A 57,671-nucleotide genomic window follows, 5' to 3' on the forward strand; every position below is an offset into this window, starting at 1 on the left:
AGGAGATATAACCTAAGGGCTGTGCAAATAAAACGATCAAAGGAATAAATGCGAAAATTAACATCGCTTTCATTCGACCTTCATACGGATTCATACCCTTTTTTTCGACAAATAGGGTCGGAAGATAACCTCCGTAGATTGAGAATAAAGTAATGATGTATAAAACAAAAATTGCTAATTGTCCTTCTGTATCAGATGATTTTATATTATAAACAGCACTTAAATAGGCGGGCATCCAAAATAGGAAAAACCACCAGACACCGTCTGTCATAAATTTTCCAAAGGCAAAAGCCCAAGTTTGTCTATGTTTAAAACACTCCAAAAAAGATACTTTTAATTTCTCATTAGATTTTTGTTCTTCGGTATGATGAGCTGAATCTTGCAGAATATAGCGTAGCTCACTTTCATTAACCTTAGGGTGCTCTTCTGGTTTTTTGTACATGAATACCCAAAATCCCATCCATACAAAACCCAAAGCACCAATAATAATAAAAGACATTTCCCATCCATAATACTTTGCAATGGTTGGAATGGTGATGGGGGCCACTAGTGCACCAATAGTCGCACCGGCATTAAATATACTGGTCGCTAATGCCCGGTCCTTTTTTGGAAAGTACTCTGCAGTTGCCTTTATGGCTGCAGGAAAGTTTCCAGCTTCACCTATTGCTAATACAAAGCGGGCAAAAATAAATAGGGTAACACTCGTACTGATTACTAAACCGACATCATTAATTGTTCCAATTACTGCTTTAGACTCCTCAAAATTTAGAAACCAGTTACCTGTTAACTGGCCCGCAGTAGCGATACCACAAAAAGCATGAATAATAGCACCAACTGACCAAATGCCGATAGCCCAAAGAAAGCCTTTTTTTGTATCCATCCAATCGACAAACCGACCTGCAAAGAGCATACTTACGGCATAAAAGATTGAGAAAAGTGCTGTTATATTACCGTAGTCATTGTTTGTCCAATGAAATTCAGGGCTTATAAAATCTTTCCATGTTAAGGATAAGACTTGTCTATCTAAATAATTTATAGTGGTGGCAAAAAATAGGAGAGCACAAACACTCCAGCGGTACTTTGTTGGTTTATTATTGTTCATATTTGGTTTACTCTATTCTTTCTATTTTGATAATAGAAATATAAGTTTGTTGTTACTGTAACTTTATGAATCTATATGATCATCTTTATGCAACTGGATCAGTGCAGTATGTGTCGAAGAATTATAATAGATATATTTTAAAGTTAATGCTTATAATATTAGGTAGAGCAAAATCAGCATCTTATTTTTACGCAAACGTTTTCAAAGATTGATTAGATTTATACCAGCATGATGTGCCTAATGGTAAAAACAGAAAGCATGATCAGCTGTTGTCTTACGGTTGCATACTATAATTGTGTCAATCCATTTGGATCATTTCGACATCCTCATTTTCACTGTTATATCAGCATAAATTATAAGGAATCAGTTGATATTCCCGTATATTTACAAAGTAGTCCCACAATACATTATACATGTAATTATTTGTATCTCCATACTTTTGAATATGCGCATGTTTATGCTGTAATAAACTCAATAGCCTACGTTGATTGGGATTAAGGATTATTTGAAATTTTTGTGCTGATTTATAGAACTCTAAATTATTATATTTGTTTGATGATTGCTACTATTGAGGTAATCAAGTAAAAGTTTTTAAGAATGGAACTGCAAGCACTGTATAATTTATTCAAACAACACCCCAGTGTATCCACGGATACACGAAATATTCTACCAGATTCGATTTTTTTTGCTTTAAAGGGATCCAATTTCAATGGAAATGAATTTGCGGAGCAAGCCTTGATTTCGGGCGCCGCTTATGTCGTCATTGACGAAGAGAAATATAAAAAAAATGATCGATTTATACTTGTAGAAGATGCTTTAGAAACTCTCCAAGCGTTAGCACATGTTCATCGTAAACAATTGAATATTCCTTTTATTGGTGTAACGGGCACTAATGGTAAGACAACGACGAAAGAGTTGCTGCATGCCGTTCTGTCCAAAAAATATAAAACTTATGCTACAAAAGGAAATTTAAATAATCATATTGGTGTTCCATTGACTTTATTAGCGATAGACCATAGTATTGAAATGGCAATCATCGAAATGGGAGCTAATCATATTGGTGAAATTGATTTTTTATGCAGGATTGCCGAACCCACTCATGGTCTGATTTCAAATGTAGGTAAAGCACATTTAGAGGGATTTGGTTCCTTTGAAGGGGTAAAGAAAACAAAAGGTGAACTCTATGACTGGCTGGAAGCTAATCAAGGAACGTTATTTTTACAGGGAGATAATCCTTTTCTTAAAGAAATGGCTGAGCAACGGCATATTGATAAAGTAGTTAAATATGGTTTTTCCGAGTCAAATGCTATTATTGGAAGGCTGATTAAAGCAGATCCATTATTACAGATTGAATGGCATCTTCAACAATCTGAAGAGATCTTTCATGCCGATACGCAGTTAGCAGGTTCTTATAATACGGAGAATTTTTTGGCAGCGATAGCTCTTGGACATTATTTTCATGTGCCTCTTACCCTTATCAATAGCGCTATTTCAGAATATAAACCAACAAATAACCGTTCTCAGATAACAAAGACAGATCGTAATACAGTGATCTGTGATTATTATAATGCTAATGCAACGAGTATGGAAGCGGCATTAACAAATATGCGTATCATTGAGGCTACTCATAAAGTTGTTATACTGGGAGATATGTTTGAATTAGGTGAAGAATCTTCTTATGAGCATAAAAAAGTGGTGGAACTGGCGAAAACCATTTCTGGAGCGCGTTTGATCTTTGTCGGTAAAGCATTTTATGAGCATCAAGATGTAGGTGGAGAATTTTTCGAAACAACAAGTGATGCGAAAGCCGCTTTATTGAGCAATCCGATTTCGCATGCAACAATATTACTGAAAGCATCCCGTGGAATGGCTTTTGAAAAGCTGATGGATGTTTTATAGATTTTTGAAAAGATATTAGAAAATAAAAAGGAGCTGATCGGCTCCTTTTTATTTTCTAATCAATTTACTATTGAAATAATAGATCGACAATCTGTTTGGCTTCGTTTACATCATGCACACGAAGTAACTGTACACCCTTAGTCAGGAGAAGTGTATTGAGAACTGTTGTTCCATTTAGCGCTTCTTGTGGAGTTAGACCAAGTTTTTTATAGATCATTGACTTTCGGGATATACCACCAAGTATAGGAAGCCCATAATAGTGAAGTTCATCTACCCGATATAGCAACTCGTAGTTTTGTTCAATTGTTTTTGCAAAACCATAACCTGGATCCAGTATAATATCTTTGACGCCCAATTTTCTTAATGTAGCAATCTTCTCACCAAAATATGTAGCGACATCTGTGACGATATCCTGATAGGCAGTTAATTGTTGCATATTTTCAGGAATGCCACGCATGTGCATCAAGATATAAGGCACTTGCAATTTTGCAACTGTCGGGAACATTTCCGGATCAATTGTACCTCCGGAGACGTCATTGATCATATGTACGCCGCCATGTACGCAGGCCGCAGCAACATCGGCACGGAATGTATCTATTGAAAGTATCGCATCAGGAAATGTGTTTGAAATAGCGTGGACAGCAGGTAGTGCTCGATCTAGTTCCTCCTGTGAAGTAATTAATTTGGCTCCAGGTCGAGATGAATATGCACCGATATCAATGATGTCGGCTCCAGCATCTAAAAGGGCTTGAGTCTTGATCAGTATTTGTTCAATATTCTTATTATTTTGCCCACCATCAAAAAAGGAGTCCGGAGTAACATTTAAAATTCCCATGATGACGGGACGGTCAAATGTCATGATGCGACCTTTTAAATTGATGGATTGCGCAGGGGTAGTTTTGATCATTTTCATCTTGTACAAATGTATCAAGCTTATTTAATAAATGCTAAAATTAAAAAGAGGTCAATTTTCGTTAATGAAAATGACCTCTTCTAATTTATTAAACGATCTATTTAACAACTAATACGCCATCAGCAACAAAAGTGATTTCGTTTGTCGTATCTTTTACTTTGGCATAACCATCTACAATCACATTTTTACCAACTAAATCAGCAGGTACAAAATAACTGTAATCAGTAAAGCGTACTGTAATAGGCTCTTTGTCACCAGTTCTTTGAAGTGTCAAGAAGCACCCTTTTTTGGTGCAGACCTGAATAACTTTTCCAGTGACTTTACCGGTGAATTTAGGTGATTTTTCTAATGATTTTTCAAGTTTGTCAACTGTAATAGCATTAGACTTATCCACTTTTTTACCATATTGTACACCAATTTCTGCAGGAGTAATTTCTTTTTGTTGAGCTTGGCCGTTCCAAGAAATACCAAAGGCTAAAGCAACAAGTAATAGTAATTTTTTCATACTGATCTTATTTTCGTAGAAATTCAAACTTCCCGCTAGGATCTAACTTCATCACACTTGATGACTTCCCGTCACTTTTAGTATGTTGTCCAAACTGAACAACATAATCCACTTGATTTTTAATCTCTTCAGAGATATCATCAAAACATTTTGGCGAATCTTCGCCACTAATATTCGCAGAGGTAGATACCAACGGTTTTCTAAAACGTTGTAAAAGCTGTTGACAAAAGTCGTGATTAACAATACGAATTCCGATTGAACCATCTTCTGCTATAACATTTGGAGCTAAGTTTTTAGCTCCAGAGTACACGATAGTTAATGGTTTCTCTGTGTATTCAATCAATTGGTAAGCTACTTCTGGAATTTCAGTAACGTAACTTGCCAATTGATTGTCATTATGTAGAAGAATAATAAGGCTTTTTTCCTTTGCTCTTCCTTTTAACTGAAAAACCTTCTCCACAGCCTCAGGATTTGTGGCATCGCAACCAATACCCCAGATCGTATCTGTTGGGTATAAAATCAAACCGCCATTTTTGAGAACTTCTAAAGCTTGATTAATATCGTTTCTATCTACAAATTGACCCATTTTTTATTTTAATTAGGAAATTATACAGCTACGTTGTGATCACGTAAAGCATCATTTAAAGATGTTTTCTTGTCTGTAGACTCTTTACGTTTACCAATGATAAGTGCACAAGGAACTTGATATTCACCAGCAGGGAATTTTTTGGTGTAAGAACCAGGAATAACAACCGAACGAGCAGGTACATAACCTTTGTATTCTACTGGCTCAGGGCCCGATACATCAATAATTTTAGTGGATGCAGTTAATACCACATTAGCACCTAAAACAGCCTCAGTTTCAACACGGATACCTTCTACAACGATTGCTCTAGAACCAACAAAAACATTGTCTTCGATAATAACTGGAGCAGCTTGTACCGGCTCTAATACACCACCAATACCTACACCTCCACTTAAGTGAACATTTTTGCCAATCTGTGCACAAGAACCCACAGTAGCCCAAGTATCGACCATAGTACCTTCACCAACATATGCTCCGATATTGACATACGAAGGCATCAAAATTACACCTTTAGCTAGATATGCACCTAAACGAGCAGATGCTCCAGGTACAACACGAACACCAATTTCTTTGTAGTTCGTCTTTAATTTCATTTTATCGTAGTAAACGAATGGACCTGCAGAAGACTCACTCATTTCACGGATCGGGAAGTATAAGATTACAGCTTTTTTAATCCAGTCATTAACATGCCATCTCGTACCGATTGGCTCAGCGACTCTCAATTCACCAGCATCAAGTTTTAAGATCACAGTACGAATTGCTTCCGCATATTCTTTATATTCTAGAAGTTGTCTATCCTCCCAGGCATCTTCGATAAGTTTTTTTAATTGTTCAGGCATCTTTTATAATTCAAAAATTATCAGTTCTTTTTATTGAAGACAAATATGTTAAAATTTGTTCAATTTATAATGGATAATGAGCAGATTTTAAGTCAATATGACTATTTTTGTACAAATGGCAACAGAAACTGAAAAACTTCGAATCGATAAATATTTGTGGTCAATACGTCTTTTTAAAACACGTAGTCTGGCTACTGAGGCCTGTAAGGCTGGGCGGGTAAAATTGAACGGGCAGAATATTAAGCCTTCCTACGTTGTTAAAGTAGGGGATATCTATCAGGTTCAAAAAGGAATCGAACGTAAGATCGTAAAAGTTCTAGGACTTCTTGAAAGAAGAGTTGATGCGAAGACGGCCGTACAGTTTTATGAAGATCAAACTCCGGAAGAGGAGACAACCGCTTATAAATCGGCATTCCATGCTCCAATTTTAACTCGAGATCGGGGAGCTGGCAGACCCACTAAAAGAGACCGTCGTGAGATTGATGATTTGAAAGAAGATTGGTGGGAAGATGATGGACAAAGTAAATAAATACATATAAAATAGAAAAAGCTACTTAGTAGCTTTTTCTATTTTATATAAGTGACAAGATCATCGAAATCAATATCTCCGTGCGATGCATTGAAAAGACATGCTTTGCCTTTTATAATCAAGAGCTGCGGCGACTGATGTTCGATATGCCAAATGGAAGCAATCTGATTCGAAATTTCTCGGAAAGCTAATAAATCTAAATAATAAACATCGTAAGACTTATCTGTTAAATTAGCAAAGCGTTCAAAGTTTTTCTTCGCCATACCGCTAATGCCACAGGTAGTACTGTGTTTAAAAATTGCAGTGACCTGCTCACTACCCAATATTTCCTGTAGTTGGTCTAAACTATCAAGAGGAATCCAGTTAATCATATTATAATTCAGTAAATTTTGAAGCTTCTACGTGTTCGAATGTAGAAACAGTTGTAAATGTACAGCTTTTCTTTTTATTGTTTAGTGCGATAAACGAAGTTGGAAGCTTTAGGCCAGAACCTGCATCTTTATATTGATCAACCTGATAATTGACCATACTTATGGTGTTTTCAAAAGCTTTTATCTCACCCGTATTTTCATTGATGAGTAAATTTCCTTTTATAGGACCTTCATAGAAACTCCCATCATAGCTAACAAACGTGCTCAACAATTTCTCATTATTCAAAAGTTTTACTTTTATATCAGTGAAGTTTATACCTTTTAATTCTGTTATTAGCGGCAATAACAAGAGCTTTAGGTCTTCATTGACCTGTTGCTGAATGTCGCGTTGCAGAGCCGTCTCTATGGTTTTAATCTCAACAGCATTAACAAAGAGTTTAAGGGGCTGTTTGCGTTTGAAATTGAATAAATAAACCAGCTTCTCATTTTTTGTTGATTGTCCTTCAAAGCGGCATTCTCCAGTTTCTCTATTCCATAATAATGATCTGTCGGAAGAGCTGTTAAGCAGATTCGCATTATCATTCCCTGTGCAGGAGAATAAGAGAAATTTAGTATTCTGCCAGTTTTCAATTCCTCCTATGGAGGATTCCAGCTTCATTTGTATATTACTTTCTTGTGCTATTCCCAAGACAGCATTCATTTGCATGATGATGTATAAGAAAGCAATTTTTAGTATAGTCTTCATTATATAAAATATAGATCTTTATAAAAGATAAAATCGACTTCAATATCTTATACAAGACACTGAAGTCGATCAAATACTATAGTGATAACAATATTATCTTATTCTTGTTTGCATTTCGCTAGCCAAGTTTTGATCTGAATAGCTTTTGTCTGGCTCTCGTGTTTAGAGCTCTTATTTTTTTAAATTAAAAAAAAGACATATTAATACTGCGCACTAATATGTGCCATCTGAATAGCAGTGATTGCTGCTTCTTCACCTTTATTCCCATGCTTGCCACCCGCTCTGTCCAATGCTTGCTGTTGATTGTCAGTTGTCAATACCCCAAAAATAACAGGCTTGTTGTATTTTAATGCGACGTTACTGATGCCATTGGCAACCGCGTCACAGATGAAATCAAAATGACGTGTTTCTCCTTGAATCACACAGCCTAAGCAAATGATTGCATCAAATGAATCATCACGTAACAAAATATCTGCACCCGTTATTAATTCAAAACTACCCGGTACTTCGATGATTTTTATATTTTCTTCTTGTGCTCCATGCTTTTCTAGACCAGAAATTGCACCATTTAAAAGAGCCCCAGTTATTTCCGCATTCCATTGTGCAACAACAATTCCAAATTTAAAAGGATTTGCGTTTGCAACTGTAATGTGTGAAAAGTCCGATAAATTTTTAATACTACTTGCCATATGTAGAACAAACTTAGATAAATTTGCTTAGAAACACAATATAATTGCGCTCATATCAACGTAAATTTATGCATTGGTAATTGTTTCCAGGAAATGCTTTGTAGTTATTTCAATTATAATTGGAGTGACGTTATTGCAACGTATTTTAGCTGTCATAATAGCTCATATGAGAAATATATAGCATAAAAAAAGGCTGCCTTTTTGGGCAACCTTTTTTTATGTGTATTTGAGTCAATTCTACAAATGCGCTTGAACACGACCGATAAGACCATCGATCATAGCTGCTTCTTGACTTTCAGGGAAATCAGTCTTTATTTTTTTATACGTTTCTTCAGCTTGCTTGAACTCATTCTGCGCTTCGTAAACTAAACCTAATTTTTTCAAAAATAATGGAGTAGTATAAGAGTTAGCCGATTTATCAGCTGCTTCTTTGTAAAATCCAGCTGCTTTCTTATAATCTTTCAATTCTGAATGTACGTCACCTTTCAATCCAGTAACCAATGGGTCTAGAATTGGACTTCCGGTTGCCGAATAATTTTCTAAAGCTTCGATCGCTTCATTATACTTTCCTTGACGTAAATACAAGCCACCTAGGTATGCATTTGCAATGTTTGCAGATTTTGTATTTGAATATTCATCTGCAATTTCTTTAAATCCTGCAAAAGAACCGTCTCCTTCAATAGCACGATTTTGTAATGAATCTATTGCAGCATATTCTTCAGCTTTAAATATTTCGTTCGCTGCTTTCTCAGCTCTCGGTTGTAGATAAAGTTTTTGATATCCAAAATACAATATAATTAACACAAAAATACCACCGACGATAAAAGTGATGCTTTTTTGATTGTCCTGAAAAGATGAACCTTGTGAAGGTTTATTCGCTTGTCCAGCGTTATTTTGGTTTTGATTTTTAGACATTATGATTCAATGAAAAAATATAGATTGCAAAAATACAATTTTACGGTAAATATGCAAGCTTTTGTAATTATAATAAACGTTAAACTCTATTAATTAAGTCTTTCTCTGCCTCAATTTCTTTATCTATCTGTTCGTAGATTGAATTTTGGCTTTTAAATTCTGGCACAATCCTTTTCATTTCTAAAACAACATTATGCTTATTTTGCTGTTTAATACCGGTTACTAAGTTCTCAAGGTGATGATTAACCTGTTGAAAATCGTTTTCCCGAACTTTTGCAATCATAATTTTTTTATGATGCGTTGGCATTGTGTTCTCTAAATCATTCAGTAGCTCCTCGTAAAGTTTTTCTCCGGGACGTAAGCCTGTGAACTTAATTTCGATATCTTGATTTGGAATAAAACCAGAAAGTTTGATCATTTTATTCGCTAATTCGATGATTTTAACAGATTTGCCCATGTCAAAAACGAAAATCTCACCACCTTCTCCCATCGATCCAGCCTCTAATACCAATTGGCAGGCCTCTGGAATTGTCATAAAATACCTCGTTATTTCGGGATGAGTAACGGTTACGGGACCTCCTTTTTCAATTTGATCTCGAAAACGTGGTATAACAGATCCATTTGAGCCTAATACATTGCCAAAGCGCGTCGTAATAAACTTGGTTTTAGCATTGACATGCTCATTACTTTGTAAAAAGTGGTTGAAGGATTGGACATATATCTCAGCAATCCTTTTCGTTGCACCCATAATATTTGTCGGGTTTACCGCTTTGTCTGTTGACACAAACACGAATTTTTCCGCACCATATTCAACCGCAAGATTTGCGATATTTTTAGTGCCAACAACATTTGTGTGTACTGCCTCTAAAGGATGGTTCTCCATCATCGGAACATGCTTGTAAGCTGCAGCATGATAAACATAATGCGGTTTGAAAGTTTCAAACATGAGTTTCATACGGTCAATACTACGTACGTCACCAATAAATGAATGATAAACCTGTAATGGAAACTCGTCCTGTAAATCAAGCTGTAAGTTATGCAAAGGTGATTCTGCTTGATCGCACAAAATAATCATCTGTGGTTCAAATTTGCCCAACTGCCTCGCTATTTCACTTCCAATAGAACCAGCAGCACCGGTTACCAGAACACGCTTGCCTTTTAACTGATTTAAAATGTTGTCATTGCTTATCTTTATTGGAGCTCGTTCAAGGAGGTCTTCAATTTTTATTTTTTGAATCTGATTTGGATTTAACTCCCCATTCATGATTTTCTTGACAGAAGGTAAAGTCAATATGGTCACCTTCTTCTCAAGGCAGATGTCAATGATATCATTTTTAGATTCTAAGGGGATATTGTGAGAAGCAATGATGACCTCTTCAATGTTCAGATTGATAATAACCTGTCCTAGTTTCTTCGGGTCAAAAATTTTAATTCCATCAATTACTTTTCCGATTTTTTGTTCATTGTCATCTAGATAACCGACAATGGCATTTTTGGAACGTGTATCGTGATCTAACGTTCTTTTAACGGCAATACCAAGGTCGCCAGCGCCGTAGATCAACGTATTGCGTCTGTCACTTCTTATATTTTTTGTATAAACAAAGAATATTTTAATAAATGTTCTGTATGTCGTGAGCAATAAGAAACAAAATAAGGCATATAAAATAATGAGTGAGCCTGGTAGAGTGTGTTGATCTCCAGTTGCGAGTAATACCGTTTTGATAACGAAGAAAACAAGTACTGCGAATACAATTGCTGTAAGAATTCGAATGGAATCAACAGCACTGGTATAGCGTATAATGCCCGTGTGCATCTTAAATAAATAAAAGGAAGTTGCTGTGACACCCATTGCATAAATCAGTCTGATCGCAAATGCAGATGTATTTATGAAAGCAAAATCAAAACTGTAATAGATGATATTTGCCAAGGTAAAGGCAAATATTGCCGTAAAGATATCTAATACAAAAATAATCCAACGTGGAACAATATTAAGTTTATTAAACATAGTTTTGTTTTAGTGCTTAGTTGGACAAATGTAACTTTTTTTCTAAACAGGTAGGCATATAAGTGCTTAATTTCTTTTGCTTAGCTTAAATAAAAGTAGTAAATTTAAAAAGTAATGCATGAAAATAAATGAGTGACTTAAGTAAATTGGCAAGTCAAGCAATGATACAGCCACAAGAGACTTTATCAGCGACTGCTTCTAGGGAAAAAAGATTGTTTATTGGTATACCCAAGGAAATTGCATTTCAGGAGAGAAGGATTTGTTTGACACCACTGTCAGTCGGTCTTTTGGTAGAAAATGGCCATGAAGTTATTATGGAAACCGGTGCCGGTTTAGGATCTAATTTTTTGGATCATCATTACAGTGAACAAGGTGCTCGTATTGTCTCATCTGCTGAGGAAGTTTATCAAGCGGATTGTATTGTGAAAATATGCGCACCCACTTTTGAGGAAGTTGGAATGATGAAGCAAAATCAGATATTGATGTCTTCACTACAGCCTTCATTATTAGAGCTACCTGTTCTGAGAGCGCTTATTCAAAAAAAAATTACTGCTTTATCTTTCGAATATCTGCGCGATGAGGGGGGCTGTTTGGCAGTAGTCCGAGCAATGGGAGAAATTGTTGGGGCTACTTCAACTTTAATCGCTTCTGAATATTTAAGTAATAGTTTTGGTGGTAAAGGCTTAATGTTGGGAGGTATTACAGGTGTTCCGCCGACAGAAATGGTCATTATAGGTGCCGGAACAGTTGGAGAATATGCGGCAAGGACTGCTATTGCACTGGGTGCACAAGTGAAAGTTTTTGATAATTCCATTTATAAATTAAGACGTCTCCAAAATAATCTAGGAAGTCGGGTATACACATCTATTATCCAACCTACAATTTTGAACAAAGCTGTGAAAACCTGCGACGTGGTCATCGGTGCTTTACGCTCAAAAAATGGGAGAACTCCTTGTGTCATTTCTGAAGAAACAGTTTCAGAAATGAAACCTAATTCTGTTATTATAGATGTAAGCATTGATCAAGGGGGATGTTTTGAAACTTCAAATATCACATCACATGATACACCGACCTTTAGAAAATATGATGTCATTCATTATTGTGTCCCTAATATTGCTTCTCGGGTGGCGAGATCTGCAACCTATGCATTAACAAATATTTTTACACCAATACTACTTGATATTGCTGATCAGGGAGGTGTCAAAAATGTCATTTGGAAAAGTGCAGGAATTAGAAGTGCAACCTACTTATACCAGGGAATATTGACCAATAAGGATATTGCTTCAAAATTTGAAATGACAGCCAAAGATCTGGATTTAATTATAGTGACCAATTTGTAATTCATGAAACTTACTTTAATGATTATTCTTTTTTCAGTTGTTTTTCAAGCAACAGCGCAAGAAAAGTTTGCCTTATATAATGACAAGATCCCAAATTCTATCAATACAGATACGGCCAGATACAATCGAAATATTCCAGAAATATTTGTTTACAAGCCAAGTGCAGCTTTAGATAAGGGTATGGGTGTGTTGATTATTCCAGGTGGTGGCTATGCACATATTGCTATGGATCATGAAGGACACGATGTTGCAAAAGAGTTGAACAAAGCTGGTTTTACGGCTTTTGTTCTTAAATATCGATTACCTTCGCCCAATATCATGGTCGATAAGAGCATTGGACCAATACAAGATGCGCAGCGTGCCATGCAGTACATCCGCAGTGGTTTTCCTTTATTGCATAAAGTCGGAGTTATCGGTTTTTCAGCAGGAGGGCACCTTGCATCTACTTTGCTTATCAGTTCAAAACGTGGTTTCATTGCTAATCCGTCACAGTTATCTTTAGCGCCCGATTTTGCCGGATTGATTTATCCCGTTATCTCCATGACTGACGCTATTACGCACAATGGTTCTAGAATCAACCTTCTCGGAGAGAATCCATCTCCAGAGCAGATTGCCAAATTTTCATCTGAACAGCATGTGACCTCAGATCTTTGTCCTGTATTTTTTGTTCACGCAAAGGATGATAAAGCGGTTCCGATTGAAAACAGTTATGTGATGATCAAAGCACTGGATAAAGCTCATGTTAAAAATAAGCTATTGACTTATGAGGAGGGGGGACACGGTTTTGGTTTGATTAATAAGACAAGTTCAGTAGCTTGGTTAGATAGTTTTGTAGATTGGGTAAATCATTTATAACATATTATTGAAATGAAACATATTTTAGGACTTATTTTTAGTTTTTTGTTTTTAATAGCCGAAGCACAAACCTCTGATGGAGGGTGGAAAGTGCCTCTTAATGCAGCAAGTCCTGCATTTGCAGTTCCCAAGAAAGATGGAACTTCTATTGCCAGTTCCGATCTGAAAGGAAAAGTAGTGTTGCTTAATTTCTTCGCAACCTGGTGCCCTCCATGTCGAGAGGAATTGCCTCGCTTGCAGAAGGAAATATGGGAAAAATATAAAGATAACCCCAAATTTGAATTAATGGTACTGGCGCGTGAGCAGGATTGGAATAAAATTGATCCCTTTGTTGCCGAACACAAATATTCCCTACCATTTTATCCGGACTTGAAAAGAAATGTATTTGGTTTATTTGCAGATCAAGGTATTCCACGCAATGTCATACTCGATGCCCAGGGCAATGTTATTTACCAGTCCCTTGGGTATGAGAAAAAAGAGTTTGATCAATTGATTGCTCTTATTGATCGTCTTTTACTTAAAGACTGATATATTGCGCGATCTTAACGGCTACAGGTTGTCCTATTTGGATTGAGACCGGAGTCGTACTGATGGCATGTAGTTGTAAGGCATGATTTGTAATTACTAATTCATAATAAAAACCTCTAAAGCGGATATCGGTTAATGTGAAATCATGCGTTGTCTCCGATGCCGTTATAGATACCCATTCTTGATGAATGATGATGGTTGTATTACTTTGGATTTGAAGCAATTTCGCAACTCTGCTACTCAGAATATTGCTTTTAGCTAATAAAAGTGCTGTGTATGGATTAGTTGGTCTTTCGTAAAGTTCCCGTGGATGGCCTTGATCCAATATCTTACCATCTTTCATTACAATAAGATCGTCGGCCAGTGCCAATACTTCTGTCGGATCATGGGAAACAAGTATAATCGTAAGGCCTGTCTCGACCACAATTTGTTTGATGTCTTGTTGCAATGTGTCTCGGAAAGAGGCATCAACCTGATTGAAGGGTTCGTCCATCAATAGTACTTGTGGATCATTTACCAATGCTCTGCAGATCGCAACACGTTGTTTTTCTCCACCGCTGATGTCAGCAATTCTTTTCTTTGCAAGATGATCAATTCGCAGTCTTTTTAGTATTGCAGCAGTTTTTGTTTGTTTGGCTTCGATATTTGTATTTGGCAATTGGGAAGCGACATTATCCCAAACATTGGCAAATGTGTTTAAGTCATCAAAACCCTGGGAAACCAACTTCATGTCTTGATGCCCTGGGATTAGTTTATCTTTTCTTGTCGGAACTAACCAGCCTTTGTAACGAACTTCACCGGTTAATGGCTCTAATAGACCATAGATGAGACGAAGTAATGTGCTTTTCCCACTGCCGGATTCTCCGATAATAGCCGTGATTTTACCTTCTTGGATTCCTATATTTGCTTGCTGTACGGCTAAACTTTCCGAATTTTCTGAAAATGAAAAACTAAGATTTTCAAGATGGATGTAAGGAAGTCCAAGGACCTCTTTATCAAAGGGAACATACTGACAAGAAGATTGTGACATATTTTGCAAAATAAAAAAAGCCGAATGTTATAATTCGGCTTAAAATTAAGCATTTTAATATTATTCTACCCTAAAAACCTAGCGTCAGGCCAAAAGTAAAATTATTTAAACCCTGTTGATCAGGACTATTTTCGAACATATCATTGAAATAATATTTGACAAAAACGCCCATTGAATCATATCCGAGCCGCGCAAAGGCACCATACTGGAAGCTGGCCAAATTGTAATTATCTTTAAATTTTTGGCTGCCTTGTTCATTACTTTTTAAACGTTGACTACCTTTTATTAAAATTCCGGTCATTGCGCCGACAGCAAGTTTCGCACGCTCACCATTTTTAAACCTTTTACTTCTGAACTCAAATGTTAATGGAACACGTAGGTAGGTTGATGTAAATACATTCTTCTTGTAAGTGATGTCATCCGGGTAGGAATAGTCCAAAGGAGTAGCGTCCTGATCCAGCAAAACATTATGTTTCAATCTCAGATAGTTCCATTCAAAACCTGTCGATATATACGTTTTGAATCGATCATTGAACCTAAGGCCAAATTGAGCAATATCGAAACCAAAGTTTGAAGCTTTTTTATATTCTAAAAATTCGTTATTCTCATTTAATGTAAAGCTACCATCATTAATTAACCTTGAAAATCCCCAATCTATGCGAGAAAAAGTGATGCCACCAAATATTTTTGGATACTTTGAAACAGCAGGTGTGTTTTTGTCATCAATTTTATCACTGTCTTCTTTGCCTAAAATGCTTGTTGAAATATTAATTTTTTTAGTGCTGTCCTGTTGTGCATATGCTTTTACTAGAAGGCAGGATGTTAGGATACCGATGATTGCGAACGATAGAAAATATTTTTTCATATGGAAAGAGTTTATTTAGGTTTTACTTTTTTCTTTTTTTATTTTTAACGAGACTATTAAGTAGATCAATCTGTAATGTTCCCTCGTCATCATTGCTGAACTGAACTTCTGAACCATTCCCTTGATTGATGGTTTTGCTCAAAATGTTGAGCACCTTAGTAACAACATTCTGTTTGCTTTCGCTGGTTGAAGCCATCATACTTTCTTCTTCGTCCGGGTTTTCAATAATGGGTTTGATCGGGATGTATTCCATTGCATGTGCTATTTGTGCTTGTGAATCCACAACTACTAGCATCGGTTGTTCTGCTGTTATTTTTAGTTTTTTAAGCGCTACCTCTTCATTGATCTGTGCAATTTTCGGTGGCATTGATTTTATTTGATAATCAGTTTGCGTATCCTGAGTTTTTTCGGGTACAGTTTTGACGGCAAATCGGACAGGCTCTTCTTTAGTTTCTATCAAATCTTCTACTGGCTCCTTTTGTTCTTTTTGGGTAGCTGTATCTTTTTTCCGATTAACAATGTTTGTGGTTTCCACGGTGCTTGCTGACTGCTTCATGACCAATAGACTAAAAATCCCAATACAAATGAGGGTCGCGGCGATGCTAACAAGCGGTTTTAACCACTTTATTTTTTTCTTGATTGGTACAATTTTCTGTTCATCAAGATCCGCTTCTATTTTATTCCAGATATCAGCGCTAGGCTGTATATCAAGTTTGTCAATATGATCGCGGAATAATTTGTCGATTTCTTCATTTTTCATAACGTAAATGCCTCAATTTTTAATAATCTTGTTTTCAGCCACTGCCTTGCTCTTGATAACTGTGATTTTGAATTTCCCTCACTTATGTTGAGCATTTCGGCAATTTCTTTGTGGGTATAGCCTTCTACAGCATAGAGATTAAAGACTGTACGGTAACCAATGGGTAATTGATGAACGATTGACATTAAATCTTTGTAATGTATCTGATCGGTAGCGTTGTTATTCGGAATTTCATGAATAATGTCGTTATCGAGAGACTCTACATAAACAATTTTGTTTTTTCGCTGTATTTCAATAGCCGTATTGACCATAATTCTTCGTATCCAGCCTTCGAGAGACCCATTTTCTGAAAACAGGTGTCCTTTAGTGAAGACTTTTACAAATCCGATTTGCAGTATATCCTCCGCTTCTAAGCTGTCTTTTGCATAGCGTAAACAAACAACAAACATTTTTTTAGAAAAAAATTGATATAGATGGTACTGAGCTTTTCTATCTCCAGTGAGACATTTTTTCCATGTTGAATCTATACTTACGTTTTCCAAAATTTAATCAGTTTATATTAGGAAGACGTAAGATATTTAGGAAAGGTTGCATGGGGCGCAACTATTTTATAATTATTTTTCGACTTGTAGGTGATGTAATCTCAATTTCAATTGTTTTTGCATCATCAGGCAGTAAGTTTGGGATCTTATTCGGCCATTCGATAAAACAATAATTTCCAGAATAAAAATAATCCTCATAGCCAAAGTCATAGGCCTCTTCTTCTTCTTTTATTCTGTAAAAGTCGAAATGAAAAATTGTGCCCTGTGGTGCGCTATATTCATTTACAATTGAAAATGTGGGACTTGAAGTATTGTCTTGTACTTGCAATGCTTTGCAAAGTGCTTTTATAAAGGTTGTTTTTCCCGCACCCATATGACCGTAAAAGAGAAATACACGATCATCAGGAAAAGACTTTAAAAGTAGTTCTGCAGCATGATCTAATTCTGAAAGTTGATTGACTTCGATTATCATGCTGCAAAATTACTTATTTGGAAGTATAAGTAGCGAAAGGAATAATCATTTCTTCCAATGAAATACCCCCATGCTGAAAAGTTTCATTAAAATAATTGACAAATTGATTGTAATTGTTTGGATATACGAAGTATGAATCCTCTTTTGCAAAGACAAAGCAGGAGCTCATGTGCAACTTTGGTAATTGAGCGTCATGTGGATTCTTAATTAAGAAGACGTCCTTGTCAATAAAATTTAGATTCTTACCCTGTTTATAGCGTAAATTGGTATTTGTATTACGGTCACCAACAATCTTGCTCGGTTTTTTTACTTTAATTGTTCCATGATCTGTTGTGATGATCACTCGAACATTACGCTGGGACAGCCATTTCAAGGCTTCAAATAGGGGCGAGTGTTCAAACCATGAAAGGGTTAAAGAACGGTAAGCCGCTTCATTGTTTGCCAATTCGCGAATCATAGCCATATCTGTTCTTGCATGCGAAAGCATATCGACAAAGTTGTAGACTAATATATTCAGATTGTTCTGGATTAAATTGCTCAGATTGTCCACGACATCTTTCCCCTGATCTAAGGTTAAGACCTTTGTGTAGGAGTGTTTTATAGGCTTCCGGTAGACACGCTGGATTTGGTCTTCTAAAAATTTGTCTTCATATAAATTTTTACCACCTTCATCTTCATCGTTCTGCCACATTTTTGGAAATCGCTTTTCCATTTCTAAAGGCGTCAGTCCACTGAAAATCGCATTTCGGGCATATTGCGTCGCGGTCGGTAAAATACTGTAGTAAGTATCTTCTTCCTCTAGTCTAAAATAATCGGTGATTACTTCGTTGATCACTTTCCATTGATCGTAACGCAAATTGTCAATTAAAAAGAAAAATGTAGGTTTATCTTCCGTTAATTGCGGAAATACCTTTTTCTTAAATAATTGATGCGAAAGTATTGGAGCTTGATCTGGAGCTTTCATCCAATTCAAGTAGTTCTTTTCTATAAATTTGCAGAATTGAACATTTGCTTCCGATTTTTGCATTGTCAAGATTTCATGCATACCCGCATCTTCAAGTTTCTCGAGCGAAAGCTCCCAATAGATCAGCTTTTTATATGCCTCGGACCATTGTTGATAATTTAGATCATCATTTAATACCATACCAAGGTTTCTAAAGTCCTGTTGATATGCCATCGATGTTTTCTCGTTAACAAGTCTCTTGTTTTCCGTCAGTTTTTTGATAGTCAGGAGAATTTGCTTCGGGTTAACGGGTTTTATAAGATAATCGTCAATTTTAGAGCCTATGGCATCCTCCATGACATGTTCTTCTTCATTTTTTGTGACCAGTACAGTAGGTACGGTAGGATTAATGGATTTTAAGATTGCTAATGTCTCTAAACCTGTTAAACCCGGCATATTTTCATCTAAAAATACTAGGTCGAAAACACCTTCTTTAAAAGCATCCACCGCATCATTTCCATTATTTACTGTTTTGACTTTATAGCCTCTTTCTTCTAATAAGAGTATATGAGGTTTTAAAAAATCAATTTCATCATCAGCCCAAAGTATATGTGTTTTTTGCATATTGTAATATTTGCTATAATCAAAATCGATTAAATTCCAATTGTTTTAGTGTTTAGGTAGCTGGAGTAATAATCACTTTTTTTTGATATTTTCATTTAAACTATACGAACTTAAATAAAAAAGGAGCTTTACCTATTATTTTTAACACTTGTTAACCACTTAAACTAATTATATTTGTATTTATAATTTAACTCCTAGGACAGGAAAATAAACTGGCTCATCTTTAACTCATTTGATGAACAATTAAAGTTAGCTATTGTTTTGGCGCTATATGTTAGAAGAAATGCATTCATAAATTGAATAAGAAAAAAATATTAAATGATCCTGTCTATGGATTTGTTTCCATTCCATCGGGATTGATTTTTGAGCTTATACAGCATCCTTATCTGCAACGACTTCGCTATATTAAGCAAGTCAGTATGACACATTTGGTGTATCCTGGAGCGCTGCATACCCGCTTTCAACATGCGATAGGAGCTATGCACTTGATGTCGTTGGCGATCGATACGCTAAAAGGTAAAGGTATCGATATCAGTGAGGAAGAGAAAGAGGCGGCACTTGCGGCTATTTTGCTGCATGATATTGGCCATGGCCCCTTTTCTCATTCTTTAGAACATACGATTATAGATGGGGTTTCGCATGAATTACTATCTTCTCTTTTAATGGACCGTATCAATAATGAGTTTGGAGGAAAGCTTGATCTGGCCATTACTATTTTTAATAATAAATATCACCGAAAATTTTTCCATCAGTTAGTTTCCAGTCAATTGGATGCTGACAGAATGGATTATCTAAATAGAGACAGCTTTTTCACAGGAGTATCAGAAGGCGTTATTTCATATGATCGAATTATAGCTATGTTAGCTGTGGTTGATGATCAGATCGTTATAGAAGAAAAAGGAATTTACTCGGTTGAAAAGTTTTTAATAGCGCGTCGATTAATGTACTGGCAGGTATATCTCCATAAAACCGTAGTGGGAGCAGAACAGTTATTAATCAAAATACTGCAACGGGCAAAGCAATTAGCAAGTAGTGGCAACACATTGTTCGCGACACCAGCATTTAACTGGTTTTTGACTCAAAAAATTGATAAGAACAATTTTTTAGAAGATTCTTTACACTTGGACTGGTTTACACTTTTGGATGATACTGATATTATGTCTGGTATTAAGACATGGGCCCATCATGAAGATTCTATTTTGCGTATGATGTGTCAGAAATTGATGAGCCGTGAATTGTATCGGACCATTATGAGTAATATGCCTTTCTCAAAAGAATTGATGGATGAGGTTTATCGTCGCGTTAAAGAATATTTTCAGGTAAGTGATGACGAATTGCAATATTACGTTTTCACCCAGGAAATTCAGAACAGTGCTTATGATAGCCACAATGACCCGATTAAGATATTGATGAAGACAGGTGAGATTAGCGATATTGCTGAAGCATCAGATTTGTCGAATTTAGAGGCGTTAGCAAAAAAAGTGCAGAAGTTTGTACTGTGTTATCCCAAAGAGCTTGGATATATAGCAATTCCAGCTAAAAAATAATTAAAATATAATAAAAAAACATAGCTTTGTAGCATGCAATTTACTGCTCAACAAATAGCATCCTTATTAAATGGATCGATAGAGGGGAATCCTGATGTAGAAGTTTCAAATTTAGCGAAAATAGAAGAAGCTTCTTTAGGGGATCTTTCATTTCTATCGAATCCTAAATATGAGCAATTTTTATATGAGACTAATGCCTCTATTGTAATTGTTAATGAAGATCAACAATTATTATCAGCCCCCAAATCAACTTTAACGTTGATCCGCGTAAAAAATGCTTATACGGCATTTTCTACATTATTGAACATCTATAATGAAGTTCGCCTGGATAGAAAAGGCAGAGAAGAACCGTCATATATACATGATACTACTACCATCGGTGAGGATGGTTATATCGGAGCTTTTGTCTATATTGGCAAAGGTGGAAAAATTGGTAAAAATGTTAAAATTTACCCGCAGGTTTATATTGGTGATAATGTGATTATCGGTGACAATACGACCTTATTTCCTGGCGTTAAGATATACCAAGATTGTGTGCTGGGAAATAATGTTACTGTGCATTCTGGAACTGTAATTGGTTCTGATGGTTTTGGATTTGCTCCGCAGGATGATGGTACCTATGCTAAGGTTCCTCAAATTGGTAACGTGATTATTGAAGACGATATCGAAATTGGTGCCAATACGGTTATTGACCGTGCTACAATGGGATCTACAATATTACATAAAGGTGTTAAACTGGACAACTTGATTCAAATAGCCCATAATGTAGAATTAGGAAAGAATACTGTAATTGCCGCTCAAACGGGTGTTTCTGGAAGTAGTAAGATCGGTGAAAACGTAATTTTGGGTGGCCAGGTTGGTATTGTAGGCCATATTACTGTTGCTGATAAAAGTCAGGTACAGGCTCAAGCCGGAATCAATAGATCGATTACCGAAGCGAATAAAAAGTGGGCGGGGAGCCCTGTATTGGGTTTTCAATCCAATATGAGATCGCAAGTCATTTATGCGAAATTACCTGATCTTGAAAAACGTGTCAGGGAGTTAGAGCGATTATTAAAGGAAAATTTGAAATCTTAAAAGAACCTTTTGGTCGTTTTTGATTAAATATATGTTAGAAATGAATGTAAAACAAAGAACCATCAAGCAAGATGTGGTCATATCTGGAGTCGGTTTACATACAGGTAAAACTGTATCTATGACAATAAAACAAGCTCCTGAAAATCATTGGTATAAGTTTAAAAGAATTGATTTAGAAGGTCAGCCTGAAATACTGGTTGATGCTGATAATGTCACAGATACATCGAGAGGTACAACGATTTCTCAAAATGGGGCAAGTGTGAGTACTATTGAACACTTAATGGCTGCTCTGGTAGGTTTACAGATTGATAACGTATTAATTGAAATTGATGGCCCCGAAGTACCTATTTTAGATGGTAGTTCAGCCATATTTATTGATAAATTTGAGGAAGCTGGTTTCGAAGAGTTAGAAGCTGATCGTGATTATTTTGAAATTCAGCATGCCATACATTATATAGAATCTGAACGTAAGGTAGAAATCATGGCAATGCCATTAGATGGTTACCGTTTAACGTGTATGATTGATTTTAATTCGCCTGTATTAGGAAGTCAGCATGCTGCTATTAATACCATTGAAGATTTTTCAAAAGAAATATCTTCGTCAAGAACTTTCTGTTTTTTACATGAATTAGAAATGTTGGTTGATAATGGTTTGATCAAAGGTGGCGATTTAAGCAATGCGATCGTTATCGTTGATAAAGAAACATCTCCTGAGGAATTGAAGAAATTATCACATTTGTTCAACCGTGATGATGTTACTGTTGCAAAAGAAGGTATCTTGAGCAATATTCAGCTTCGTCATCAGAATGAGCCCGCTCGTCATAAGTTATTAGATATGGTCGGTGACCTCGCTTTAGTTGGTCGACCATTGAAAGGACATGTTATGGCAGCAAGACCTGGTCACGCCGCTAACGTTGCTTTTGCAAAGAAAATCAAAGAGCAAATCCGCAAGGATAAAAATACAAAAAAGATTAAGGTGTACGATCCAAATATGACTCCTGTATATGATACAGTGCAGATTATGAAGATTTTACCTCACCGTCAACCGATGTTAATGGTTGATAAAATATTAGAATTAACAGAAAATCATGTAGTTGGCCTGAAAAATGTTACAATGAATGAAGACTTGTTCATGGGGCATTTTCCTGGGGCGCCAATTTTCCCAGGGGTATTGCAAATTGAAGCGATGGCACAGACAGGCGGTATTCTAGTATTGAATACTGTTCCTGACCCGGAGAACTGGTTGACGTTATTTTTAAAAATTGAAAACGCACGATTTAAAGTGCAGGTAAGTCCAGGTGACACGATTATTTTTAGATGCGATTTGACGGAACCTATCCGCAGAGGCATTGCTAAAATGAAAGGTGTAGCTATGGTAGGTGAAAAAGTTGTTTGCGAAGCTGAGTTAATGGCTCAGATTGTGAAAGTAAAATAATAGTAGAGATGATACAGCCGTTAGCTTATATACATCCAGAAGCAAAGATTGCTCAAAATGTTGTTGTAGAACCATTTGCTACTATCCATAGGGATGTAGTTATTGGGGAGGGAACGTGGATCGGTTCCAATGTGACAATTATGGATGGGGCACGTATTGGTAAAAATTGTAAAATTTATCCAGGAGCAGTTATTTCAGGTGAACCTCAAGATTTGAAGTTCGACGGTGAAATTACAACTGCTGAAATTGGGGATAATACTACTATTCGCGAATGCGTTACTATCAATAGAGGAACAAAAGATAAATTTAAAACAGTAATTGGAAAAAATTGCCTTATTCAGGCATATAGTCATATTGCACACGATTGTACAATCGGTGATTACTGCATATTTTCAAATAGCAGTACACTAGCGGGACATATTACCGTAGGAGATTATGTAGTTTTGGCAGGTATGGTAGCAGTTCATCAATTCTGTACCATTGGATCGCATGCTTTCGTGACAGGTGGTACATTAGTAAGAAAAGATGTACCTCCGTTTATCAAAGCGGCACGTGAGCCTATTTCTTATGCAGGTATAAATTCTGTTGGATTAAGGAGAAGAGGTTTCTCAGAAGAGCAGATTGCTGAAATTCAAAATATTTATCGTGTTCTATTTGTTCAAAATAGAAATTTAACAAAAGCGGCGGCGATCATTGAGGCTGAATTTCAGGCAACTGAAATTCGTGACGAGATATTAGGTTTTATCCGCAACTCTAATCGAGGTGTTATTAAAGGATTTAATCAAAGGGCTGTCTAATTTTAGATCATTTGAAAATTATTTTAACAGATGTCGGTCGGCGTTATAATCGGGAATGGATTTTTAAACACATTACATATGAGTTTGAATCCGGAAAGTCATACGCCATACTTGGACCTAATGGTTCAGGAAAGTCCACTTTGTTAAAAGTGCTTTCGGGAAGTTTAGCGCCTTCCGCTGGAAGTATTTATTATGAAATGAATGATAAAGCAGTGGATGTTGAGTCGGTTTTTCAATATCTTTCGCTCGCTACGCCCTATGTAGAATTAATAGAAGAATTTACGTTACGAGAGCAAATACAATTTCATTTTAAATTTAAGAATTATCTAAGCGGATATAGTGAACCTGAGGTTGTACACTTATTAGGCCTGGAAAATGCAATAGACAAAGAACTGAAATTTTTTTCCTCAGGAATGAAGCAACGTGTCAAATTGGCTTTAGCTTGTTGCAGTGATTCTGCTTTCGTGTTATTGGATGAACCAACTAGTAATTTGGATACCGTAGGTGAAGGATGGTACTTAGAATTGGTTGATAAAACAAAGCGTGCAGATCGATTGTTTATCATTTGTTCCAACCAAGAGAAGGAATATAATTTTTGTGACCAGACCCTGTCTATTTCAGATTATAAAAGTTGATAATTATTAGATTTTTATTAAAAGATTAGATTTTGTAGTTTTGTGACTCAGAAAATAATTATAAAAGTTTAAATCATGGCAAAAGCATCAGACGTTAAGTCAGGAAATGTTTTAAGATTCAACGGTGAGTTAGTCGCTGTTGAGGAATTTATACATCGTACACCAGGTAATTTACGTGCTTTCTATCAAGCGAGAATGCGTAATGTGAAAACTGGTAAATTAGTAGAATACCGTTTTCGAGTTGACGAAAGTGTTGAGATTGCTCGTGTTGAAACAAACGATTATCAATATTTATATGAGGAGGGAGACTTTTTCGTTGTAATGGACAATACCACTTACGAACAGTTTAATATCCCTAAGTTCTTGTTTGGAACTTCGGCACGATTCTTGAAAGAGGGTATGAACGTAATTGTAGCATTTGAAAGTGATGAAGCAATTATGGCGCATGCTCCTAAAAGTGTTGAATTAGAAATAACATACACAGAGCCTGCAGTAAAGGGAGATACTTCAACAAATGCATTAAAAAATGCAACAGTGGAAACTGGAGTTGAAATTAAAGTACCTCTTTTTATTAATCAAGGAGATAAAGTAAGAATTGATACGCAAACAGGTGATTACATCGAGCGTGTTAAATAATATTAAGATTTAGGTTTAGGTTGATTATTCGGTCTTGTTAGCACCCAGCTGCAAGGCCGTTTTTTTTTCTATTATGATGACCAAAAATGAACTCAGGACATATTATCGGCATTTAAGATCGCGATTAGCTCCGTCTGAAGAGATTGATCTAAATTTGGGTCTGTTAGACAATTTAAAGCGGTTGGAATGGCAAAATGTGAAATTTTGTCATGTCTTTTTGCCAATACTTAAATTTCATGAACCTAATACGCTGCTCCTCATTTCATATTTGCAGGATAAGTTTCCGGAGATTCAAATTGTTATCTCCAAATCGAATTTACAGTCTAATGTGATGAGTCATTATCTTTATGATGATAAGTTGGCATTAGCTCATAATCAATGGGGCATACTCGAACCTGTAGAAGGAGTTTATGTTGACGAAAAGAGTATTGACATGGTGCTGGTTCCCTTATTAATTTCAGATAAGGCTGGGAATCGGATTGGATATGGAAAAGGTTATTACGATCGCTTTTTATCTTTATGCAGACCTGATGTTAAAAAGGTCGGTCTTTCATTTTTTGAACCTATAGCGATAATCGAGGATATCGATCCGCACGATATTCCTTTGGATGTCTGTGTGACACCAAAAACAATATATTATTATTAAAATAAAAGCGGGAAGTATAAGTTCCCGCTTTTATTTTAATATAAAATTCGAAATTTTATGGTATTCTGAACTTTTTTAAGTTGTTTAATTAAATCCCGGTCATATTCACCTTTGATATCCGTGACAGCATAACCTATATCAGCCTTAGTCATCAGAAATTGAGAAATGATATTGATATCATTTTGAGCATAGACAAGATTAATCTGCGCCATGATACCAGGTACATTTTTATGGATATGAAGTAAACGTGTAACATCTTTTACTTTAGGAAGCAATAGATTTGGAAAATTGCGACTCATGTAGGTATCTCCATTATTAATGAAGTCGGCCATTCTTCTCGGAATAAATTCGGCGTTTCTCTTTTTGTCTTTTTTGTCATCAAAAACAACAATGCCTTTTGCATTGCAAATATCTTTGTTAAGATGATTTTTTGCATCACCTAAAACGCCAATCGTTTTGAGCTTATCGGCACGGGATAATTGATCTTCAGAAACAGAGATATCTTTTCCAAGTAAAAGCATGCCGACGTCTTTTGTATACTTTTCTTCAAAAGTGTCTTTCGTGCGCACAGAAAATCCATCTCTTTTTAATATATGAGAAGCAATTTCAGGAACCTCTCCGACGATCAGACAAAGAATCCGATTTTTAGGGTAGGAAATAGCGCGGGGTAAATTATTGACATATAGAAATTCATCAAAACTAGGTGTAATAAAATCTGCTTTTTCAGTGACTGTTTTTCTGGAAATATTTTCAGTAAATGCAAAGAATTTCTCAATAAGCCCAGATTCTTTTAATTGAAAATCAGAATACCCATCACCAATGCCGTAAATAGTACCATCTATTTTTAATTCCTGTAGTAATTTTACTTTACCGCCTTCATCCGATAAAGGATTTGATTCGTCAAATCCGATGATATTATCATGCTCATCAAATATAAAGGTGTTCGCGTAGATATTTTCCTTTTTGATATTGTAAGGAATAACAACTGGCGTAATGAACTCTTTAAATCCTCCAGATACAATCCAAGCGGTGTCCGAATTTTTTTTAAAAAACTCTCTATTTCTTGAGAATGAAGTAGAGACTTTCTTTTTCAGGTGTGTAATAAGTTTGTCGAGATGACTTTTATTTGCTTGTAGTAATTGGACACGACCAGCTAATGCTTCACGAAATGAAAGTTTACCCTCCATTGCAAGATTGGTGTAGCGTTCAATTTCAAGATATATCTTTTCCCTGTCAGGATGATGTTCTAGCGAAATTTTTGCTAATTCGTCCAAAGCCTCTACTTGCGTAAAGGTACTGTCAAAATCAATGATGTAATAATTTTTCACGGTTTAGTTTGAGTTTAGGATTAGATTATTTATTGTCAATTATAGCGTACAGCTATCTCTTTTAAGGTTGTTTCTAAAGGTTTATATTCAAAAGCTAATGCTTGTTGTAATTTTGCATCTGTATAGGCTAGCTTCTCGCTAGAAGCCCTAGCGCTATCTTTTGTAAGGGTCGATTTTTCCTTTTTTATCGATGCAACTGCAGTCGCTAGCGTAGCTGCGATCATCAGTACAGCAGGGGGGACTGCTATTTTAGGAGCTGCTTTACCCATCAAGGCACTTGCCTTCTCCAGTAATTCTTTATTGCTGAGGTTCACATTGTTGATAATAAAACGCTCTCCTGAAATATTTTTTTGTGCCATTAGATTTCGCATAATGGAAGCCACATCTTCAACATCAACCACACCAACAGTACCTGTTGGGTAATATTTTAATCCTTTATTGATTAAGGAAAATATTGCACCGGAACCTTTTGCACCAGAGGAAGCTCCAATGATAACAGATGGATTTACGATAACAGCATTTAAACCTTCTGCAATACCTCTCCAAACTTCCATTTCACTTTCATATTTTGAAATTGCGTAGTTGGATAACGAAGACTCATATTCCCAATAGTCTTTTTCACTAACAGGAGCTTGATTTTTACTGGATCCTAATGCAGCAACAGAACTGACATGAACAAGTCTGGCCTGATGTGCTAGACAAAGGTTGACAACATAAGCGGTCCCTTCAACATTTACTTTTTTCATGTTCGACGCATCTTGTTTTTGGTAAGACACGACAGCAGCACAGTGGTACACCTCAGTGATATTTTGGAATGCTTCTTCAAGATCAAAGTAGTTACAAATATCAGCGTCAATCCATTGGATTAAAGACGATGATAATAGCTGTTCTGGAATTATCGAGTTTGAGCGTTTCGTAGCTATTACATCAATTCCTAAATCGATCAATTGCTTGATCAATGTAGCCCCTAAAAATCCGGTTCCTCCTGTTATTAATATCACATGTTAAAGATAACGTTAAAAATAATGTTTTCAAAAGTAAGTTAATAAATGGATATTTGTCTAAGGCAAGGTTTTAATTTTTGATTACCGTCAATACAAATTCATCATATGTCATTATCCGTTTTTTTTAGTCCAATTGTTACCCAAAAGCTATTTCCTGAAGAAGGATTTTTTCGTTCGCAACTTGGCAATGTTGTTCGTTTTTATGACAATCAATTTCCGACTTGGGATAAAGACGATAAGCCACAATTGGCTATAATTGGCGTAGAAGAAGATCGTGCTGCTGTTAATAATCAGGGCTGTGCAAAATCTCCTGATGCAATAAGAAAACATTTGTATCAGCTTTACCAAGGGGATTATGCAATCAACGCTGTTGATCTCGGTAATATTAAAGAGGGGGCAACGATAAAAGATACTTACGCAGCACTTAGAGCAGTTGTGGAAGAATTATTAGCCGATGATATCCTTCCCATAATAATTGGTGGTGGGCAGGATCTGACTTATGCACAATACTTAGGCTATCAAAATCTGGGGCAAAAGGTGGAAGTGGCCGTAATAGATGGTCGATTTGATCTGAACCAGGAAAGTGGTGAACAGGTTGCACTGGATTCAAGATCATATTTGAACCATATTATTCTGCACGAACCCGATTACTTATTTAATTTAAATAATATTGCATATCAGACCTATTTGGTAAGTAAAGAATCGCTGAATATGTACGATAAGTTATTCTTCAATGCTACTAGACTCGGGGCAATAGCCGGTCGAATGGATCAATCTGAACCGCTGGTGCGAGCCGCTGATATGGTTAGTTTTGATATTGGAGCTATCCGTGCTTCTGAAGCTTCGGGCAATGCGAATGCAATGCCAAATGGTTTATTTGGCGATGAAGCCTGCCAGATTGCACGTTACGCAGGGATGTCAGATAAATGTTCTTCAATCGGGTTCTATGAATTTAACCCATCTTATGATCCCATGCAGCAAACAGCCATGTTGGTATCCCAGATGATCTGGTGCTTTATAGATGGCTTTTATAACCGTAAGCAGGATACCCCTTTATTACCAAAATCGTCTTATATTATCTATAGAACGACCCTGGAAAATGAAGAACATGAATTGGTATTTGTTAAAAGTAAAAAATCAGATCGCTGGTGGATGCAAGTTCCATATTTTGGGTCACGTTCTGTTAATGAAAGGTATCATTTAGTTCCTTGTCGATATGAGGACTATCAGATGGCTGTTACAGGTGAAATGCCTGACCTTTGGTGGCGAACTCATCAAAAGTTACAGTAGTTTTAATGGTCTGAAAAGACCATTTTTTATTTAGTTAAGTGAATTTATGGAAACAGTGTATATTATTATCGTTATCATTTTATTAGTTGTTCTAATTGTAATTTCTTTGAAAAAGAAGGATTCACATCAAGATGATAATCAGTGGAGACAGGAGAAGGAATTAATGGCAATAGAACTGGCAAAAGTGCAGCAACGTGAACAGAGTTTATTGCAAGAGCGGGCGATGTTGCGTGATGAACTGGAAAAAGAACGGGAGCATGTACTGATCGTTGAACGTTCTTTAGAGAGCACACGTTCTTTTTATGAGGCGCAGCAAGATAAGTTTCAGGAGCAGAAAGTGGAGATTGCTGCTATTAAAAGCCAATTTAATACCGAGTTTCAGGTCATTGCCAATAAAATTTTAGAAGAAAAGACACTTCGATTTACAGAAACCAATTCGAAGTCCATTGGATTGATCTTAGATCCTTTAAAAGAAAAAATCAAACTTTTTGAAGAGAAAGTGGATAAAACTTATTCGCAGGAAGCCGCAGAAAGAAACTCTTTGAAAGGTGTGGTGCAACAGCTGATGGAGCAAAGTTTGCGGATTAAGGATGAAGCGACCAACTTGACGCGTGCTCTTAAAGGTGACGCAAAGAAACAGGGAAATTGGGGCGAGGTAATCTTAGAACGTGTTCTGGAACGCTCGGGGCTTGTGAAGGATCGTGAATTTAGATTGCAGGCATCATTTACAGATATTGATGGGAGACGAATGCAACCCGATGCCATTATTGATTTGCCCGAAAATAAACATCTAATTGTCGATTCAAAAGTTTCTTTGATAGCTTACGAGCGTTGGGTAAATGCAGAAGATGATATCGATCGTGCTGTGTTCGCAAGACAGCATATTTTATCTGTGGAAAATCATGTCAAAGACCTTTCTGCAAAAAATTATCATGAATTGTATGGTATTGAATCTCCAGATTTTGTCTTACTCTTTATGCCGATAGAATCTGCTTTGAGTATGTCGGTTTCCGAAAAACCAGATCTTTTTAGTGATGCATGGGATAGAAAGGTCGTTATTGTAAGCCCATCTACGCTTTTAGCAACCTTACGTACCATAGCTAGTATCTGGAAACAAGAAAGACAGACACGTAATGTTATTGAAATTGCCAAGGAAGCCGGAGCACTTTATGACAAATTCCACGGATTTTTAACAGATATGGATCAAGTACAGGCACAATTGCAAAAAGCATTGAAAAGCCATGAAGATGCCTCTAAAAAACTATCTTTCGGCGCTGGTAATGTAATTAAGCGAGTGGAGAATCTGAAGAAATTAGGTGCTAAGGCAAATAAGCAAATTGATTCCAAATATTTAGATGAAGAAATAGAAGAAGAGGATTAAACCTCTTCTTCTATTTCTTCGTTCATTTTCTTAAGCCTTTTATTGATCGATATATCGATAGAAGCATCCTTCAAATGGTCTATAGCAGCTTTCTCCGTAACAGTATAAGCATCCGATTCATATTCATCGATTATGCGTTGATTGTAGATCGCCTTATCATAAGCATCTCTTCCTGAAAGAAGCTTAACGAATACCGGTAAACACTCAAGGAAAATAAAAAGTAATCCGATGAAAGTAACCGCATTTGCAGTTGCTTCATCCACTTGTCCGTTAGCTTTAAACTTAAGGTTTCCAAGTGCTGAATTTCGGTCAGCAAATCCAGCCAAATTAACAGCACTATCCAAACTCGCATTTGAAAGCCCTTTTTGATTTAATATACCTTCCGCTTTTTGTTTGTCAAGTATTAAGCGCTCCTTAGCTATAATTGAGCTACGTAAGCTGTCAAGATATACCGTTGATTTTTCTAATTCAAGTTCTTTTCGTTTTGCATACGGTCCGTATCCTACTACACCAGATGTTTCGGTTGTTTTATTACCGAAGATTTCAAAGTTGAGCTTTTGTCGATCGGCTTTGATTCTTGCATCAAGGGAATCTCTTTCTGTGGTAAGTGATTTAAGTTGAGTGAGATCAAACGTATATTTTTTGTTAAAAATAATATTTAGACTGTCTATCTTAGCTCGTTCATTGGCAATATAGGTTGTCTTTAAATTTTCTCTTATTTCTTTGTCGAAAATTTTAAGCTCTAAAGGTCTTGAAATAACGATACCAATTAATATAGCAAGTAATATCCGCGGTAAAGCCTGTAAGAATTGAAAGCCACCTGTTTTCGATTTATTAATACTCAATACAATATAACGGTCCATATTGAAGATCATTAGACCCCATATGATACCAAATACAATTGCTAAAAGCCAATCCAGATAGGTTCCACTAAAAACAAAATACATAGCATAGCCACCAGAAAGGGAGGCAAAAAGACCCGTGAAGAAAATGGTAGCACCAATAGCCACATACTTATTATGTTCTTGCGGATATTTTTTTAATGTCTCTTCATGTACACCTGCGCAGTACAAGAAAAAATGATTGATATTATTCATTAATGAAGATTTATGCTATGAGACAACAAAATTATAAAATAGTTTCAGTACTTTTCTGGTTATTACAATATTGTGATAAATATACAATACTTATTTTGATCTTTCTAAAAAGTATTACTTACACAAATATTTGTAACTTTGCCCAAATTATTGCGAGAATAAAAAGATATATAATGAAGAAAAAACGACTTTTGCCATTTTTTTTAATTGTGGCAACAGCCTTTGTTGGTTGCGAACAAAATAAACAAATGACAGATAACCCGCTATTATTAGCATACGATACTCCATTTAATGTTCCTCCATTTGATAAAATTAAAGATGAACATTTTAAACCCGCTTTTGAAGAAGCGCTTAAGGTGCATAATTTAGAGATTGATACAATTATAAATAATTCCGAAGATCCATCATTTACCAATACCATTGTTGCATTAGAAAATGCTGGAAAATTATTGGGCAATGTATCTACCGTTTTTTATAATTTGAATCAGGCAAATACTAACGATAGTATAAAAGCAATTGCTAAAGAATTAGTTCCCATTATGTCTGCACATAATGATGAAATTTCTTTAAATGCGAAATTATTTGAAAGAGTAAAAGCTGTTTGGTCTAAGAAATCTTCGTTAGGTTTAGATAGTGAAGATAATAAATTGTTGGAAGAGACTTATAAATCGTTTGTTCGTGCGGGAGTTAACTTAAAAGATGCTGATAAAGAGAAATTGAAGAAAATTAATTCTGAATTATCGTCATTAACATTACAATTCGGACAGAATTTGATGACTGAGTCTAAAGCTTTTGAATTGGTTGTTGATAGTGCTTCACAATTAGAAGGTCTATCAGAGGCTTTAAAATCTGCGGCTGCTGAAGATGCAAAAGCTAAGGGTAAAGAAGGAAAATGGGTTTTTACTTTGCAGAATCCTTCTATTATGCCATTCTTGCAATACGCTAAAAACAGAGAATTAAGAAAACAAATCTGGGAAGCATACCAAACACAAGGAAATCATGATGATGCTACTGATAATAAAGAAAATTTACGCAAGATTTCAAATCTTAGATTAGCAAAAGCTAAATTATTGGGTTATGCATCTCATGCAGCGTTTGTTTTAGAAGAATCTATGGCTGAAAATCCCGCAAATGTATATGCATTGTTAAATAAATTATGGACTCCGGCACTTAATAAAGCAAAAGGCGAAGCTGCTGATATCAATAAAGAGATAAAAGCAGAGGGGGGTAATTTTGAAGTAGCCCCTTATGACTGGAGATACTATACAGAGATTATCCGTAAAAAAAGATTCGCATTAAACGAAGATGAAATCAAACCTTACTTTAGTTTGCCTACAGTAAGAGAAGGCGCATTTGCTGTCGCTAATAAATTATATGGATTGACGTTTGTTGCTTTAAACAACGTTCCTGTATACCAAAAAGATGTTGAGGTGTACGAAGTAAAAGACAAAGATGGCTCTCACTTAGGTATATTATATGCCGATTTTTTTCCTCGCGAATCTAAAAGAAGTGGTGCATGGATGACATCTTACCGTAATCAAAGTAAAACAGAAGGAAAGCGTAATGCTCCTGTAATCTCGATCGTTTGTAATTTCACAAAACCTGTTGGTGACCAACCGGCATTATTAACTTTTGATGAAGCGAGTACTTTGTTTCATGAATTTGGACATGCTTTACATGGTTTATTATCGAATGTAAAATACAAAAGCCTAGCAGGAACATCTGTTTCAAGAGATTTTGTAGAGCTCCCATCTCAGATTATGGAAAATTGGGCTGCAGATCCACAAGTATTGAAAGAATATGCAAAGCATTATAAAACTAAAGAAGCAATTCCAGATTCTTTAATTGCTAAAATGGAGAAGGCTGGAACGTTTGATCAAGGTTTCGCGACTGTAGAGTATTTGGCAGCTTCTTTATTAGATATGAACTATCATGCAACGACATCACCTATTACTGGAGATATCAATGATTTTGAAAAAGGAGCTATGAAGAAGATTGGTTTAATTGATGCAATAATACCACGTTACAGAAGTACCTATTTCCAACATATTTTTGCCAGTGGGTACTCGGCGGGCTATTATGCCTATATCTGGTCGGAGGTATTAGACTCAGATGCTTTTGCAGCTTTTAAAGAAAAGTCATTGTATGATCAGCCAACAGCAGATTCATTTCGTCGTAATATCTTAGAAAAAGGAAATACAGGAGATCCTGCTCAGATGTACAAAACATTCAGAGGAGCGGATCCAGATCCGAAATATTTGTTAATTAAGCGTGGCTTGAATTAAACACATAAAAAAACAAAAAAAGGAGCAAAATTATTTTTGCTCCTTTTTTTGTTTTTTTATTCGTCAGATTCGGAATTAATCTTTACATTTGATTATTATTTATAATTAGTCTAAATACATACAAGGTGTCATGTTTTAAATAAAGCGAATCATATGTGTCAATCAGTCGTTCTCAGCCATAAAGGCAAATCTCATATCAGTTATTGCACGAAGTGTAAAACATTTTATATCTGGCAAGACTCTTTCCTATTAAGTTTAGGTTATCTTCAGTTTGAGTCCTTTGTTTCCGCAACGATGAGAAGTAATGTGAAAGGGAACTATTTTAGCTTTCCTGATGGTGATATGCGCGTATTGATTGATACACCTTGTCCAGAAATTGTTTTTGTTTTTAATGAAACCGAATGGAATGATTTTTCGGATGCACTGTCAGAATCCACTTACATGAGCGAAATATATCAGATGATGTCCAGCTAAAGATAAAAAGTCCTGTAGGCCTTTTCCACTTTCTTCTTCTATTCTTTTAAAAGGCTTTACAGGCACTATTAAAGTCCGATGTTAATTTATATACGATTCAAATAAATAATATTCGGACTTCTCTCGAACCCAATACATAAAAAATTGGTAAATAAAAAAAGGGTTGTTTTCAAACAACCCTTTTTTTATTACAGAAATGCATAGACTTATTCGCCGATAGCATAATATTTAAATCCTAGATCTTCCAGGTACTTTCTGTTTAACAGTTTTCTGCCATCAAATATAAAAGCGGGTCGTTTCATTTGGTGTTTTATGGTGTACCAGTCATAGTTTTTAAACTCATCCCATTCCGTTAACACAGCAATAGCATGGGCGTCTTGGCATGCCTGAATGGGATCATTTACGACCTTTACAAGTGCTCTATTTTCTTCAGGACTTCTTGTATTTAAATAATCGAGATCAGCGTAGATACGTTCGGCTGTGACTTTAGGGTCGTATATCGTGATTTCAGCTTGTTCACTTAATAAGTAATCAGCAACGTAAATAGCTGCAGATTCTCTAGTGTCATTTGTATCCTTTTTAAAAGCCCATCCCAAGAATGTAATTTTCTTTCCTGATACTGTATTGTACAAAGTTTGGATGATATTATCTGCAAAGCGCTGTTTTTGGTGATCATTCATGATGATGACCTGATCCCAATAATCTGCGACTTCATTCAGACCATAACTTCTTGCAATATATACAAGGTTTAAAATATCTTTTTGAAAACAGGAACCGCCAAACCCAACAGATGCCTTTAAAAATTTTGAACCAATACGGGTATCCATGCCAATTGCTTTAGAAACTTCATCCACATTGGCACCTGTTTTTTCGCAGAGTTCAGAGATCGAATTTATCGATGAAACGCGTTGTGCCAAAAAGGCATTTGCCGTCAATTTAGATAATTCCGAAGACCATAAGTTAGTCGTCAAAATGTTAGTGTCAGGAACCCAATTTTGGTAAATTTTTACGAGCGTATCAATTGCTTCTTGATTTTCTCCACCAATTAACACGCGGTCCGGGGCTAATAAGTCTTGAATAGCAGTACCTTCGGCTAAAAATTCTGGATTGGATAGGATATGAAAATTAACACCATTGCCTGTATGGTCGAGAATGCTTTTTAAAGCAGCTGCAGTACGCACAGGTAAAGTAGATTTTTCGACAATAATCTTATCTGTTTTTGCAACAGAAGCAATTTGTCTCGCACATAATTCAATGTATTTGAGATCAGCAGCCATCCCTTTTCCTTTGCCGTAGTTTTTGGTAGGGGTATTGACAGAAATAAAAATCATATCTGCTTCATCTATAGCTTTATCAACATCAGTAGAGAAAAATAGATTACGACCCCTTGCCTCAGCGACAATCGCTTTCAGCCCTGGTTCGTAGACCGGAAGGTTATCCAAATTTTCGTCATTCCAGGCCGCAATACGTTCGACATTGACATCAACAATGGTGATTTGGATATGAGGACATTGTTGGGCAACAACAGACATCGTCGGTCCGCCTACATATCCAGCACCGATACAACAGATTTTTTTGATATTAAATGACATAGCTTTCTATTTCAGCATTCTTATGGTATTGCAAAAATAGTAAAATATTTAGTTTGGATAGCAGAAATGCCGATGAATTTGATGTTGTAATTGCTTATATATTTATTAAATTTACTGATTATAAAAGGATACGAAATTGATCAAGCAAGAGATAATAGATAAGGTGTTGGATGCTGCTCGAATAGAGGAGGTTGTAGGTGATTTTGTAGACTTGAAAAAGAGGGGTACATCGCTTATTGGTAACTGTCCTTTTCATCATGAGAAGACGCCATCTTTTCACGTTTCTGTTTCCAAAGGAATCTATAAATGTTTTGGATGCGGGGTTGGAGGAGATTCGTTGAAGTTCGTGATGGAACTAGAGAAATTTTCTTATCCGGAAGGCATTAAATACCTCGCTAATAAATACAGTATAGAGGTTGAAGAGGTTGAACGCTCGCCAGCACAGTTAGCGGCTCAAGATAAGAGAGAAAGTTTATATGTGTTGAGCGCATGGGCCAGTAAATTTTTCAAAGATGAAATGTGGACCACAGAGATGGGGCAGGTTATTGGCCTGCACTACTTTAAGGAACGTGGCTATCGGGAAGATATCATCAAAAAATTTGAATTGGGTTATTCCCCCGATAATTGGACTGCACTTGTTGATGCAGCGACAAAAGCGGGTTTTCATCCCGACTATCTGAAGGAAATTGGGCTCGCGATCGAGCGCGATGATAAAAGCTTATACGATCGTTTCCGCGGACGTGTTATGTTTCCTATCCATAATTTGACTGGAAGAGTAATCGGTTTCGGAGGAAGGACATTAAAGACAGATAAGAAAGTTCCCAAATATGTAAACTCACCAGAGAGCGATATCTACCATAAGTCAGATGTGCTTTATGGACTCAATTTTGCGAAAAAAGCAATTATGGAGGAGGATAACTGCTATTTGGTAGAAGGATATGCAGATGTAATATCTACCCATCAAGCAGGTGTAGAAAATGTGGTATCCTCATCAGGTACATCATTGACGACAGCACAGATTCGACTTATTGCGCGCTTCACAAAAAATGTAACAATTCTTTATGATGGAGATGAAGCTGGGATTAAAGCTTCTCTTCGGGGAACGGATATGTTGCTGGAGGAAGGTTTGAATGTTAAGATTTTGCTTTTCCCAGATGGTAATGATCCCGATTCGTATGTAAAGACTTATGGTTCTTCCGTATTTAAGTCCTATATCAAAGAGAATCAACAAGATTTTATTTTTTATAAAACTAGAATTTTACTTCGCGATACCAATAATGATCCGATAAAAAGGGCAGAGGTGATCCGTGATGTCGTTGAGAGTATCGCATTGATTCCGGATGAAATTAAAGTTTCAGTTTTTATACGGGAGTGCAGTAATTTATTGGATATTGAAGAGCGAATCTTACTTTCAGAATTAAATAAGATCCGAATTTCAAAATCTAAGAAAGCAGATAAGGATTTCACTAAGAAGAGTACTCCGGTTATGGGGGCAGGGGCTCCACCAATGGATGGACCTCCTGCAGATTTTTTCATGACCGATGAAGAAAGAGGTGGTGCCGCGCCGCTGGCACCAGAGACACCTGCGCAGCAGATTACTTCAGAAATACTTCAAGAACGTGAAATTATACGGATTCTTATCAATTATGGCGACTATCTGGCGACCTGGGAAGGGGACGGAGATATACCAGTAGCAGGGGTTTTACTAAGTAATATCGCTGATGTCAATTTTGAGGACAAGGCCGCAGCTTTTATCTTAAATGTTTATCGTGAGGCGGTTGAAAAATTTGAAATACCGGAGGCTAAGCAGTTTTACTCTAATCAAGACGCTGCTGTTGCTGAGCTTGCTATTAACTGTGTTGCGTCCAAGTACAATCTGAGTGAAAACTGGAATGATGATAAACGTAAAATCTATGTAACTCAAGAATATGAGCATTTAAAAGTGCTTGTTATCACTTCGATTTACCGCATCAAAAAACGTAAAATAACCCGTGAAATGGTCAAGATCCGTGAAGAGCTAAAGACGGAAAAGGATGACGCGAATGTCGAAGTTTTAATTTTCAAATATCAAAAACTTAAAGATGCCGAGAAGATGTTAGGAGGATTACTCGGAAATACCGTAGTCAAGTAAAGTATGGCCAAGCATCTTGAATTCGGCAAATTAGGAGAGTCTTATGCGGAAAAATTTCTGCAGGATTTAGGGTGTGAAATTTTGTTAAGAAATTGGCGATATAAGAATTTAGAAGTAGATTTGATAGTCAGAGATGCCGGTATTTTAGTTTTTGTTGAGGTAAAAACTCGTCGTAAGCTTGATTACGGAGAACCGTTTGAGTTTGTTGACTGGCAGAAGAAACGAAAATTGACAAGAGCTGCAGATGTATATTTGAAAAAATATGATGTGACTGGAGAAATTCGCTTTGACATTATATCAGTTCTCATCACAGATAAAGATAACATACAATTAGAACACATCAAAGATGCGTTTTGGAATGAATAAAAGTAGATTTAATATGAAAAAAACAACCTATATCCTCTTAGGTTTAGTACTTGGTTTAAGTGCCTGTAAAACGAAGAAGTCAGGTAAACTGGAGTTTGCTAAACCCGATGCTAGCCAATCAATTCAGCTAGGTGATCCAATTCAATTTCAGCTCAAGTTTAATTCACCTGATCTGGACTCGGTTGTATATTATATCGATGATAAGATGGTTGCTTCTGGAAAAGATACTTCTGCAGTGCAGGTAGACAGTAAGAACTTAGCTTTGGGTACACGCAATATTTCTGCAAAGGTATATCAAGGAACAAGTATTGATAGTGCAAACGCATACATCACTATTGTACCACCAGCTCCAAAAGAATATGGGTTCGAAATTGTCAATAAATTTCCACATGATACGACAGCATTTACCCAAGGGTTACAATATGAAAATGGGTTTTTGTATGAGTCAACAGGTAGTGGCGGTGGTACACTTACCTCCTTGAGACGCGTTGACTTAAAAACGGGTAAAGTGCTACAGAAAAAAGAGTTTGATTCAGAAAAATATTTTGGTGAAGGAATGACCATCATGGGAGATAAAATCGTGATGTTGACATGGAAAAATATGGAAGGTTTTGTTCTTAATAAATCAAGTTTTGAACTGGAGAAAACTTTTCCTTATAAGGATAGTAAAGAAGGTTGGGGCTTAACCTACGATGGCAAAAGATTAATTAAGTCTGATGGATCCAATAAATTATATTTTTTAGATCCGAATACACAGCAAGAAATGAGTTCTGTTGATGTTTATGACGAAAATGGTCAGGTGAATTTTCTAAATGAACTGGAGTATATTGATGGTAAAGTGTATGCCAATGTATATGAAAAGGATGTTATTGCTATTATAAATCCTGAAACTGGAATCGTAGAAGGTCGAATTAATTTAGTTGGGATCTATCAGCATGCACAATACGATAATGAGTTGAATGGTATCGCCTATGATCAAGCAGGTAAAAGATTGTTTGTCACTGGAAAACTTTGGAATACGCTATTTGAAATCAAGATGATCGCCCGTTAGGCTACCTACCTTGTCACATTAAAAAATATCTATTTTCAATCAGTAGCTTTGATGCGATGAAGATTGAAAAAAAGAGCATAAATAGATTTTATGCTCTTTTTTTTGTCTTAAGTTTTGGACGCATTACCTCTCTTAGATAGACATATAGATTTGCTTTGAATCTTATGAGAGACACCTTTGAATCTTGTTAGATTTTAGTAGGAATATTTAATAGCCTAAAGGCAGGGTTTGTAGAGGATTTATAGAGCTTTACCTCTATGAACCCTCTACAAACCCTCTATTATCACACTATAAAAACTTAAGGAAATTATAAGATGATCCCTATTAGATAGTAAGTTGTTTCAACTGTCATGAAGGGAGGTCATTTGTTTACGATTTACCAAATACAGGTGGTAGGAAATGTATTTGTTGCTATAGGGTCATTGCCTTTTCTAACAGGACTTAGATCGTTTGAATTAATAGCTAGGGATAATAAGTCATAGCTATTGAATTAATTCATTTTGCAAAATATTTTTCTTTTATCAAGCAGATCTCGATGGTAAAGGAGAAATTTATGATTGTATGCCAATCGGTGATGCTCAAGTAACAATGGATCGCTATGGATATTTTTAATAAGATCCATAGCGATCCATTTTTTTATTAAGGGCGTAACGTATTTGGCTTAATATAAAACTGCATTTTATCACTTAGGGGTTCAAATTCTTCTTTTTGAGCCTCTTCCACACGGTCTGGGTAAAGTATTCCATATAAATGATCTACTTCATGCTGAAAAATAACGGCAGTAAACCCCTCAATATTTTCCTCCTTTATTTTGCCTTCTTTACTAATATATTGTAAGCGGATGGTATTACTGCGAAGTACCTCTTCCCGACGATCAGGTATTGATAAGCATCCTTCAACTCCCTTTCTGATGAATTTTGATCGCCAAATAATTTTAGGGTTAATGTAACTTTCAAAAGGTTCACCTACTTTATCAAATCGTTGTACAACAATTAAGTTTTTATTTATTCCTATTTGCGGGGCCGCGATGCCAACGCCAGCATGCTCTGGATCTTGGACTGTGCTAAACATTCTTTTTTCTAAGATTGCGATCGATGGGTCATCAAATTTAAGGTCAACAGAAGTGGTCGTTAATACAGTCAGATCTTTCTCATTTGTAATTTGTAGCACACGTAATTTTTCTGTTTCTGTACCATTATTGATGATCTTAAGATCATCTGCGCTAAAATTTTGTCCTGCCTGAATATCTACTGGTCGTTCGTTTTTTTGTTTATGAAAAGCTTTTTCTCCTGCCATAATCTTTGTCTCTAAAATGTTTTCTTGAGGTGGTACAGGGCAGCGATAGCCATTGCTGTACGCACAGTAAGGGTTGTAAGCGGTATTAAAATCTATAGTTGCTTTGCCATTTATGATGTCCTCCGTTGATAAATCAATATAGCGTCCTCCACTATAGCTTTCCTGACCGTTTGTTAAATCTAAAAAGGGTAGAAAGAGGTGGTTTTTGTATTGTGGATTTTGAAATAGCGCCGCACTTTGATAAACTGTCAGTTGATAGGGTTTATTGTTTAAAGTGAAATTTAAAATAGCATAACGTTTATAGGGGTTGCTAGTTCCATCGTAAGTGGGCATTTTGAACGTTTCTTCTCCTATTAATAAGGTAACGTCCGCCGTCACTTGGTATGCTTTATCTACTGGGAAATAATCTAAAAACTGTACCTGGTCTGCCGGTAAAGGACCGAATTTTGACTTGGAAAGACTCAAGGCTTTTTCTTGGCGATCTTTTAGAATAAGCGCCTGGTAATCTTGAGCATTTGCTTTTATACTTACAGTAATTAAGAAAAGCCCAATTAATATGGTGTATTTCATTCATTTTAATTTAAAGTCTAGCAAATTTATAGATTTTTTTTGATCAATAGGGAATCTATTTTACAGAAACAGAATCGTATTTTTGTCAAAATATTTAACATAGGCATCGTTATGAGATTAATGGCTTTTGATTATGGAACAAAAAGGATCGGTATTGCAGTGACAGATCCGATGCAAATAATTGCAACAGCATTAACGACGGTGCATCCGGATAAAATTTGGGAGTTCTTAGAAGATTATTTTAAAACAGAGCAGGTGGAGACGTTTGTATTGGGCAAGCCTTTGCAAATGGACGGGACGGATTCGGAGTCTGCGATTCATATTTTAGGATTTGCAAGACGGTTAAAGAAAACATACCCTTTGATCCCTATTATTGAAATAGACGAACGGTTTACGTCAAAAATGGCCGCTGCTGTTATCGCTCAAAGCGGTAAGAAAAAAAATAAAAGACAAGAAAAGGGTATTGTGGATACCATATCAGCAACCTTGATCTTGCAGACATATATGGAAACTAAAGCATTTTAATATGGCATTAAAAGATATTCTATTCTTTGTAGAAGATATTGATTTTAAATTAAAGGAAAAGGCAAAAATTCGTCAGTGGATTGTGGATACAATCAAGGCTGAAGGATTTAAGCGTGTTGGTGAACTAAGCTTTATCTTATGTTCAGATGCTTATTTATTGGAAATTAATAAGCAGTATTTGAATCATGATACTTATACAGATGTTGTTACTTTTGACTCCTCGGAAGATGATGATGTGATTGCTGGTGATATATTTATCAGTGTTGAGCGTATTACAGAAAATGCTGCTAAATTTAAAGTTGATAGTAGAGATGAGTTACAGCGCGTGATTATGCATGGCGTATTACATTTATGTGGATACCATGATAAAAAACCCGAAGATAAAACGTTGATGACGGCTAAAGAGAATGAGTATCTTGGGAAACGAGATTTTTAGATATAAAAAAGGCTTGCAATAATACTATTGCAAGCCTTTTTTATATGATTTGATTAAGACTAAAATCTCTCGAATTGAGAAAAGAAAAATGCACCTTCGATTTGAGCGTTTTCATCTGAATCAGAACCATGAACCGCATTAGCATCGATAGATTTTGCATATTTGTTACGGATGGTACCTTCTGCAGCTTCAGCAGGGTTAGTAGCACCGATTAAAGTACGGAAATCTTCAATTGCATTTTCTTTCTCCAAGATAACAGCAACAATAGGACCTGAAGTCATAAAGTTTACTAATTCTCCGTAGAAAGGACGCGCGCTGTGTACTGCGTAAAAAGCACCCGCTGTTTCTGTAGTCAATTGAATATATTTCATTGCTACGATTTTGAAACCACCAGCAATAATATCATTCAAAATAGCGCCGATGTGACCATTTGCTACTGCATCTGGTTTGATCATCGTAAAAGTTCTGTTAGTTGCCATTAATGTTATTTTTTTTGCAAAAGTAATGATTTCCACCAATAACTGAAAGATAAGCATATTATATTATCATTACGACTATTTTTATGTAACTTTTTCTTTGATAAAAAGTATTTTCTTTGCGTGTCTAGAAATGATTAACTTTGTACTATTATGGCATTAAATCTAACAGTTGATATTGATAAGGATTCCGGTTTTTGCTTTGGTGTAGTCTATGCAATAGACATGGCTGAGGAAATTCTTGAGGAAGATGGTTATTTGTACTGTCTAGGCGATATTGTACATAATGATGAAGAAGTTGCTCGACTAAAAGCAAAGGGTTTGCGGATCATTGCTCATGATGTTCTTCCCACTTTACAACATGAAAAAGTCCTTATCCGTGCACATGGTGAAGCTCCAGAAACTTATAAGATCGCTCTAGATAATAATATTACGCTAATTGATGCATCGTGCCCCGTTGTTCTTAAGTTGCAAAATAGAATTAAAACTTCTTTTGATCAGGATGAGAAGATCCTCATCTTTGGGAAGCATGGCCATGCTGAGGTTGTTGGTTTGCAGGGACAAACTAATGATGAAGCTTTAGTTTTTCAGGATATTGCTGAGCTGGATGATGCCGACTTGCCAGCATCCTTTACACTTTATAGCCAAACGACGAAGAGTGTAGATAAGTTTTATCAGATCAAAGATGAGTTGATTAAGAGAGGCTATGAAGTAAAAGCAAACGATACCATTTGTCGCCAAGTTTCTAATCGTTACGAAGATCTGGTACACTTCGCTAAGATGTATGACAAAATTGTTTTTGTTTCGGGTAAAAAATCTTCCAATGGTAAAGTTCTTTTTGAAGTTTGCTTAAAAGAAAATCCTGATACTTATTTTGTTTCAGAAGTTGGAGAGATTGATGTAACAGTTTTCAAAGAAGGCGATCGTGTGGGTATTTGTGGAGCGACCTCAACACCTATGTGGCTGATGAAAGAAGTCAAAGCTTACTTAGAAGCGATATAACCTCATAATTACGCGTCATAAATATTTCATATTGTCGTAGATAGCAATATCTACAATCTAATTTTCATACTTTTGTTTCAAATGAGTAAGAAAGCTACCAAAGGAATTTTATTAGTTCAACTGGGGACTCCGGATAGTCCTGCCACATCAGATGTAAGAAAATATTTAACAGAATTTTTAATGGACGGAAGGGTAATTGATATTCCATATATCAATAGAACACTTTTAGTTAGGGGAATCATAGCTCCTACGCGCGCTCCGAAGTCTGCTAAAATTTATGAAACAATCTGGGATAAGGAAACAGGTTCTCCTTTGATGCATTACAGTATTATACAGCGTGATCTCTTGCAGAAGTCTTTAGGGGAGGATTATCATGTCGAATTGGCCATGCGTTACCAGAATCCTTCTATTGAAAATGCTTTGAAAAATATGGAGGGAATGCTTCTGGATTCGATTCGTGTTATTCCTTTATTTCCGCAATATGCATCTGCGACCAGTGGATCTGTTATTGACCGCGTGATGGAACTGATTCGTAAATGGAATTATTTACCGAATATGAGTTTTGTAAGTAGTTATTGTCAAGAGCCACTCATGATTGAAACCTTTGCAGATCATGCAAGACAGCATGATATTGCTCATTTTGACCATATTGTATTTAGTTATCATGGGCTTCCTGTACGTCAATTGGGGAAAGTTGATCCAACCAGACAGTTAAGTTGTCCGGAAGATGGTTGTGATTCGTGTAAAAATACGGTCAATTCTTTTTGTTATCTGTCACAATGTCATGCAACTACAAGAGCAATTGCTCAAGAATTAGGTCTTGAAAAGGAGCAATATAGCATCTGTTTTCAATCGAGATTAGGCAAAGAACCTTGGATTCAACCTTATACGTCAAGTTTATTAGAGGACTTGGCACAAAAAGGCAAGAAGAAATTATTGGTATTTAGTCCAGCATTTGTTGCCGATTGTATTGAAACAATAGATGAAATTGGCGTGGAATATGCTAATGAGTTTAAGCATTTGGGAGGTGAAGAGGTTCAATTGGTTGAAAGTCTAAACGGTGATCCTAAGTGGATTGAAGCATTGAAGCGCTTGGCTTTGAATGCTTAATACTAACTTAAAAATACGATGTTAATAGTAAATGTAATTGTACTTCTTCTATTGGACTTTTATATCTTTTTTGCATTAAAGGCAACAAAGATCAAGTTTGCAAAGACTAAAACTTTTGGGATTCTTTGGTGGGGTTATTCAATTTTGCTTTCTCTAGGAGTTATCATTTCCTTTAAATTTAATATTCCACTACTAGTTCGTTCAGTTTTTTTAGTTGCTTTTTTTCTCACAGCAGCTTCTAAATTCTTCTTTTTCTTTGTTCTCATTCTGGATGATTTGAGGAGAGGAGGACTTTGGCTAACGAGACTGTTGACCCCGAAAAAAACGATCAAACAAGCGGTCAATGTGTTAGAAATGCCAATCGCTGAAGAGCCAGTTAAAGGGATCACAAGGTCAGATTTCTTAACAAAGGCGGGGATTTTGGTTGGTGCGTCGCCATTGGTGCCTTTAAGCTGGGGAATTATTTCGGGAGCGTATGATTATCGTGTGCGTCGTCAAAAGTTATACTTGCCAAATTTGCCGGCAGCTTTTCACGGGATGAAGATTGGACAAATTTCTGATGTGCATTCGGGTTCTTTTTATAATAGAAAAGCCGTAAATGGTGGAGTTGACTTATTACTGAATGAAAAACCAGATGCTATTTTTTTTACTGGTGATTTAGTTAATAATGTCGCTTCAGAAATGCGCGATTATCAAGATATATTTTCAAGGGTAAAGGCTGATTTAGGTGTGTTCTCAAGTTTAGGAAATCATGATTATGGTGATTATTATTTTGGGAAAGAGGATTCAGCGGCCAAAAGAAAAAATCTTCAGGACTTGATTGAGACACATAAAGTAATGGGCTGGGATCTTTTGAATGATGAGAATCGGATTTTGAAAGTTAACAATGAAGAATTGGCTATTGTTGGTGTACAGAACTGGGGTACCGGCCGATTCCCTAAGCACGGCGATTTGCAAAAAGCTTTGTTGGGTACAGAAGAACAGTCTGTTAAATTACTTCTTTCCCACGATCCTTCGCACTGGCGGGCTCAGGTGCTAGATACAGATATCGACGTCATGTTCGCGGGGCACACACACGGTATGCAGTTTGGTGTTCGGCTTAAGAATGTTCAATGGAGTCCTGCAAAGTATGTGTATAAAGAATGGGCCGGGTTATATAGAGAAAAAAACAATAAGCAACTTTATGTAAATGTGGGCTATGGATTCTTAGGTTACCCGGGTCGAGTAGGAATATTGCCTGAGATCACCATTTTTGAACTTATAAAAGGGAATGATCCGAAAGCACGCGTATAATTAAAGAATAACATTTATAAGGGATGTGGTATTTAAATATGCTTCTCCTACATGTTAGCTGATGATAATAAAAAAATAAGCACTCAATCGAGTGCTTATTTTTTTTATTGTCATTTTCTTTAACAGTCTAATTACTATCTTTAACGATCAAAAATTATGAAATAAAAATTAGACCATGCAACAAACATTCGAAATTAATTCGGATCCTCATACCCGGTTGAATATACTTACTGGTGAACGTGTGCTCGTTTCTCCACATCGAAGTAAAAGGCCATGGCAAGGACAAGTCGAAGATGACAATCAAGAACAACGACCATCATACGACCCGAAGTGTTATTTGTGTCCGACGAACGAACGGGCTGATGGAGATGTTAATCCCGATTATAAAGAGAGTTTTGTATTTGTAAATGATTTTTCTGCACTCTTGAAGGATACGCCTACGGCAGATATCAATGAAGATGAGCTTTTTATTGCGGAATCTGAAAAAGGTATTTGTAAAGTTATCGCCTTTTCTCCACGACATGATCTGACACTTCCAGAAATGTCAGTTCTGGCAATCAAAGCGGTAGTAGATGTTTGGCAAAAGGAGTTTGCCGCTTTGGCTGAACATGAGTGGATAAAGTATATTCAAATATTTGAAAATAAGGGTGCTATAATGGGGTGTAGCAACCCGCATCCACATGGTCAGATATGGTCACAAAATCATGTTCCTGTGGAACTTCAGAAGGAGTCGAAAAATCAAAAGACATATTTTGACAATCATGGTGTTACCATGCTAAGTGCATATGTTCGAGCAGAATTGAGAAAAAATGAACGTATCATAGAAGAGAATGACAGTTTTGTTGCGTTAGTTCCATTTTGGGCATCATGGCCGTATGAGACGATGATCGTAAGTAAAAGACCTGTACAGAATATATTAGCTTTCACAGATCAGGAGAAAGAACAGCTGGCCTCAATTTTGAAATTGTTGACAACACGCTACGACAACTTATTTAATACATCATTTCCTTATTCTGCGGGTATGCATCAAGCTCCGGTGAATAGTGGAGACTTTCCGGAATGGCACTGGCATATGCATTTTTACCCACCATTGTTACGTTCTGCTACGGTTAAGAAATTTATGGTAGGTTATGAAATGCTGGCAAATCCACAGCGTGATATTACGCCTGAATTTGCAGCTCAACAATTAAGAAACTGCTCAACGACTCATTATAAAAACGTTTAATTTATGATTACTAAAGAATCTATACAGAATAAATTTACATCCATTTTTCAAGCAGAGCCTATTATTGTACGGTCCCCAGGTAGAATTAATATCATAGGAGAGCATACCGATTATAATGACGGGTTTGTGCTGCCAGCGGCTATCGATAAAGCGGTATATATTGCTGTATCTAAAAGAGATGATGAGTTGATCTCTTTATATGCCGAAGATTACAAGGCCGTCTACGAGATCAGTTTAAATGCTATTGCACCAACAGATTTACATTGGCCTAACTATATCTTGGGGGTTGTTGATCAAATCCAGAAAAGGGGTTTATTGGTTGGTGGATTTAATCTTTATATCGATGGTGATGTTCCCTTAGGGGCAGGTCTATCTTCTTCTGCCGCTGTAGAATGTGCTACGACTTTAGCTTTAAGTGAGCTTTTTGAATTAAATATTCCACGTTTGGAGATTCCAAAAATTGGACAATTGGCCGAGCATACTTATGCAGGAGTAAAATGCGGTATTATGGATCAGTTTGCTTCTACGTTTGGTAAAAAGGATCAGGTATTAAAGCTCGATTGCCGTTCTTTAGAATATGAATATGTTCCTCTGATATTGGATGGTTATACAATCATTTTGCTGAATACAAATGTAAAACATGCATTAGGAGATACTGCGTATAACAAGCGTGTGGAACAATGCAAGCAAGCTATTGATTGGGTTAAGGAAAAATATCCTGAGGTTGTCAATATGCGTGATGTGTCGGTTTCGATGTTGGATGAAATGGTGAAAGATAGAGATGCTGAAGTATATACAAAAACACGTTTTGTCGTTGAAGAAAGCGAACGGGTGCATGAGGCATGTGAGCATCTGAAAGCTGGTAATTTAAAAGCATTAGGACAAAATCTATTGGCGTCACATCATGGTTTGAGTCAAGAATATGAAGTGAGCTGTGCTGAGTCAGATTATTTGGTGGATTTTATCAAACAGTTTCCTGAGGTGCTGGGGGCAAGACAAATGGGGGGTGGTTTTGGTGGCTGCACGATTAATCTTGTGGAAAATGATTTTGTTGTCGCACTTATCGATAAGATCTCACCAGAATATTTCTCGAAATTTGGTAAGGAATTGACCGTAATACAGGTGAAAACAGATGATGGTACATCTGTTTTGTAATCAATAATCTAAAAAAGGTTTCTATCATTAAATAGAAACCTTTTTAGATCGTGTACTCATATGACAAATGCTATTATACCATTTCTTTTAAAAGCTTTAAAGCATAACTAATACTATTCACATTACTTAAAGCCAGCCTAAGCTGCTTTTTGATTTCTTTTAAATTACTAATCTCTGGGTGCTGCTGAACAAAAGCAAGTACTCTTCCAAATTGATCCGATTCGAAATAGGTTGATTTTGGGTTGTTAACGAAATATCCTTTTAAGGTGTTTTTCTTGTAGGATATTTTTTCAAATCCAATCTGCTTTCCAAACCATTGTAAGCGCAAAGTATTAAACAATTCAAAGACTTCATGTGGTATCGGACCGAATCGGTCTTCTAATGATACTGCAAAATCTGTCAGTTGGTCTTCATTTTCGAGTTTCGATATTTCCGTATATAGGTTATATCGCTCACTGATATTGGTTACATATTCATCAGGTATCAATACTTCCATATCGGTGTCGATCTGCGTAAAGGAGACATATTTGTGGTCTTTATCATCGGCAAAGACATCTGAGAATTCGTCTTCTTTTAATTCCTGAATTGCTTCATCAAGAATTTTATGATACATCTCAAAACCAATTTCGGCAATAAACCCAGATTGTTCTCCACCTAATAAATTTCCTGAGCCACGAATATCAAGATCGCGCATAGCGACATTAAATCCTGCCCCTAATTCTGAAAACTCTTCGATTGCTGATAATCGTTTATAAGCCTCTGGAGTAAGTGTCGATAATGGAGGGCTTAGCAGGTAACAGAATGATTTTTTATTTGAGCGACCTACACGTCCACGCATCTGATGAAGATCGCTTAGACCAAACATATGCGCATGGTTAATGATGATGGTATTGGCATTGGGAATATCCAATCCGGCTTCGATAATGGTTGTGGCAACCAATACATCAAAATCGTGATTGATAAACTTAAGCATAACATCTTCGAGATCATCACCTTCAAGCTGTCCATGCGCGATACCTACTCGTGCATTAGGGACTAATTTTTGAATCATAGCACCTAGTTGCTTAAGATCGGCAACACGGTTGTGAATAAAGAACACTTGTCCACCGCGTTCCAGTTCAAAGGATACTGCTTCCTGTATCAGTGTTTCATTGAATACATGCAATTCTGTTTGAACAGGTTGACGATTGGGGGGTGGCGTGTTGATTAAACTCAAATCTCGCGCCCCCATCAGCGAAAAGTGTAATGTACGGGGTATAGGGGTTGCGGTTAATGTCAGTGAATCGACATTGGCACGTAATAGTTTTAATTTTTCTTTAACGGAGACTCCAAATTTTTGTTCTTCATCAATGATCATCAAGCCCAGATCTTTAAATTTAACATCCTTACTTACTAGGCGATGAGTACCGATGATAATATCAATTTTCCCCTCAGCTAATTTTGCCAATGTTTCTTTAATTTGTTTTGCTGTTTTAAATCTATTAATATAGTCTATGGTACACGGTAGATCTTTGAGGCGTTCAGTAAAAGTTCGATAATGCTGATGTGCAAGAATCGTTGTTGGTACAAGTACTGCAACCTGCTTGCTATCTGCAACAGCTTTAAATGCTGCTCGTATAGCAATTTCCGTTTTTCCAAAACCAACATCACCACATACTAGACGGTCCATCGGATGTGGCGATTCCATATCACGTTTTACATCTGCAGTAGCTTTTTCTTGATCTGGTGTGTCTTCATAAATAAAAGAAGCTTCCAGTTCATTCTGTAAATAAGAATCTGGACTAAAGGCCGTACCGGTCTGTGCTTTACGTTTCGCATAGAGCATGATCAAGTCTCGGGCAATGTCCTTGACTTTTTTCTTTGTGGTTTTCTTTAGCTTGTCCCATACATCTGTTCCCAGTTTATTCATTTTTGGAATAGAACCTTCTTTTCCTGAATACTTGGAAATCCGATTTAAGGAGTTGATGTTTACGTACAGAAGGTCATTGTCAGCATAACTCAATCGGATCATTTCCTGAGATTTGCCATTGACTTCCACTTTCTCAAGTCCAGCATACTTTCCGACACCATGGTCGATATGGGTAATATAATCACCTGGTTTAAGATCTCGCAGATCTTTTAACGTGATGGCCTGACTTTTTTCATAACCTTTTTTTCGCTTGTACTTATAATATCGATCAAAAATTTGATGATCTGTATAGCAGGCTAATTTGACATCATCGTCCCTAAATCCTTCTCTGAATCCTTTATGGACAGGAATAAAGGTAACTGTTTTGTCGAGATCTTCTAAGATTTTATATATCCGCTCTATTTGTTTAGGCGAATCTGAGAAGATTAGATTTTCGATTTTATTTTTCTCATTCTCTTTGAAATTATGGATCAACAGATTGAAATCTTTATTGAATGAGGGTTGTGGGTGGATATCAAATTTGATTGTCGTTTCGGCTTTATAGAAGAATTGTTTTCCGAATTCGACGATTGGGAAATCGAAAAGGAGTGCATTGAAATTTTTTTCGTCAGAAAATCCATAAGCGGGATTTATCCACTCTGAATTGTCTTTCTTTTCTTTTTCTGATAAAGCATTCCAAAACTCGGTTGCTTTTTTATTTCCATCTTTTATCGTATCCAATGTGAACTGAACATCTTTTATCCAAACAACTGCATCTTTGTCAATATACTCCAAAAGGGAAATATTTTGTGCACTTAAGAATTTAGCCTGCACATTGGGGACGATGGTTACTTTATGAATTTTTGATACAGACAGTTGGGATTCAATCTCAAATGTTCGAATGCTCTCAATGTCATCTCCAAAAAATTCTATTCGGTAGGGAAGATCATTAGAAAAAGAGAATATATCGACAATTCCCCCTCGAATGGCGTACTGTCCAGGCTCGTAAACAAAATCTACACGGTCGAAATCGTATTCAAATAGAAACTCATTGATAAAGTCTATACTTAATTTGGTGTTTTCGGTTATTTCTAACGTGTTTTTCTCCAGATCACTTCTATTAATTACCTTTTCAGCAATTGCTTCGGGGTATGTAACAACCATTTTTGGTAATTCGGAAGTATGATTTAGTACATTTAATGTTTCTGCGCGTTGTAAAACGTGTGTTGCATCAAGTTGTGTAAAATCAAAAGGTTTACGGTAGGAGGCGGGAAAAAATAATACCTGTTTATCCAGAAGGCTTTCCAGATCACTTAAGAAATAAGATGCATCTTCATGTGTTGGAAGGATAAAGAGGTAGGGGCGTTCTTGTAGGGTATAACTCGCTACTGCAACAACGGCATCAGATGAACCGATAAGGCCTCTTAAATGGACTTTTGGATTTTTAGCTTGTATCGCTTTTGTCAAAGTTTGTGTCAACTCACTTTGACCATATTTTTCTATAATTTCTTTAATTCCCACGCGTTCACTAATTTGGAATATTGCGAATTTAGTTAAAATGATGGGTTGTTACAAAATAAGCTTTTGCTATCTGCTATAAATAACCAAAAAAATTAGTAAGGTCTCATTGTCATTGGTACTGGACGGTGTTGTAAAACTGTATTATAAGTTTGTATTTACATTTAATACTTTTATATAGTCTTTTAATGCTGTAGCATTTGCTGCATCAAGTATTTCTTGGAAATGCTCTCTATAGTCAAACTGATGGTCCTCATGAATTTTTTCATATTTTGACACAGCATGTTTTATTCTGCCAGCTATATATTTTTGAAGTTTATGTGCGGCAGATTGGTAAGATGAACCAAATAACGATGGGTACATCATGATGGCTCTTTCTAAAATGTAAATACGAAATTCTACTTCACTCAATTTATCTTTTGTGATTTTTTCGTGCTCGTTAACCATGCCGCTGGCTTGTTTTACCAATTTGCTTAATCCTACGAAATTGCTCATACTTGGCGTATTGTACACTTGTGATTCACCTATGTCAAAAAGTTTCTGTAGCTGTTTTCTCAGATGTTCAATGCGCTGTTCTAAGTCAGATTCATCTTCTAAAAGCTGAAAATGTAGTTGTTTGATGAGCATTTTATCTTTACTAATCAATCGGAGTAATAACTTGTCTTTTTCCTTTAAGGGAAGGTTAAGTACAGCTTTTTTTAATTCGGGATCTTGATGAATTGACATGATTTAAAGATAGGTGAAAATTAATGATTTTTAAAATTAGTAACGACGATGTATGCCCTACCTTAAAAAGCGGTTGGCTAATTGTTCATCCTGATGTTACTATAAAATCAAAATTTTAATAACATTATTTTAATAGACCTTCTTGACGTACTACATCTAAAATTATTTATATTTGTAGATAAATACCTACATCCTAATAATCTTCCATTGATTTGAAACTGCTAAATATATTTTTCTGTACGTTAGTTTTTGCGAATACGGCTTTTGCGGATTCTATTAAGCTTGAGGATTTGTTTTCCAGTAAGAGTCGGATTGAATATTTAATCAAACAAGAGAGGGATTTTGGGACTGATACTATTGCTTTAAAAAATTTTTTAAAGCCTATCATTTCTTATTCGAAGATATATGATGATGAGTCCTTGCTCATTGCATACGATAATATGCTTGCAAGAGGATTTGCCAATGTTTATGATTCGGCCAATGCTAGAAGCACAAATCTGTATTTAACTGCGATAAAAAAAGCAAAAAATACCAAACATAAAGAACTTGAATTTTGGACAAAAGTCAATTATGGGTTTTATCTGTATGATTTGCATAATTATACGGATGCATTTCCAGTTTTCTTAGGTCTACGCGACTTACTGCCTCAGATATCTCTGAAAAAACTTCCTAATCCTGATATTTCCCTACGTAATATGGCTTATTTTTTTGGTAGTATCGGTGATGCTGAGGCTAATATGGAATATCTAAATCTTGCCCGTAAACATGCAGCACCTCAATCAAGAGAAATGGGAAGTATCCTTGATGCATTAGGTACGGCATATCTGAAATTGGCAGATACTGTAACAGCATTTCGTTATTTTAAAGAAGTGGAGTCACTGTCTAAATTTAATGGTGACGAAGTTCGATTGGGTAAGGCACTTGGTAATCAGGCACTCATTTATCGGGGGAAAGGGGATTTCGGAAAAGCAGTTGATTTATTATTGGAAGATCTTGTTTATTCTGAGCGCAATAGTAGTAATCAGAATACCATGTACGCTTATATCTTATTGGCTCGAATTTATGTCGATCAGGGTAAATTAGACCTCGCTGAGAACGCGATCAAGCGAGCGAGTAATTACGCTACTCAAAAAGTGTATCTGAAAAAATCTGAAAAGGAGATTACGGAAGTTAGATTACAAATTGCTGTAAAGCGACAAGATGACCATAGCGAACTTTTAGCCAGGAGGAGACTGATTCAGATTAATGATAGTTTACAGCTGTGGAATAGTGATGAGAAACTGCAACAATTAAAATGGCTGGCGGATAAACAGAAATATATTCATAGAATAGAACTGGGCAAAGAACAATTCGAGAAAGAATTGTTTAAAAAGAGAGCGTACAGTATTGTTGTTGTATTATTATTGGCGTTATCGATAAGTTTGTATTTTCTTTTTAACAGAAAACTGAAGGTGCGTAGAATTATCTATGAGAGGCGTGTATTAGGCCTGCAGATGGAAAAGTATTTGTCTGACCAAAAGCTAATGGAAGCAAATAATAATTTATCTTCTTTTACTATATATCTAAAAGAGAAGAATGAGTATATCGCTAATTTGAAAGATGAAATAGAAACTGTAAAACAAACTTCGTTTTCTGTTATTGAGAATGAAAGGGGGCAACTACAAGCATTGTTGGAATCCCATTTAATGACTGAAGATAAATGGAGTTTATTTAAGGAAGCTTTTGTGAAGGAGTATCCGTTTTTTTACAATGATATCCTTAGAAAATTTCCAGAATTGACTGAATCAAATCTGAGATTCATATTTTTAGGTAAGTTAGGCTTAAAAAATAACGAGATATCTAATTTATTGGGCGTGACTGAGGATGCTGTGAAGAAAGCTAAACAGAGATTGAAGAAGAAAATAGGGGAAGACCGTTACACCGTATTGTCTTCGAATTTAAAATCGTAGCGCTGTCATAGGTGATCTCCACTTTCAAAGTCAAATATCTGTTTATGGATAAAAAATAAAAGGAGTTAACACTAAACGTTAACTCCTTTTATTTTTTTAATCGATTGGATTTTCCTGCAGGTATTTCTCCCACTTCCAAGCGCTATCCATCATTTCGAAGATGCCTAATTGTGCTTTCCAATTTAACTCATTGGTTGATTTTGTGACATCGCCATATACCTTGACGATATCGCCTTCACGACGTGGTCCTACGACATAGTTTAGTTTTTGGCCTGAAGCTTCTTCAAAAGCTTTTATAGCTTCTAAAACAGAATATCCATTTCCTGTTCCTACATTAAATACATCGTACTTTCCTTTAGGATTTCCTTTTTCCAATAATTTGATTGCTGCAACGTGTGCTTTTGCTAAATCTACAACATGGATAAAGTCACGTACACAGAAACCGTCCTTTGTATCGAAGTCATTTCCAAAAACAGTCAATTTATCGCGTTTTCCTATAGCTGTTTGGGTAATGAATGGAAGAAGATTTTGAGGAACTCCTAATGGTAATTCGCCAATTAATGCTGACTCATGTGCTCCTACAGGATTGAAATAACGTAATGCAATAATATTAAAATTGTCATATGCATTTGCAGTTTCTTCTAATATTTCTTCTGCAATCTGTTTGGTGTTACCATATGGAGAAGTTGCTTTTTTTACTGGGGCAGCTTCGTCAACAGGTAAGTAATCAGGTTCTCCATAAACTGTACAACTGGAAGAGAAGACAAAGTTTATCGGCTTTTCACGATAAGCTTCTAAAAGATTGATTAGGGAGAAGAAGTTGTTGTGATAATATTTTAATGGATTCTGAACGGACTCACCTACTGCTTTAGATGCTGCAAAATGAATGATACCGTTGATATCTGGATTGTTTTTAACAAATTCTAAAACTTTGGTGTCATCACATAGATCAAACTGATGAAACTCAGGCTTTATACCGATGATTTTTTCAATTTGATCTAACATTTTGATGCTAGAATTAGATAAGTTGTCAACGATAACCGGTGTATAGCCTGCATTATGTAATTCAACAACTGTATGCGAACCAATATATCCTGTTCCGCCTGTTACAAGTATTTTGCTCATTGTTTATAGTTATAATATGTAAAGTCTTTGTGATCTAAATGCTCAGTTGATACCTATCGATAATATGTCATCGTTTTTTTAATCTTATCGCTTCGGTTATTAAAATTCGTTTCCCAGCCTTATTTTCTACTTATTTCCAACAATTAGAAAAGGGTTTAATATCTTTGACGAATATAAGTATTATTTTACGAACATGCGTCTTCTTTATTCTTTAGGAATCCATCTTTATGGGCTTTTATTACGCTTAATAGCGCCTTTTCATCCGAAAGCAAAGCTTTGGGTAGAGGGGCGTAGGGACTGGTATGCACGCATGAATCAAACGGTTGAAACGGGTCAAAATCACATCTGGTTTCATTTTGCTTCTTTGGGTGAATTTGAGCAGGGAAGGGCTGTTTTGGAAGGGATAAAAAAAGATTTCCCCTTAAAAAAAATTGTTATTACTTTTTATTCTCCCTCGGGATATGAAGTTCGTAAAAATACAAATTTAGCAGATTACGTTTTTTATTTACCTGAGGATACAGCAAAAAATGCAAAACTGTTTATTGATTTAATTAATCCTGAGTTTGTAGTTTTTACAAAATATGAGTATTGGTATCATTATTTTTCTGAGCTGAAAAATAGACAGATATCATTATTGATGATTTCTGCCATTTTCAGGCCTGATCAAATTTTCTTCCAGCCTTATGGCGGTTTTTTTCGAGAGATATTGAGTGCTGTGACTTATTTTTTCATGCAGAATGAAGAAAGTGTTCATTTATTGAAAGAGCATGGATTTAGAAATGTTGGGTTAACAGGGGATACGCGATTTGATCGTGTGGTTGAATTGCCTAAGCAGAGAAAACAGATCGATGAGGTTACGCAATTTGTCGCAGAATATCCAGTTTTGGTTGCGGGTAGTACTTGGCAAGAAGATGAGCAGTTATTAAAAGATTTAATGTTGAAATTTCCGAAGTGGAAGCTGATATTGGCTCCACATGAAATTCATGATACTCATATAAGGGCAATTTTAGCGTTATTTCCTGATGCTTTACAATTCTCTAAATATGTTTCGTATGCTGATGAAAGAGTAGCACATGCTCAAGTGCTGATTATTGATAATATTGGCATGCTGTCGTCGCTATATGGTTATGGAAAGATGAGTTATATCGGCGGAGGCTTTGGAATTGGTATTCATAATACATTAGAGGCTGCTACTTATGGTATTCCCGTTATATTTGGTCCTAAATATCATAAATTTCAAGAGGCTAAAGATCTGATTGAGCAAGGCGCTGGGTTTTCAATTCAAAATCGGGAAGAATTGTATAAAGTGTTTACATGTCTGCAGGATAGTGTAAAAAGAGAATATTCCGGGAAACAAGCAAAATGTTTTGTGCAGCAGCATGCTGGTGCTACTGCAATTATTATGAAATATCTTTATTCTTCTAAATTATTGAAGTAAGGTGTTTATGAGAAATATGATCGAACTTTGATCATAAAAGTTTGATCATTTAATCTACAATAAACAGTTCTGACATAATGTGATCGGCCATGAGTTTTCCTGTATCTGTA

At 36.1% G+C, this 57,671-nt stretch carries 54 protein-coding genes (2 of these 54 cut by a window edge); 28 read left to right on the forward strand and 26 right to left on the reverse strand.

Going from position 1 to position 57,671, the window contains the following annotated elements; all coding sequences use genetic code 11:
- A protein-coding gene (locus EDF66_RS14340; RefSeq protein ID WP_132771636.1) for an MFS transporter crosses the window boundary here: on the reverse strand, positions 1–1,102 show its 5' portion. 335 nt of this gene lie to the left of the window's left edge; 1,102 of the gene's 1,437 nt are visible here — the first part of the coding sequence; its start codon is at positions 1,100–1,102; its stop codon lies beyond the left edge, outside the window.
- Positions 1,103–1,699: 597 nt separating this feature from the next.
- Between EDF66_RS14340 and EDF66_RS14345 the strand changes: the two genes are divergently transcribed.
- Positions 1,700–3,001 (forward strand): UDP-N-acetylmuramoyl-tripeptide--D-alanyl-D-alanine ligase, encoded by a 1,302-nt coding sequence (locus EDF66_RS14345; RefSeq protein ID WP_132843469.1) that lies wholly within the window; start codon positions 1,700–1,702, stop codon positions 2,999–3,001.
- Positions 3,002–3,068: 67 nt separating this feature from the next.
- On the opposite strand, the gene folP is transcribed toward EDF66_RS14345, so the two are convergent.
- From folP to EDF66_RS14365, 4 genes are all read right to left on the reverse strand, one after another.
- Positions 3,069–3,914: a dihydropteroate synthase gene (gene folP, locus EDF66_RS14350; RefSeq protein WP_132843470.1), complete on the reverse strand. Its 846-nt coding sequence runs from the start codon at positions 3,912–3,914 to the stop codon at positions 3,069–3,071.
- Positions 3,915–4,011: 97 nt separating this feature from the next.
- Positions 4,012–4,419, reverse strand: coding sequence for a DUF4920 domain-containing protein (locus EDF66_RS14355; protein ID WP_132771633.1), 408 nt, complete (start codon positions 4,417–4,419; stop codon positions 4,012–4,014).
- A gap of 7 nt (positions 4,420–4,426) precedes the next feature.
- The gene (locus tag EDF66_RS14360; protein WP_132843472.1) at positions 4,427–5,005 is read right to left on the reverse strand and encodes an L-threonylcarbamoyladenylate synthase; all 579 of its coding nucleotides are present in this window, start codon (positions 5,003–5,005) and stop codon (positions 4,427–4,429) included.
- Positions 5,006–5,025: 20 nt separating this feature from the next.
- On the reverse strand, positions 5,026–5,844 hold the full coding sequence (locus EDF66_RS14365; RefSeq protein WP_132771631.1) for a 2,3,4,5-tetrahydropyridine-2,6-dicarboxylate N-succinyltransferase: 819 nt from the start codon (positions 5,842–5,844) through the stop codon (positions 5,026–5,028).
- A 115-nt stretch (positions 5,845–5,959) separates the two neighbouring features.
- Between EDF66_RS14365 and EDF66_RS14370 the strand changes: the two genes are divergently transcribed.
- Positions 5,960–6,373: an RNA-binding S4 domain-containing protein gene (locus tag EDF66_RS14370; RefSeq protein ID WP_021191880.1), complete on the forward strand. Its 414-nt coding sequence runs from the start codon at positions 5,960–5,962 to the stop codon at positions 6,371–6,373.
- Between the two features lie 38 nt (positions 6,374–6,411).
- Here EDF66_RS14370 and ytxJ read toward each other — a convergent pair whose 3' ends face one another.
- The 5 genes from ytxJ to EDF66_RS14395 all read right to left on the reverse strand — a co-directional run bounded on the left by ytxJ (position 6,412) and on the right by EDF66_RS14395 (position 11,098).
- Complete coding sequence (ytxJ, locus tag EDF66_RS14375; RefSeq protein ID WP_132843474.1) at positions 6,412–6,744, reverse strand: bacillithiol system redox-active protein YtxJ; 333 nt, start codon at positions 6,742–6,744, stop codon at positions 6,412–6,414.
- Position 6,745: 1 nt separating this feature from the next.
- Positions 6,746–7,489 carry a hypothetical protein gene (locus EDF66_RS14380; RefSeq protein ID WP_132843476.1) on the reverse strand — a complete coding sequence of 248 codons (744 nt, stop codon included), beginning with the start codon at positions 7,487–7,489 and terminating at the stop codon, positions 6,746–6,748.
- Between the two features lie 200 nt (positions 7,490–7,689).
- The gene (gene ribH, locus EDF66_RS14385; protein WP_021191877.1) at positions 7,690–8,178 is read right to left on the reverse strand and encodes a 6,7-dimethyl-8-ribityllumazine synthase; all 489 of its coding nucleotides are present in this window, start codon (positions 8,176–8,178) and stop codon (positions 7,690–7,692) included.
- 237 nt (positions 8,179–8,415) lie between these two features.
- Positions 8,416–9,093 carry a tetratricopeptide repeat protein gene (locus EDF66_RS14390; protein WP_132843478.1) on the reverse strand — a complete coding sequence of 226 codons (678 nt, stop codon included), beginning with the start codon at positions 9,091–9,093 and terminating at the stop codon, positions 8,416–8,418.
- 79 nt (positions 9,094–9,172) lie between these two features.
- Positions 9,173–11,098 (reverse strand): polysaccharide biosynthesis protein, encoded by a 1,926-nt coding sequence (locus EDF66_RS14395; protein WP_132843480.1) that lies wholly within the window; start codon positions 11,096–11,098, stop codon positions 9,173–9,175.
- Between the two features lie 128 nt (positions 11,099–11,226).
- On the opposite strand from EDF66_RS14395, the gene EDF66_RS14400 reads away from it, so the two are divergent.
- The 3 genes from EDF66_RS14400 to EDF66_RS14410 are packed head-to-tail and all read left to right on the forward strand — an operon-like array spanning position 11,227 to position 13,821.
- Positions 11,227–12,438: an alanine dehydrogenase gene (locus EDF66_RS14400; protein ID WP_132843481.1), complete on the forward strand. Its 1,212-nt coding sequence runs from the start codon at positions 11,227–11,229 to the stop codon at positions 12,436–12,438.
- A gap of 3 nt (positions 12,439–12,441) precedes the next feature.
- Positions 12,442–13,293 carry an alpha/beta hydrolase gene (locus EDF66_RS14405; protein ID WP_132843483.1) on the forward strand — a complete coding sequence of 284 codons (852 nt, stop codon included), beginning with the start codon at positions 12,442–12,444 and terminating at the stop codon, positions 13,291–13,293.
- Positions 13,294–13,305: 12 nt separating this feature from the next.
- Positions 13,306–13,821, forward strand: a complete 516-nt coding sequence (locus EDF66_RS14410) for a TlpA family protein disulfide reductase (RefSeq protein WP_132843485.1) — start codon at positions 13,306–13,308, stop codon at positions 13,819–13,821.
- Here the strand turns inward: EDF66_RS14410 and EDF66_RS14415 are convergent.
- From EDF66_RS14415 to EDF66_RS14440, 6 genes are all read right to left on the reverse strand, one after another.
- On the reverse strand, positions 13,811–14,851 hold the full coding sequence (locus tag EDF66_RS14415; protein ID WP_243656055.1) for an ABC transporter ATP-binding protein: 1,041 nt from the start codon (positions 14,849–14,851) through the stop codon (positions 13,811–13,813). The genes EDF66_RS14410 and EDF66_RS14415 overlap by 11 nt on opposite strands.
- A 70-nt stretch (positions 14,852–14,921) precedes the next feature.
- Positions 14,922–15,716, reverse strand: a complete 795-nt coding sequence (locus EDF66_RS14420; RefSeq protein WP_021191871.1) for an outer membrane beta-barrel protein — start codon at positions 15,714–15,716, stop codon at positions 14,922–14,924.
- A 22-nt stretch (positions 15,717–15,738) separates the two neighbouring features.
- A complete protein-coding gene (locus EDF66_RS14425) occupies positions 15,739–16,476 on the reverse strand; it encodes a hypothetical protein (protein ID WP_132843488.1) in 738 nt (245 codons plus the stop codon).
- Positions 16,473–16,925 (reverse strand): sigma-70 family RNA polymerase sigma factor, encoded by a 453-nt coding sequence (locus tag EDF66_RS14430; protein WP_243656056.1) that lies wholly within the window; start codon positions 16,923–16,925, stop codon positions 16,473–16,475. Before EDF66_RS14430 ends, EDF66_RS14425 begins: the two co-directional genes overlap by 4 nt.
- Before the next feature lie 154 nt (positions 16,926–17,079).
- Positions 17,080–17,490, reverse strand: coding sequence for a tRNA (adenosine(37)-N6)-threonylcarbamoyltransferase complex ATPase subunit type 1 TsaE (gene tsaE, locus EDF66_RS14435; RefSeq protein WP_132843491.1), 411 nt, complete (start codon positions 17,488–17,490; stop codon positions 17,080–17,082).
- Between the two features lie 13 nt (positions 17,491–17,503).
- Entirely contained in the window at positions 17,504–19,057 is a 1,554-nt protein-coding gene (locus tag EDF66_RS14440; RefSeq protein ID WP_021191867.1) for a bifunctional response regulator/alkaline phosphatase family protein, read from the reverse strand.
- A gap of 296 nt (positions 19,058–19,353) precedes the next feature.
- On the opposite strand from EDF66_RS14440, the gene EDF66_RS14445 reads away from it, so the two are divergent.
- From EDF66_RS14445 to EDF66_RS14475, 7 genes are all read left to right on the forward strand, one after another.
- Positions 19,354–20,604 (forward strand): HD domain-containing protein, encoded by a 1,251-nt coding sequence (locus EDF66_RS14445; protein ID WP_132843493.1) that lies wholly within the window; start codon positions 19,354–19,356, stop codon positions 20,602–20,604.
- Positions 20,605–20,637: 33 nt separating this feature from the next.
- A complete protein-coding gene (lpxD, locus tag EDF66_RS14450; RefSeq protein ID WP_021191866.1) occupies positions 20,638–21,681 on the forward strand; it encodes a UDP-3-O-(3-hydroxymyristoyl)glucosamine N-acyltransferase in 1,044 nt (347 codons plus the stop codon).
- Positions 21,682–21,721: 40 nt separating this feature from the next.
- Positions 21,722–23,116, forward strand: coding sequence for a bifunctional UDP-3-O-[3-hydroxymyristoyl] N-acetylglucosamine deacetylase/3-hydroxyacyl-ACP dehydratase (locus tag EDF66_RS14455; RefSeq protein WP_183916341.1), 1,395 nt, complete (start codon positions 21,722–21,724; stop codon positions 23,114–23,116).
- Positions 23,117–23,124: 8 nt separating this feature from the next.
- A complete protein-coding gene (lpxA, locus tag EDF66_RS14460; protein WP_021191865.1) occupies positions 23,125–23,913 on the forward strand; it encodes an acyl-ACP--UDP-N-acetylglucosamine O-acyltransferase in 789 nt (262 codons plus the stop codon).
- A gap of 11 nt (positions 23,914–23,924) precedes the next feature.
- Entirely contained in the window at positions 23,925–24,548 is a 624-nt protein-coding gene (locus tag EDF66_RS14465) for an ATP-binding cassette domain-containing protein (RefSeq protein WP_132843495.1), read from the forward strand.
- Between the two features lie 75 nt (positions 24,549–24,623).
- Complete coding sequence (gene efp / locus EDF66_RS14470) at positions 24,624–25,184, forward strand: elongation factor P (RefSeq protein WP_021191864.1); 561 nt, start codon at positions 24,624–24,626, stop codon at positions 25,182–25,184.
- A 73-nt stretch (positions 25,185–25,257) separates the two neighbouring features.
- Positions 25,258–25,830, forward strand: a complete 573-nt coding sequence (locus EDF66_RS14475; protein WP_243656057.1) for a 5-formyltetrahydrofolate cyclo-ligase — start codon at positions 25,258–25,260, stop codon at positions 25,828–25,830.
- A 35-nt stretch (positions 25,831–25,865) separates the two neighbouring features.
- Here EDF66_RS14475 and EDF66_RS14480 read toward each other — a convergent pair whose 3' ends face one another.
- Both EDF66_RS14480 and EDF66_RS14485 read right to left on the reverse strand, forming a co-directional pair.
- Complete coding sequence (locus tag EDF66_RS14480; protein ID WP_021191862.1) at positions 25,866–27,158, reverse strand: HAD-IB family phosphatase; 1,293 nt, start codon at positions 27,156–27,158, stop codon at positions 25,866–25,868.
- A 35-nt stretch (positions 27,159–27,193) separates the two neighbouring features.
- On the reverse strand, positions 27,194–28,159 hold the full coding sequence (locus tag EDF66_RS14485) for an NAD-dependent epimerase/dehydratase family protein (RefSeq protein WP_132843497.1): 966 nt from the start codon (positions 28,157–28,159) through the stop codon (positions 27,194–27,196).
- Between the two features lie 108 nt (positions 28,160–28,267).
- On the opposite strand from EDF66_RS14485, the gene EDF66_RS14490 reads away from it, so the two are divergent.
- Positions 28,268–29,452 (forward strand): formimidoylglutamase, encoded by a 1,185-nt coding sequence (locus tag EDF66_RS14490; protein ID WP_132843498.1) that lies wholly within the window; start codon positions 28,268–28,270, stop codon positions 29,450–29,452.
- A 46-nt stretch (positions 29,453–29,498) separates the two neighbouring features.
- Complete coding sequence (rmuC, locus tag EDF66_RS14495) at positions 29,499–30,833, forward strand: DNA recombination protein RmuC (protein WP_021191859.1); 1,335 nt, start codon at positions 29,499–29,501, stop codon at positions 30,831–30,833.
- Here rmuC and EDF66_RS14500 read toward each other — a convergent pair.
- Positions 30,830–31,930 (reverse strand): DUF4407 domain-containing protein, encoded by a 1,101-nt coding sequence (locus EDF66_RS14500; RefSeq protein WP_021191858.1) that lies wholly within the window; start codon positions 31,928–31,930, stop codon positions 30,830–30,832. The two genes, rmuC and EDF66_RS14500, sit on opposite strands and share 4 nt — an antisense overlap.
- Positions 31,931–32,103: 173 nt before the next feature.
- On the opposite strand from EDF66_RS14500, the gene EDF66_RS14505 reads away from it, so the two are divergent.
- Positions 32,104–34,215 (forward strand): M3 family metallopeptidase, encoded by a 2,112-nt coding sequence (locus EDF66_RS14505; protein ID WP_132843500.1) that lies wholly within the window; start codon positions 32,104–32,106, stop codon positions 34,213–34,215.
- 153 nt (positions 34,216–34,368) lie between these two features.
- On the forward strand, positions 34,369–34,689 hold the full coding sequence (locus EDF66_RS14510; protein ID WP_031286983.1) for a hypothetical protein: 321 nt from the start codon (positions 34,369–34,371) through the stop codon (positions 34,687–34,689).
- A 206-nt stretch (positions 34,690–34,895) separates the two neighbouring features.
- Here the strand turns inward: EDF66_RS14510 and EDF66_RS14515 are convergent, their stop codons facing one another.
- Positions 34,896–36,281, reverse strand: coding sequence for a nucleotide sugar dehydrogenase (locus tag EDF66_RS14515; RefSeq protein WP_021187982.1), 1,386 nt, complete (start codon positions 36,279–36,281; stop codon positions 34,896–34,898).
- 136 nt (positions 36,282–36,417) lie between these two features.
- Here EDF66_RS14515 and dnaG point away from each other — a divergent pair, with 136 nt between their 5' ends.
- From dnaG to EDF66_RS14530, 3 genes are read left to right on the forward strand one after another with little or no spacing between them, the layout of a single operon-like run.
- Positions 36,418–38,412 (forward strand): DNA primase, encoded by a 1,995-nt coding sequence (dnaG, locus tag EDF66_RS14520; protein WP_132771616.1) that lies wholly within the window; start codon positions 36,418–36,420, stop codon positions 38,410–38,412.
- A gap of 3 nt (positions 38,413–38,415) precedes the next feature.
- Positions 38,416–38,778 (forward strand): YraN family protein, encoded by a 363-nt coding sequence (locus EDF66_RS14525; RefSeq protein WP_132771615.1) that lies wholly within the window; start codon positions 38,416–38,418, stop codon positions 38,776–38,778.
- Between the two features lie 13 nt (positions 38,779–38,791).
- Positions 38,792–39,829, forward strand: a complete 1,038-nt coding sequence (locus tag EDF66_RS14530; protein ID WP_132771614.1) for a glutaminyl-peptide cyclotransferase — start codon at positions 38,792–38,794, stop codon at positions 39,827–39,829.
- Positions 39,830–40,468: 639 nt separating this feature from the next.
- Here EDF66_RS14530 and def read toward each other — a convergent pair.
- Positions 40,469–41,695, reverse strand: coding sequence for a peptide deformylase (gene def, locus EDF66_RS26105; RefSeq protein WP_165902449.1), 1,227 nt, complete (start codon positions 41,693–41,695; stop codon positions 40,469–40,471).
- A 111-nt stretch (positions 41,696–41,806) separates the two neighbouring features.
- On the opposite strand from def, the gene ruvX reads away from it, so the two are divergent.
- Both ruvX and ybeY read left to right on the forward strand, forming a co-directional pair.
- Positions 41,807–42,220, forward strand: coding sequence for a Holliday junction resolvase RuvX (ruvX, locus tag EDF66_RS14540; RefSeq protein WP_132771612.1), 414 nt, complete (start codon positions 41,807–41,809; stop codon positions 42,218–42,220).
- A gap of 1 nt (position 42,221) precedes the next feature.
- The gene (gene ybeY / locus EDF66_RS14545) at positions 42,222–42,656 is read left to right on the forward strand and encodes an rRNA maturation RNase YbeY (RefSeq protein WP_021187988.1); all 435 of its coding nucleotides are present in this window, start codon (positions 42,222–42,224) and stop codon (positions 42,654–42,656) included.
- Positions 42,657–42,715: 59 nt separating this feature from the next.
- Here ybeY and EDF66_RS14550 read toward each other — a convergent pair whose 3' ends face one another.
- Positions 42,716–43,135 (reverse strand): nucleoside-diphosphate kinase, encoded by a 420-nt coding sequence (locus tag EDF66_RS14550; RefSeq protein ID WP_132771610.1) that lies wholly within the window; start codon positions 43,133–43,135, stop codon positions 42,716–42,718.
- 150 nt (positions 43,136–43,285) lie between these two features.
- Here EDF66_RS14550 and EDF66_RS14555 point away from each other — a divergent pair, with 150 nt between their 5' ends.
- From EDF66_RS14555 to galK, 5 genes are all read left to right on the forward strand, one after another.
- Entirely contained in the window at positions 43,286–44,134 is an 849-nt protein-coding gene (locus EDF66_RS14555) for a 4-hydroxy-3-methylbut-2-enyl diphosphate reductase (protein ID WP_132843502.1), read from the forward strand.
- 81 nt (positions 44,135–44,215) lie between these two features.
- Positions 44,216–45,244, forward strand: a complete 1,029-nt coding sequence (hemH, locus tag EDF66_RS14560) for a ferrochelatase (RefSeq protein WP_021187991.1) — start codon at positions 44,216–44,218, stop codon at positions 45,242–45,244.
- 18 nt (positions 45,245–45,262) lie between these two features.
- Positions 45,263–46,537, forward strand: coding sequence for a metallophosphoesterase (locus tag EDF66_RS14565; protein ID WP_132843503.1), 1,275 nt, complete (start codon positions 45,263–45,265; stop codon positions 46,535–46,537).
- A gap of 175 nt (positions 46,538–46,712) precedes the next feature.
- Positions 46,713–47,762 (forward strand): UDP-glucose--hexose-1-phosphate uridylyltransferase, encoded by a 1,050-nt coding sequence (locus tag EDF66_RS14570; protein ID WP_132843505.1) that lies wholly within the window; start codon positions 46,713–46,715, stop codon positions 47,760–47,762.
- Between the two features lie 3 nt (positions 47,763–47,765).
- The gene (gene galK, locus EDF66_RS14575; RefSeq protein WP_243656058.1) at positions 47,766–48,917 is read left to right on the forward strand and encodes a galactokinase; all 1,152 of its coding nucleotides are present in this window, start codon (positions 47,766–47,768) and stop codon (positions 48,915–48,917) included.
- A 73-nt stretch (positions 48,918–48,990) separates the two neighbouring features.
- Here galK and mfd read toward each other — a convergent pair whose 3' ends face one another.
- Together mfd and EDF66_RS14585 are read right to left on the reverse strand one after the other, a co-directional pair.
- Entirely contained in the window at positions 48,991–52,326 is a 3,336-nt protein-coding gene (gene mfd, locus EDF66_RS14580) for a transcription-repair coupling factor (RefSeq protein ID WP_132771605.1), read from the reverse strand.
- 141 nt (positions 52,327–52,467) lie between these two features.
- Positions 52,468–53,049: a hypothetical protein gene (locus EDF66_RS14585; protein ID WP_021187994.1), complete on the reverse strand. Its 582-nt coding sequence runs from the start codon at positions 53,047–53,049 to the stop codon at positions 52,468–52,470.
- Positions 53,050–53,261: 212 nt separating this feature from the next.
- Between EDF66_RS14585 and EDF66_RS14590 the strand changes: the two genes are divergently transcribed.
- The gene (locus tag EDF66_RS14590; protein WP_132843507.1) at positions 53,262–54,998 is read left to right on the forward strand and encodes a tetratricopeptide repeat protein; all 1,737 of its coding nucleotides are present in this window, start codon (positions 53,262–53,264) and stop codon (positions 54,996–54,998) included.
- 96 nt (positions 54,999–55,094) lie between these two features.
- Here EDF66_RS14590 and galE read toward each other — a convergent pair whose 3' ends face one another.
- Positions 55,095–56,123 (reverse strand): UDP-glucose 4-epimerase GalE, encoded by a 1,029-nt coding sequence (gene galE, locus EDF66_RS14595; RefSeq protein WP_021187996.1) that lies wholly within the window; start codon positions 56,121–56,123, stop codon positions 55,095–55,097.
- A 193-nt stretch (positions 56,124–56,316) separates the two neighbouring features.
- Between galE and EDF66_RS14600 the strand changes: the two genes are divergently transcribed.
- Positions 56,317–57,561 (forward strand): 3-deoxy-D-manno-octulosonic acid transferase, encoded by a 1,245-nt coding sequence (locus EDF66_RS14600; protein WP_132771602.1) that lies wholly within the window; start codon positions 56,317–56,319, stop codon positions 57,559–57,561.
- A gap of 49 nt (positions 57,562–57,610) precedes the next feature.
- On the opposite strand, the gene hemW is transcribed toward EDF66_RS14600, so the two are convergent.
- A protein-coding gene (gene hemW, locus EDF66_RS14605) for a radical SAM family heme chaperone HemW (RefSeq protein WP_132843508.1) crosses the window boundary here: on the reverse strand, positions 57,611–57,671 show its 3' portion. It continues 1,064 nt past the right edge of the window; only the last 61 of its 1,125 coding nucleotides appear in the window; the start codon falls outside the window, past its right edge — the gene reads right to left on this strand; its stop codon occupies positions 57,611–57,613.

This window comes from Sphingobacterium sp. JUb20, from assembly GCF_004342035.1.
In the GTDB taxonomy this organism is placed as follows: domain Bacteria; phylum Bacteroidota; class Bacteroidia; order Sphingobacteriales; family Sphingobacteriaceae; genus Sphingobacterium; species Sphingobacterium anhuiense.

Coding starts and splice junctions, on each gene's coding strand:
- EDF66_RS14345 (WP_132843469.1), top strand. CDS start 1,700: ATGGAACTGCAAGCACTGTATAATTTATTCAAACAACACCCCAGTGTA.
- folP (WP_132843470.1), bottom strand. CDS start 3,914: ATGAAAATGATCAAAACTACCCCTGCGCAATCCATCAATTTAAAAGGT.
- EDF66_RS14355 (WP_132771633.1), bottom strand. CDS start 4,419: ATGAAAAAATTACTATTACTTGTTGCTTTAGCCTTTGGTATTTCTTGG.
- EDF66_RS14360 (WP_132843472.1), bottom strand. CDS start 5,005: ATGGGTCAATTTGTAGATAGAAACGATATTAATCAAGCTTTAGAAGTT.
- EDF66_RS14365 (WP_132771631.1), bottom strand. CDS start 5,844: ATGCCTGAACAATTAAAAAAACTTATCGAAGATGCCTGGGAGGATAGA.
- EDF66_RS14370 (WP_021191880.1), top strand. CDS start 5,960: ATGGCAACAGAAACTGAAAAACTTCGAATCGATAAATATTTGTGGTCA.
- ytxJ (WP_132843474.1), bottom strand. CDS start 6,744: ATGATTAACTGGATTCCTCTTGATAGTTTAGACCAACTACAGGAAATA.
- EDF66_RS14380 (WP_132843476.1), bottom strand. CDS start 7,489: ATGAAGACTATACTAAAAATTGCTTTCTTATACATCATCATGCAAATG.
- ribH (WP_021191877.1), bottom strand. CDS start 8,178: ATGGCAAGTAGTATTAAAAATTTATCGGACTTTTCACACATTACAGTT.
- EDF66_RS14390 (WP_132843478.1), bottom strand. CDS start 9,093: ATGTCTAAAAATCAAAACCAAAATAACGCTGGACAAGCGAATAAACCT.
- EDF66_RS14395 (WP_132843480.1), bottom strand. CDS start 11,098: ATGTTTAATAAACTTAATATTGTTCCACGTTGGATTATTTTTGTATTA.
- EDF66_RS14400 (WP_132843481.1), top strand. CDS start 11,227: ATGAGTGACTTAAGTAAATTGGCAAGTCAAGCAATGATACAGCCACAA.
- EDF66_RS14405 (WP_132843483.1), top strand. CDS start 12,442: ATGAAACTTACTTTAATGATTATTCTTTTTTCAGTTGTTTTTCAAGCA.
- EDF66_RS14410 (WP_132843485.1), top strand. CDS start 13,306: ATGAAACATATTTTAGGACTTATTTTTAGTTTTTTGTTTTTAATAGCC.
- EDF66_RS14415 (WP_243656055.1), bottom strand. CDS start 14,851: ATGTCACAATCTTCTTGTCAGTATGTTCCCTTTGATAAAGAGGTCCTT.
- EDF66_RS14420 (WP_021191871.1), bottom strand. CDS start 15,716: ATGAAAAAATATTTTCTATCGTTCGCAATCATCGGTATCCTAACATCC.
- EDF66_RS14425 (WP_132843488.1), bottom strand. CDS start 16,476: ATGAAAAATGAAGAAATCGACAAATTATTCCGCGATCATATTGACAAA.
- EDF66_RS14430 (WP_243656056.1), bottom strand. CDS start 16,925: ATGTTTGTTGTTTGTTTACGCTATGCAAAAGACAGCTTAGAAGCGGAG.
- tsaE (WP_132843491.1), bottom strand. CDS start 17,490: ATGATAATCGAAGTCAATCAACTTTCAGAATTAGATCATGCTGCAGAA.
- EDF66_RS14440 (WP_021191867.1), bottom strand. CDS start 19,057: ATGCAAAAAACACATATACTTTGGGCTGATGATGAAATTGATTTTTTA.
- lpxD (WP_021191866.1), top strand. CDS start 20,638: ATGCAATTTACTGCTCAACAAATAGCATCCTTATTAAATGGATCGATA.
- EDF66_RS14455 (WP_183916341.1), top strand. CDS start 21,722: ATGAATGTAAAACAAAGAACCATCAAGCAAGATGTGGTCATATCTGGA.
- lpxA (WP_021191865.1), top strand. CDS start 23,125: ATGATACAGCCGTTAGCTTATATACATCCAGAAGCAAAGATTGCTCAA.
- efp (WP_021191864.1), top strand. CDS start 24,624: ATGGCAAAAGCATCAGACGTTAAGTCAGGAAATGTTTTAAGATTCAAC.
- EDF66_RS14475 (WP_243656057.1), top strand. CDS start 25,258: ATGATGACCAAAAATGAACTCAGGACATATTATCGGCATTTAAGATCG.
- EDF66_RS14490 (WP_132843498.1), top strand. CDS start 28,268: ATGTCATTATCCGTTTTTTTTAGTCCAATTGTTACCCAAAAGCTATTT.
- rmuC (WP_021191859.1), top strand. CDS start 29,499: ATGGAAACAGTGTATATTATTATCGTTATCATTTTATTAGTTGTTCTA.
- EDF66_RS14500 (WP_021191858.1), bottom strand. CDS start 31,930: ATGAATAATATCAATCATTTTTTCTTGTACTGCGCAGGTGTACATGAA.
- EDF66_RS14505 (WP_132843500.1), top strand. CDS start 32,104: ATGAAGAAAAAACGACTTTTGCCATTTTTTTTAATTGTGGCAACAGCC.
- EDF66_RS14510 (WP_031286983.1), top strand. CDS start 34,369: ATGTGTCAATCAGTCGTTCTCAGCCATAAAGGCAAATCTCATATCAGT.
- EDF66_RS14515 (WP_021187982.1), bottom strand. CDS start 36,281: ATGTCATTTAATATCAAAAAAATCTGTTGTATCGGTGCTGGATATGTA.
- EDF66_RS14525 (WP_132771615.1), top strand. CDS start 38,416: ATGGCCAAGCATCTTGAATTCGGCAAATTAGGAGAGTCTTATGCGGAA.
- EDF66_RS14530 (WP_132771614.1), top strand. CDS start 38,792: ATGAAAAAAACAACCTATATCCTCTTAGGTTTAGTACTTGGTTTAAGT.
- def (WP_165902449.1), bottom strand. CDS start 41,695: ATGAAATACACCATATTAATTGGGCTTTTCTTAATTACTGTAAGTATA.
- ruvX (WP_132771612.1), top strand. CDS start 41,807: ATGAGATTAATGGCTTTTGATTATGGAACAAAAAGGATCGGTATTGCA.
- ybeY (WP_021187988.1), top strand. CDS start 42,222: ATGGCATTAAAAGATATTCTATTCTTTGTAGAAGATATTGATTTTAAA.
- EDF66_RS14550 (WP_132771610.1), bottom strand. CDS start 43,135: ATGGCAACTAACAGAACTTTTACGATGATCAAACCAGATGCAGTAGCA.
- EDF66_RS14555 (WP_132843502.1), top strand. CDS start 43,286: ATGGCATTAAATCTAACAGTTGATATTGATAAGGATTCCGGTTTTTGC.
- hemH (WP_021187991.1), top strand. CDS start 44,216: ATGAGTAAGAAAGCTACCAAAGGAATTTTATTAGTTCAACTGGGGACT.
- EDF66_RS14565 (WP_132843503.1), top strand. CDS start 45,263: ATGTTAATAGTAAATGTAATTGTACTTCTTCTATTGGACTTTTATATC.
- EDF66_RS14570 (WP_132843505.1), top strand. CDS start 46,713: ATGCAACAAACATTCGAAATTAATTCGGATCCTCATACCCGGTTGAAT.
- galK (WP_243656058.1), top strand. CDS start 47,766: ATGATTACTAAAGAATCTATACAGAATAAATTTACATCCATTTTTCAA.
- EDF66_RS14585 (WP_021187994.1), bottom strand. CDS start 53,049: ATGTCAATTCATCAAGATCCCGAATTAAAAAAAGCTGTACTTAACCTT.
- galE (WP_021187996.1), bottom strand. CDS start 56,123: ATGAGCAAAATACTTGTAACAGGCGGAACAGGATATATTGGTTCGCAT.
- EDF66_RS14600 (WP_132771602.1), top strand. CDS start 56,317: ATGCGTCTTCTTTATTCTTTAGGAATCCATCTTTATGGGCTTTTATTA.